The organism is Kitasatospora sp. NPDC114501 (genome assembly GCF_055633695.1).
The window spans coordinates 285,993-342,716 of sequence record NZ_JBVKDS010000011.1 but is presented as its reverse complement, the minus strand read 5'-3'; the positions used below and the strand labels follow the sequence as shown (position 1 = coordinate 342,716).

Annotated in this window: 51 protein-coding genes (1 of these 51 cut by a window edge); 28 read left to right on the top strand and 23 right to left on the bottom strand. The window is 73.5% G+C overall.

Features of this window, described 5'->3' with window-relative positions:
• Positions 1-184: part of an IS5 family transposase coding region (locus tag ACZ7RU_RS22465; RefSeq protein ID WP_470342706.1), annotated on the top strand (this coding region is incomplete at its 5' end). The annotated region extends 288 nt beyond the left edge of the window; the window shows 184 of its 472 annotated nt.
• A 63-nt stretch (positions 185-247) separates the two neighbouring features.
• On the opposite strand, the gene ACZ7RU_RS22460 is transcribed toward ACZ7RU_RS22465, so the two are convergent.
• The 4 genes from ACZ7RU_RS22460 to ACZ7RU_RS22445 all read right to left on the bottom strand — a co-directional run bounded on the left by ACZ7RU_RS22460 (position 248) and on the right by ACZ7RU_RS22445 (position 5,406).
• On the bottom strand, positions 248-1,804 hold the full coding sequence (locus tag ACZ7RU_RS22460) for an NCS1 family nucleobase:cation symporter-1 (RefSeq protein ID WP_470342705.1): 1,557 nt from the start codon (positions 1,802-1,804) through the stop codon (positions 248-250).
• 110 nt (positions 1,805-1,914) lie between these two features.
• Positions 1,915-2,928, bottom strand: coding sequence for a TIGR03842 family LLM class F420-dependent oxidoreductase (locus tag ACZ7RU_RS22455; RefSeq protein ID WP_470342704.1), 1,014 nt, complete (start codon positions 2,926-2,928; stop codon positions 1,915-1,917).
• Between the two features lie 191 nt (positions 2,929-3,119).
• Positions 3,120-4,550, bottom strand: a complete 1,431-nt coding sequence (gene hydA / locus ACZ7RU_RS22450; protein ID WP_470342703.1) for a dihydropyrimidinase — start codon at positions 4,548-4,550, stop codon at positions 3,120-3,122.
• Positions 4,551-4,563: 13 nt separating this feature from the next.
• Positions 4,564-5,406: a nitrilase-related carbon-nitrogen hydrolase gene (locus ACZ7RU_RS22445; protein ID WP_470342702.1), complete on the bottom strand. Its 843-nt coding sequence runs from the start codon at positions 5,404-5,406 to the stop codon at positions 4,564-4,566.
• A 431-nt stretch (positions 5,407-5,837) separates the two neighbouring features.
• On the opposite strand from ACZ7RU_RS22445, the gene ACZ7RU_RS22440 reads away from it, so the two are divergent.
• From ACZ7RU_RS22440 to ACZ7RU_RS22395, 10 genes are all read left to right on the top strand, one after another.
• Positions 5,838-8,993 (top strand): hypothetical protein, encoded by a 3,156-nt coding sequence (locus tag ACZ7RU_RS22440; RefSeq protein WP_470342701.1) that lies wholly within the window; start codon positions 5,838-5,840, stop codon positions 8,991-8,993.
• Positions 8,994-9,057: 64 nt separating this feature from the next.
• Positions 9,058-9,135 (top strand): putative leader peptide, encoded by a 78-nt coding sequence (locus ACZ7RU_RS22435; RefSeq protein WP_107086570.1) that lies wholly within the window; start codon positions 9,058-9,060, stop codon positions 9,133-9,135.
• 193 nt (positions 9,136-9,328) lie between these two features.
• Complete coding sequence (locus tag ACZ7RU_RS22430; RefSeq protein WP_470342700.1) at positions 9,329-9,970, top strand: cysteine dioxygenase; 642 nt, start codon at positions 9,329-9,331, stop codon at positions 9,968-9,970.
• A complete protein-coding gene (locus ACZ7RU_RS22425; protein ID WP_470342699.1) occupies positions 9,964-10,350 on the top strand; it encodes a rhodanese-like domain-containing protein in 387 nt (128 codons plus the stop codon). Before ACZ7RU_RS22430 ends, ACZ7RU_RS22425 begins: the two co-directional genes overlap by 7 nt.
• Positions 10,351-10,563: 213 nt before the next feature.
• Positions 10,564-11,748 carry an ABC transporter ATP-binding protein gene (locus ACZ7RU_RS22420; RefSeq protein WP_470342698.1) on the top strand — a complete coding sequence of 395 codons (1,185 nt, stop codon included), beginning with the start codon at positions 10,564-10,566 and terminating at the stop codon, positions 11,746-11,748.
• A complete protein-coding gene (locus ACZ7RU_RS22415; protein WP_387757663.1) occupies positions 11,738-12,406 on the top strand; it encodes an ABC transporter permease in 669 nt (222 codons plus the stop codon). The genes ACZ7RU_RS22420 and ACZ7RU_RS22415 overlap by 11 nt, the downstream gene beginning before the upstream one ends.
• Positions 12,403-13,080, top strand: a complete 678-nt coding sequence (locus ACZ7RU_RS22410) for an ABC transporter permease (protein WP_470342697.1) — start codon at positions 12,403-12,405, stop codon at positions 13,078-13,080. The genes ACZ7RU_RS22415 and ACZ7RU_RS22410 overlap by 4 nt, the downstream gene beginning before the upstream one ends.
• Positions 13,081-13,124: 44 nt before the next feature.
• Entirely contained in the window at positions 13,125-14,072 is a 948-nt protein-coding gene (locus tag ACZ7RU_RS22405) for an ABC transporter substrate-binding protein (RefSeq protein WP_470342696.1), read from the top strand.
• Positions 14,073-14,260: 188 nt separating this feature from the next.
• Complete coding sequence (locus ACZ7RU_RS22400; protein WP_470342695.1) at positions 14,261-14,848, top strand: hypothetical protein; 588 nt, start codon at positions 14,261-14,263, stop codon at positions 14,846-14,848.
• 580 nt (positions 14,849-15,428) lie between these two features.
• On the top strand, positions 15,429-17,483 hold the full coding sequence (locus tag ACZ7RU_RS22395; protein WP_470342694.1) for a glycosyl hydrolase family 18 protein: 2,055 nt from the start codon (positions 15,429-15,431) through the stop codon (positions 17,481-17,483).
• 165 nt (positions 17,484-17,648) lie between these two features.
• Here ACZ7RU_RS22395 and ACZ7RU_RS22390 read toward each other — a convergent pair whose 3' ends face one another.
• The 7 genes from ACZ7RU_RS22390 to ACZ7RU_RS22360 all read right to left on the bottom strand — a co-directional run bounded on the left by ACZ7RU_RS22390 (position 17,649) and on the right by ACZ7RU_RS22360 (position 24,296).
• Positions 17,649-19,013, bottom strand: coding sequence for a multidrug effflux MFS transporter (locus tag ACZ7RU_RS22390; RefSeq protein WP_470342693.1), 1,365 nt, complete (start codon positions 19,011-19,013; stop codon positions 17,649-17,651).
• A 279-nt stretch (positions 19,014-19,292) separates the two neighbouring features.
• On the bottom strand, positions 19,293-19,775 hold the full coding sequence (locus tag ACZ7RU_RS22385) for a hypothetical protein (protein WP_470342692.1): 483 nt from the start codon (positions 19,773-19,775) through the stop codon (positions 19,293-19,295).
• 381 nt (positions 19,776-20,156) lie between these two features.
• Entirely contained in the window at positions 20,157-21,035 is an 879-nt protein-coding gene (locus tag ACZ7RU_RS22380) for an alkaline phosphatase family protein (RefSeq protein ID WP_470342691.1), read from the bottom strand.
• 227 nt (positions 21,036-21,262) lie between these two features.
• Entirely contained in the window at positions 21,263-21,640 is a 378-nt protein-coding gene (locus ACZ7RU_RS22375; protein ID WP_470342690.1) for an ADP-ribosylation/crystallin J1, read from the bottom strand.
• Between the two features lie 76 nt (positions 21,641-21,716).
• On the bottom strand, positions 21,717-22,904 hold the full coding sequence (locus ACZ7RU_RS22370) for an acyl-CoA dehydrogenase family protein (RefSeq protein ID WP_470342689.1): 1,188 nt from the start codon (positions 22,902-22,904) through the stop codon (positions 21,717-21,719).
• 334 nt (positions 22,905-23,238) lie between these two features.
• Entirely contained in the window at positions 23,239-23,547 is a 309-nt protein-coding gene (locus tag ACZ7RU_RS22365) for an AzlD domain-containing protein (protein WP_470342688.1), read from the bottom strand.
• Entirely contained in the window at positions 23,547-24,296 is a 750-nt protein-coding gene (locus tag ACZ7RU_RS22360; protein WP_470342687.1) for an AzlC family ABC transporter permease, read from the bottom strand. The genes ACZ7RU_RS22365 and ACZ7RU_RS22360 overlap by 1 nt, the downstream gene beginning before the upstream one ends.
• Before the next feature lie 159 nt (positions 24,297-24,455).
• Here ACZ7RU_RS22360 and ACZ7RU_RS22355 point away from each other — a divergent pair, with 159 nt between their 5' ends.
• Positions 24,456-25,079 (top strand): helix-turn-helix domain-containing protein, encoded by a 624-nt coding sequence (locus tag ACZ7RU_RS22355; protein WP_470342686.1) that lies wholly within the window; start codon positions 24,456-24,458, stop codon positions 25,077-25,079.
• Between the two features lie 45 nt (positions 25,080-25,124).
• On the opposite strand, the gene ACZ7RU_RS22350 is transcribed toward ACZ7RU_RS22355, so the two are convergent.
• Positions 25,125-27,056, bottom strand: coding sequence for a cholesterol oxidase substrate-binding domain-containing protein (locus ACZ7RU_RS22350; RefSeq protein ID WP_470342685.1), 1,932 nt, complete (start codon positions 27,054-27,056; stop codon positions 25,125-25,127).
• A gap of 362 nt (positions 27,057-27,418) precedes the next feature.
• Between ACZ7RU_RS22350 and ACZ7RU_RS22345 the strand changes: the two genes are divergently transcribed.
• Entirely contained in the window at positions 27,419-28,156 is a 738-nt protein-coding gene (locus ACZ7RU_RS22345; protein ID WP_470342684.1) for a carbon-nitrogen hydrolase family protein, read from the top strand.
• A 131-nt stretch (positions 28,157-28,287) separates the two neighbouring features.
• Entirely contained in the window at positions 28,288-29,694 is a 1,407-nt protein-coding gene (locus tag ACZ7RU_RS22340; RefSeq protein WP_470342683.1) for a class II fumarate hydratase, read from the top strand.
• A 141-nt stretch (positions 29,695-29,835) separates the two neighbouring features.
• Here ACZ7RU_RS22340 and ACZ7RU_RS22335 read toward each other — a convergent pair whose 3' ends face one another.
• A complete protein-coding gene (locus ACZ7RU_RS22335) occupies positions 29,836-30,309 on the bottom strand; it encodes an SPW repeat protein (RefSeq protein WP_470342682.1) in 474 nt (157 codons plus the stop codon).
• A 185-nt stretch (positions 30,310-30,494) separates the two neighbouring features.
• Here ACZ7RU_RS22335 and ACZ7RU_RS22330 point away from each other — a divergent pair, with 185 nt between their 5' ends.
• Complete coding sequence (locus tag ACZ7RU_RS22330; protein WP_470342681.1) at positions 30,495-31,049, top strand: PadR family transcriptional regulator; 555 nt, start codon at positions 30,495-30,497, stop codon at positions 31,047-31,049.
• Between the two features lie 106 nt (positions 31,050-31,155).
• Complete coding sequence (locus ACZ7RU_RS22325) at positions 31,156-32,871, top strand: acyl-CoA dehydrogenase family protein (protein WP_470342680.1); 1,716 nt, start codon at positions 31,156-31,158, stop codon at positions 32,869-32,871.
• Between the two features lie 99 nt (positions 32,872-32,970).
• Here ACZ7RU_RS22325 and ACZ7RU_RS22320 read toward each other — a convergent pair whose 3' ends face one another.
• The 4 genes from ACZ7RU_RS22320 to ACZ7RU_RS22305 all read right to left on the bottom strand — a co-directional run bounded on the left by ACZ7RU_RS22320 (position 32,971) and on the right by ACZ7RU_RS22305 (position 35,586).
• Entirely contained in the window at positions 32,971-33,681 is a 711-nt protein-coding gene (locus ACZ7RU_RS22320; RefSeq protein WP_470342679.1) for a response regulator, read from the bottom strand.
• A 348-nt stretch (positions 33,682-34,029) separates the two neighbouring features.
• A complete protein-coding gene (locus ACZ7RU_RS22315; RefSeq protein ID WP_470342678.1) occupies positions 34,030-34,752 on the bottom strand; it encodes a hypothetical protein in 723 nt (240 codons plus the stop codon).
• A 34-nt stretch (positions 34,753-34,786) separates the two neighbouring features.
• Positions 34,787-35,197, bottom strand: a complete 411-nt coding sequence (locus ACZ7RU_RS22310) for a hypothetical protein (RefSeq protein WP_470342677.1) — start codon at positions 35,195-35,197, stop codon at positions 34,787-34,789.
• A complete protein-coding gene (locus tag ACZ7RU_RS22305) occupies positions 35,194-35,586 on the bottom strand; it encodes a hypothetical protein (protein ID WP_470342676.1) in 393 nt (130 codons plus the stop codon). The genes ACZ7RU_RS22310 and ACZ7RU_RS22305 overlap by 4 nt, the downstream gene beginning before the upstream one ends.
• A gap of 276 nt (positions 35,587-35,862) precedes the next feature.
• Between ACZ7RU_RS22305 and ACZ7RU_RS22300 the strand changes: the two genes are divergently transcribed.
• The 5 genes from ACZ7RU_RS22300 (at position 35,863) to fahA (ending at position 42,212) form a co-directional block, all read left to right on the top strand.
• Complete coding sequence (locus tag ACZ7RU_RS22300; protein WP_470342675.1) at positions 35,863-37,224, top strand: phosphoribosyltransferase family protein; 1,362 nt, start codon at positions 35,863-35,865, stop codon at positions 37,222-37,224.
• A gap of 229 nt (positions 37,225-37,453) precedes the next feature.
• Entirely contained in the window at positions 37,454-38,668 is a 1,215-nt protein-coding gene (hppD, locus tag ACZ7RU_RS22295; RefSeq protein WP_470342674.1) for a 4-hydroxyphenylpyruvate dioxygenase, read from the top strand.
• Positions 38,669-38,755: 87 nt separating this feature from the next.
• Positions 38,756-39,958, top strand: a complete 1,203-nt coding sequence (locus ACZ7RU_RS22290; protein ID WP_470342673.1) for a cupin domain-containing protein — start codon at positions 38,756-38,758, stop codon at positions 39,956-39,958.
• Between the two features lie 104 nt (positions 39,959-40,062).
• Positions 40,063-40,995, top strand: a complete 933-nt coding sequence (locus ACZ7RU_RS22285) for a hypothetical protein (RefSeq protein ID WP_470342672.1) — start codon at positions 40,063-40,065, stop codon at positions 40,993-40,995.
• Positions 40,992-42,212: a fumarylacetoacetase gene (fahA, locus tag ACZ7RU_RS22280; RefSeq protein ID WP_470342671.1), complete on the top strand. Its 1,221-nt coding sequence runs from the start codon at positions 40,992-40,994 to the stop codon at positions 42,210-42,212. The genes ACZ7RU_RS22285 and fahA overlap by 4 nt, the downstream gene beginning before the upstream one ends.
• 198 nt (positions 42,213-42,410) lie before the next feature.
• Here fahA and ACZ7RU_RS22275 read toward each other — a convergent pair whose 3' ends face one another.
• A complete protein-coding gene (locus ACZ7RU_RS22275; RefSeq protein WP_470342670.1) occupies positions 42,411-43,184 on the bottom strand; it encodes an SDR family oxidoreductase in 774 nt (257 codons plus the stop codon).
• Between the two features lie 110 nt (positions 43,185-43,294).
• On the opposite strand from ACZ7RU_RS22275, the gene ACZ7RU_RS22270 reads away from it, so the two are divergent.
• The 3 genes from ACZ7RU_RS22270 (at position 43,295) to ACZ7RU_RS22260 (ending at position 46,258) form a co-directional block, all read left to right on the top strand.
• Entirely contained in the window at positions 43,295-43,948 is a 654-nt protein-coding gene (locus ACZ7RU_RS22270; protein ID WP_470342669.1) for a TetR/AcrR family transcriptional regulator, read from the top strand.
• A gap of 184 nt (positions 43,949-44,132) precedes the next feature.
• On the top strand, positions 44,133-45,206 hold the full coding sequence (locus ACZ7RU_RS22265; protein WP_470342668.1) for an enoyl-CoA hydratase/isomerase family protein: 1,074 nt from the start codon (positions 44,133-44,135) through the stop codon (positions 45,204-45,206).
• 266 nt (positions 45,207-45,472) lie between these two features.
• A complete protein-coding gene (locus ACZ7RU_RS22260) occupies positions 45,473-46,258 on the top strand; it encodes an enoyl-CoA hydratase (protein ID WP_470342667.1) in 786 nt (261 codons plus the stop codon).
• A 169-nt stretch (positions 46,259-46,427) separates the two neighbouring features.
• On the opposite strand, the gene ACZ7RU_RS22255 is transcribed toward ACZ7RU_RS22260, so the two are convergent.
• Positions 46,428-48,251, bottom strand: coding sequence for an NAD-binding protein (locus ACZ7RU_RS22255; protein ID WP_470342666.1), 1,824 nt, complete (start codon positions 48,249-48,251; stop codon positions 46,428-46,430).
• Between the two features lie 275 nt (positions 48,252-48,526).
• Here ACZ7RU_RS22255 and ACZ7RU_RS22250 point away from each other — a divergent pair, with 275 nt between their 5' ends.
• The gene (locus tag ACZ7RU_RS22250) at positions 48,527-49,126 is read left to right on the top strand and encodes an HdeD family acid-resistance protein (RefSeq protein WP_470342665.1); all 600 of its coding nucleotides are present in this window, start codon (positions 48,527-48,529) and stop codon (positions 49,124-49,126) included.
• Between the two features lie 100 nt (positions 49,127-49,226).
• On the opposite strand, the gene ACZ7RU_RS22245 is transcribed toward ACZ7RU_RS22250, so the two are convergent.
• From ACZ7RU_RS22245 to ACZ7RU_RS22235, 3 genes are read right to left on the bottom strand one after another with little or no spacing between them, the layout of a single operon-like run.
• The gene (locus ACZ7RU_RS22245; RefSeq protein ID WP_470342664.1) at positions 49,227-49,862 is read right to left on the bottom strand and encodes a DUF6461 domain-containing protein; all 636 of its coding nucleotides are present in this window, start codon (positions 49,860-49,862) and stop codon (positions 49,227-49,229) included.
• Between the two features lie 47 nt (positions 49,863-49,909).
• Entirely contained in the window at positions 49,910-51,361 is a 1,452-nt protein-coding gene (locus ACZ7RU_RS22240; protein WP_470342663.1) for a CoA transferase, read from the bottom strand.
• Positions 51,362-51,383: 22 nt separating this feature from the next.
• On the bottom strand, positions 51,384-52,013 hold the full coding sequence (locus tag ACZ7RU_RS22235) for a LysE family translocator (RefSeq protein ID WP_470342662.1): 630 nt from the start codon (positions 52,011-52,013) through the stop codon (positions 51,384-51,386).
• Positions 52,014-52,238: 225 nt separating this feature from the next.
• Between ACZ7RU_RS22235 and ACZ7RU_RS22230 the strand changes: the two genes are divergently transcribed.
• Both ACZ7RU_RS22230 and ACZ7RU_RS22225 read left to right on the top strand, forming a co-directional pair.
• Positions 52,239-52,697, top strand: coding sequence for an Lrp/AsnC family transcriptional regulator (locus ACZ7RU_RS22230; protein ID WP_355251808.1), 459 nt, complete (start codon positions 52,239-52,241; stop codon positions 52,695-52,697).
• A 58-nt stretch (positions 52,698-52,755) separates the two neighbouring features.
• Positions 52,756-53,466, top strand: a complete 711-nt coding sequence (locus tag ACZ7RU_RS22225; protein WP_470342661.1) for an N-acyl homoserine lactonase family protein — start codon at positions 52,756-52,758, stop codon at positions 53,464-53,466.
• Between the two features lie 144 nt (positions 53,467-53,610).
• Here ACZ7RU_RS22225 and ACZ7RU_RS22220 read toward each other — a convergent pair whose 3' ends face one another.
• Positions 53,611-54,798, bottom strand: a complete 1,188-nt coding sequence (locus ACZ7RU_RS22220; protein ID WP_470342716.1) for a cytochrome P450 — start codon at positions 54,796-54,798, stop codon at positions 53,611-53,613.
• A 799-nt stretch (positions 54,799-55,597) separates the two neighbouring features.
• On the opposite strand from ACZ7RU_RS22220, the gene ACZ7RU_RS22215 reads away from it, so the two are divergent.
• On the top strand, positions 55,598-56,530 hold the full coding sequence (locus tag ACZ7RU_RS22215; RefSeq protein WP_470342660.1) for a hypothetical protein: 933 nt from the start codon (positions 55,598-55,600) through the stop codon (positions 56,528-56,530).
• Positions 56,531-56,724 lie beyond the last annotated feature (194 nt).

Genomic DNA, 56,724 nt, shown 5'->3' with positions numbered 1-56,724 from the left:
GGGCTCACGCGGCGGACGGCCACCGGGCTTCGACGAGGAGCGGTACAAGAAACGCAACACCGTCGAACGGGCCATCAACAGGCTCAAGCACGCCAGAGCGGTCGCCACCAGATACGACAAACGCGGCTACGTCTACCTCGGCACCGTCACCGCAGCAGCCCTCGTCATCTGGCTCCACACCTGATCGACCGGACAAGTCCTAACAGATTTCGAAATCTGTCATCTGTTTGCTGTTCGCTGTTCGCCGTCAACCCTCGCCCTCCGCCGCCGCCCGCCTCCCGAACCCCCCGCTCAGCCCCAGGTACACCACGGCCGCCGCTGTCAGCCCGACGGCCCAGCCGTAGTCCGCGAGCGGCTTGAGGACGGGTATCAGGCCGTCCGCCGGGAACGGGCCCTGCTTCGCGCCGTTGGCGTCGAGGGTGGAGTACGAGCCGCCGACGGCCAGCACGCCGCCCACCAGCAGCGCTGCGACGGCCCGCCAGTTCCACCCGGCCGCGTACCAGTACGCCCCGCCCGGCCGGTACAGCTCGGCGAGCCGTAGTCGGGTGCGCCGAAGCGCCCAGTAGTCCGCGATCAGCACTCCGGCCACCGTGCCGAGCAATCCGCCGACCACGCCCAGCCAGGTGAAGATGTACACGTGCGGGTCGGAGATCAGCCGCCACGGGAAGATGGCGATCCCGACCACCCCCGTGATCAGCGCCCCGGTGCGGAAGGTGACCAGACGGGGCAGCAGGTTGGCGAGGTCGTAGGCCGGCGAGACCACGTTGGCGGCGATGTTCACCGACAGCGTCGCGACCAGCACGGTCAGCAGCGCGAACAGGATGGCGACCGGGTTCTCCATCTTGGCCGCCAGCTGGATCGGGTCCCACACCGGCACCCCGTAGACCGCCTCGGAGCCCGAGGTGACCAGCACGGACAGGAACGCGAAGAGCGTCATCGTGGTCGGCAGGCCGAGTGCCTGCCCGCGGATCTGGGCCCGCTGGCTGCCGCCGAAGCGGGTGAAGTCGGGGATGTTCAGCGAGAGGGTGGACCAGAACCCGATCATGCCCATCAGCGCCGGGAAGAAGACCTTCCAGAAGCCGCCGCCCCATCCCAGTCTGGACGGCTGGTCGAGCAGCGGCCCGAGGCCGCCCGCCTTGACGGTGATCCACACCAGCAGCGCGAGCGCACCGACGATGACGAACGGCGCCGCCCAGTTCTCGAACCGCCGCAGCGCCTCCATACCGCGCGCGATGATCGCCATCTCGATCAGCCAGAACAGCAGGAACGAGAGCCACTGCGTCCACGGGTAGCCGCCGAACTCACCGGCGGTACGCCAGGATTCGCCCAACAGCTTGCCCGCCAGCAGGAAGATGCCCTCGCCGCCGATCCAGGTCTGGATGCCGAACCAGGCGCAGGCCACCGCCGCCCGCAGCAGGGCGGGCAGGTTGGCGCCGCGCAGCCCGAAGGAGGCGCGGGCGAAGACCGGGAACGGGATGCCGTACTTGGTGCCGGCGTGCCCGGTGAGCAGCATCGGGACGAGCACGACGAGGTTGGCGAGCGCGATGGTCAGAACGGCCTGTCTCCAGTCCATGCCGAGCGTGACCAGGCCCGAAGCCAGGGTCCAGGACGGGATGTTGTGGGCCATGCCGACCCAGAGCGCGAGGAAGTTGTACGTGGTCCAGGTGCGCCGCGCCACCGGGACCGGCCGCAGGTCGTCGCTGGTGAAGCCGTTGGGCGGCAGTTCCGCGACGGCCGGGTCGAGTTCGACCCGGCCGTCGGGGTGATGCCACTGTCTGCTGCCGCTGGTCTCGGTTTCGGGCATGGACAACTCCCGTCCGCCGCGGGCGGATCCGCGGCTGAGCTCAGGTGGGGGTCACTGGCAGGTTCGCAGACTGGTTCAAGGACGGGTTCACGATCGGAGCGGGCGGGATGTCACAGGTGCGGGATGACGTCCGTCCCGTACGCGTCGATGGTGGTCTCGATGGCGTCGTGCATGGCGTAGACGGCGAACTGGTCGACGCCGAGCGAGCGGAGCTCCGCCAGCCGGGCCCGCTGCACCTCCGCCGGGCCGATCAGGCAGAAGCGGTCCACGATCTCGTCCGGGACGAAGGCCGTGTCCGGGTTCCCGGCCCGCCCGTGGTGGCTGTAGTCGTAGCCCTGGCGGTCCTTGATGTAGTCGGTGAGCGCCTCCGGCACCAGGTCGGAGTGCTCGCCGTAGTGGCTGACCAGGTCGGCCACGTGGTTGCCGACCATCCCGCCGAACCAGCGGCACTGCTCGCGGGCGTGGGCGAGCGCCTGCGGCGATTCGTCGGCGGTGACGTAGGCCGGGGCGGCGACGCAGACGGTGACCGAGTCCGGGTCCCGGCCGGCCTCGACGGCGGCGGCCCGTACCGCCTTGACCATGAACTCGGTGAGGTACGGGTCCGCCAACTGGAGGATGAATCCGTCGGCCTGACGGCCAGTCAGGTTAAGCGCCTTCGGCCCGTACGCTCCCATCCAGACGGGCAGCGAAGCGTCGGCGCCGACCCACGGCAGGTGCATCTCGGTGCCGTCCACCTCGGCGGTGCGCCCCTCGGCCAACTCCTTGATGGCGTGCATGGCTTCGGAGAGCCGGGCGAGGGTGGCGGGGCGTCGCCCGGCCACCCGCATGGCGGAGTCGCCGCGGCCGATGCCGCAGACGGTCCGGTTGCCGTACATGTCGTTGAGCGTGGCGAACATGGAGGCGGTCACCTCCCACGTACGGGTGGAGGGGTTGGTGACCATGGGGCCGACGGTCAGCCGCTCGGTCTCGGCGAGGATCCGGCTGTAGATGACGAAGGGCTCCTGCCAGAGCACGCAGGAGTCGAAGGTCCAGCCGTGGGTGAAACCGGCCCGCTCGGCGCGGATCATCCGGTCGATGAGCAACCGGGCGGGCGGGTCGGTCTGGAGGACGAGGCCGATGTCCATGAGGGGCTCCAGGTAAGGGGTTCGACCGCCGCCGCCCGGTCGCCCCGCCGGGACGGTGCGGCGGTCGGGCGGCGGGCGGCGGGCGGCGGGCGGCGGCAGATGGACGACGAAGAGCGGGAGAGTCGGGAGTGCAGCGGGAGAGGAGAACAGCCGGAGAGCGGACCTGCGGGCGGGTGAGCGGCGGGAGGGTGTCAGACCAGGTACTGGCAGGTGTCCCGGCGAAGGAAGGTGCCGTGGCCCGCCCGGCCGAGCCAGTCGCCGCCGTCCAGCACGACGGTGCCGCGCGACATCACCGTCCGCGCCCGGCCGGTGAGTCGGCGGCCCTCGTAGGCCGAGTAGTCCACGTTCATGTGGTGGGTCGCGGCGGAGACGGTCTGCACCGCGGTGGGGTCGTAGACCACCAGGTCGGCGTCGGCGCCCGGGGCGACGGTGCCCTTGCGCGGGTGGAGGCCGAACATCCGGGCCGGGGTGGTGCAGGCGATCTCGACCCAGCGGCGACGGCTGATGTGTCCGTCCACCACGGCTTGGTGGAGCAGGTCCATCCGGTTCTCGACGCCCGGCAGGCCGTTGGGGATCTTCGAGAAGTCACCCCGGCCCAGCTCCTTCTGTCCGACGAAGCAGAACGGGCAGTGGTCGGTGGAGACCACCTGGAGGTCGTTGGTGCGCAGCCCGCGCCAGAGCGCCTCCTGGTGCTCGCGCGGCCTGAGCGGCGTGCTGCACACGTACTTGGCGCCCTCGAAGCCGTCGGCGCCCTCCTCGGCGAGGTTGTCGGTGGAGAGGAAGAGGTACTGCGGGCAGGTCTCGCCGAAGACGTTGAGGCCGGCGTCCCGGGCCTGGGAGAGTTCGGCGAGCGCGGCGGCGGCGGAGACGTGCACCACGTAGAGCGGGCTGCCGGCCACCTGGGCGAGCTTGATCGCCCGGTGGGTGGCCTCGGCCTCCAGCAGTTCGCGGCGGACCTCTCCGTGGTAGCGGGGGGCGGTCCTCCCGGCGGCGAGCGCCTGTTCGACCAGCACGTCGATGGCGATGCCGTTCTCCGCGTGCATCATGATCAGCCCGCCGTTTGCGGCGCCGCGCTGCATGGCGCGCAGGATGCGGCCGTCGTCGCTGTAGAAGACACCGGGGTAGGCCATGAAGAGCTTGAAGGAGGTGGACTCGCCGGAGTCCACGAGGGCGTCCATCTCCTTCAGCACGGCGTCGTTGACGTCGGAGACGATGGTGTGGAAGGCGTAGTCGACCGCGCAGTTGCCCTCGGCCTTGGCGTGCCAGCTGTCCAGGCCCTCGCGCAGCGAGCCGCCGACCGGCTGGACGGCGAAGTCCACGATGGTGGTGGTGCCGCCCCAGGCGGCGGCCCGGGTGCCGGTCTCGAAGGTGTCGGAGGCCGCGGTGCCGCCGAACGGCAGTTCCATGTGGGTGTGGGCGTCGACGCCGCCCGGGATGACGTAGTGGCCGGTGGCGTCGATGACGGTGTCGGCGGTCCAGGCCTCGGCGGCGGAGCTGCCGGTGGTGGCGAGGGCGGCGATGCGCTCGCCCTCGATCAGGACGTCGGCGTGGAGTTCCTCGGTGGCGGTGATGACGAGGCCGCCGCGGACGATGGTGCGCTGGTGCGGGTTCCGGGTGGTCATCGCGCGCTGCTCCTCACGCCTCGGCGAGCGGTCCGTAGGCGTCAGGACGGCGGTCGCGGTAGAACGCCCACTGCTGGCGGACCTGTTCGATCAGGCCGAGGTCGAGGTCGCGGACGACGAGTTCCTCCTCCTTGTCGGAGGCGACGTCGCCGACGAACTGGCCGCGCGGGTCCACGAAGTAGGAGGTGCCGTAGAAGTCGTTGTCGCCGTACTCCTCGGTGCCGACGCGGTTGATCGCGGCGACGAAGTACTCGTTGGCGACGGCGGCGGCGGGCTGTTCGAGCTGCCAGAGGTAGCCGGACAGGCCGCGGCTGGTGGCGGAGGGGTTGTAGACGATCTGCGCGCCGGCCAGGCCCAGGGCGCGCCAGCCCTCGGGGAAGTGGCGGTCGTAGCAGATGTACACGCCGACCTTGCCGACGGCGGTGTCGAACACGGGCCAGCCGAGGTTGCCGGGCTTGAAGTAGTACTTCTCCCAGAAGCCCTTGACCTGCGGGATGTGGTGCTTGCGGTACTTGCCGAGGTAGCTGCCGTCGGCGTCGATGACGGCGGCGGTGTTGTAGTAGACGCCGGTCTGCTCCTCCTCGTAGACCGGGACGACGATCACCAGCCCGAGTTCGCGGGCGAGGTCCTGCATCCGGCGCACGGTCGGGCCGTCGGGGACGGCCTCGGCCCAGCGGTAGTGCTCGGCCTCCTGGACCTGACAGAAGTACGGGGAGTTGAAGACCTCCTGGAAGCCGATGATCTTCGCGCCCTGGGCGGCGGCCTCGCGGGCGTACTGCTCGTGGAGCGCGATCATGCTCTCCTGGTCGCCGGTCCAGCGGGTCTGGACGAGCGCGGCACGGACGATCTGCGACATGGGTACCTCCGCAACTCCGCGGTCCGGCCGTGCGGTCGGGCCCGCGGTCTGAGGGTTGACGGGGTGGGTCTCACCCGCGGTTCCGCTCGGGGAACCGCGGGGTCTACGTGCGTAGAAAGCGATCTGTAGACGGTAGGCCCGGCCTCGGTGGCCTGACAATACGTTGGCGGAAACGCGTCTGGGGTGATCCTGTTGCCGGACACGCGGACGGGCCCGGGTGCGATGAAAAGCTGATCTACCCCGGGAATTGCCCTCTTACTCGTTCGAGTGAAACCAGCCATCCCGGGTGCACGAATTGCGAGGGTGGGGTAGGACCCGCGTGGACATCACCGCAGGCAGCTACGGAGCGTCAGTCCTCGGTGGTTCCATGCGAGTTCAGCGGCTCGGTCACGGGGGATCGGGGCGACCGAGCGGGGGTGACGACGATGGCGGTGACGAATTCCGCGGGCGCGGCGGCGGAGACGGCGGAAGCGGCAGGCACCACGGCTACGGCGGCAGGCGGGGGCCCGGCGCCACGCCTGCCCGCCCTGCCCGCCTGGGCCGGCCTGCTACTCGCCGTCGGCGCACTCCTGCCGGCCGTCCTCGGCGGGCTGCTGTTCCACCGCCTGGCGCCTCGCGTACCGGACGTCGCCCTCCAACTGGCCGGTTCCCGTACGGCCGCCGAGGCGGTGGTCAGCGGGCGCGCGGCGGACCACCTGGCCGCGCTGCGCGCCGACGTCTGGCTGACAGGCGGCTACGGGCTGACGCTGGTCGCCGCCGCACTGCTCGGCGGGTACGTGCTCGGCGGGTACGTGCTCGGGCCGGTGCGCCGACGGGTGCCGGCGCTCGCGGTCGGCGCCGCCGGGCTGCTCGCGGCCTGCTGCGACCTCGGGGAGGACGCGTTGCTGCGCGCCGGGCTCGACGGCCTCCGCCCGGGCGCGGGCGGCTCCGACACGCCCTTCGCCGCCGCCACCGCGCTCGCCACCGTCAAGTGGCTGCTGCTCCTGCCCGCCGGGGCGGCCGCGGCGGGGATGGTGGTGGTGACCGCCACCCGCGCCGTGCGCGGGCTCCGGCCGTCGCGGGCGGACGCGAAGGCCCGCGGCACCGACTCCCCCGACCGCCCGGCGCTGGTCCCGCCGTGGCCCACCGCCGGCCGGCACGGCGCCTCACCGACCGCCGTCACAGCGCCGCACACCCAAAACCGGTCGGGTGCCCCGGACGCGCCTGACCGAGCCCCGGACGCACCCGTCCGGCACGCCCGCTGGCGCGACGCCGCCCGGGTGCCGCCCGGCCGCGAGCCCGCCGAACTCGGCTTCTGCGCCTCCGGCGGCGGCATCCGCTCGGCCTGCGTCACCCTCGGCGCGCTCCAGGCGCTGCGGCCCTGGCTGAAACGGGCCCGCTACCTGGTCTCCGTCTCCGGCGGCGGCTACACCGTCGGCGCGCTCCAGCTCGCGCTCAGCGACTCGGCACCCGGCAGCCCGGTGCACGCCGTCTCCGGCCTGACCGCCGACACCGTGCTGGAGCCCGGCTCCCCCGAGGAGGACCACCTCCGCCGGCACGGCAGGTACGTCGCGGAGAGCGCCGGCGAGTGGCTGGTCGCCCTCGGGACGCTGCTGCGCGGCGTGCTGTCCGCCCTCACCCTGCTGCTGGCCGCCGTGCTGACGCTCGGCCTCGGGCTCAGCCGCTGCTACCGGGCCGTGCCGCTCACCGACCTCGGCCACCTGGCGGCCGCCGGGCTGCGCCACACCGCCGCCGCGCCGGGCCCGTTGGAGTTCCGGGCACCGGCGCTCGCCGCCCTCGGCGCCCTGCTGGCCGCGGCCGCCGGGTGCTGGCTGCTCTGGCTGCTGGCCTTCCCGTCGCTCGGCTGGCAGGCGCTGCTGCCACGCGTGCTACGCCGGGCCAATCTCGGCCTGCTCGGGCTGGCCGCCCTGCTGGCCGTCGGGGTGCTGGCGGTGCCGGGGCTGGCCTGGGCCGCGGTGCGGCTCCAGCAGGCGGTGGCGGCGGGGCCGCGGCTGACCGGCGCGGGGCTCGGCCTGGCCGTGGCGCTCAGCTACCTGGCGCTGCTGCTCGGCATACTCCGGCGCGACGGCCGGACGCCCGGGCGGGGTACCGCCGCGGCGTCCGCGGCCCGTACGACGGGCCGGCCGCGCGGTGGCCGCGTCGCCGGCCTCCCCCAGATCCTCGTGGTGTGGGCCGCGCTCCTGGTGCTGACGGCCGGTGCGCTGCTGGCCCTCGGCTGGGCGGTCGCCACCGGGTACGCCTGGCCGACGGCCGTCCAGGTGCTGCTGCCGCTGGTGCTCGGCGCGGTCGGGCTGAACCTCGACCAGACCTGGGTGAGCCTGCACCCGTTCTACCGGCTGCGGTTGGCCTCGGCGTTCGCGGTCCGGCGGGTCACCGAGGGCGGCCGGTCGCTGGCCCGCCCGTACCACTTCTTCCGGGAGCAGACCTGGCTGAGCCACTACGGCGCCCGGCGCCCCGACCTCCCCCAGGTGATCTTCTCCGCGGCGGCCAACCTGTCGGGCAACTCCCGTACACCACCGGGCCGTCCGGCGGTCTCCTTCTCGCTCTCGTACGACTACGTGGGCGGACCGGACGTCGGGTACGCGCGCACCGACCTGCTGGAGCGTCGCACCCGTCCGCACATCGCCCGGGACCTCACCGTGCAGTCGGCGATGGCCGTCTCCGGCGCGGCCTTCTCCTCCGCGATGGGACGGGAGTCCCGGGTCTACCAGCGGCTGTTCGCGGTGACCAACGCCCGCCTCGGGACGTGGCTGCCCAACCCTGCGGTACTCGGCCCGGACTGGTCCGGGCCACCGGACTGGCGCCGCCCCGCGCAGCCCGCCGTCCGCCGCCTCCCGTACCAACTGCGGGAGCTGATCGGGCGGTTCCCGGCCGACGACCGCTTCCTGCTCACCACCGACGGCGGCCACTACGAGAACCTCGGGCTGGTCGAGCTGCTGCGGCACCGGGTACGGACGGCGGTCTGCATCGACGCCAGCGGCGACGCGGGCTACGCCGCCAAGCTGGCCGCCGCGATCGCCCTGGCCCGCGAGGAGCTGGGCATCGTCATCACCCTGCACGAGCCCGAGCTGCTGGTCCCGGGCAGCGCCACCGAGCAACCCACCGAACGCGGTGCCGCGGACGACGGCGGGCACGGCCGCCCGGGCCGCCGGCCACAGCTGCGCGGGCTCGCGGCGCAGCTGTCCGCCCGGCTCTCGGCCCGGGGCGTGATCACCGGCGACATCCGCTACCCGGACCTCGGCGAGGGGCCCGGAGCCGTCCGGCACGGTCGGCTGGTCCTCCTCCAGTCGGTGCTGACCCCCGACATGCCGTACGAGCTGCACGCCTACGCCATGGAGAACCGGGCCTTCCCGAACGACCGCACCAGCGACCAGTGGTTCGACCACCAGCAGTTCGGCGCCTACCAGACGCTCGGCCGCCACCTGGGCGAGCAGGCCGCACCACTGGTCGAACAGGCGCTGGCCGGCTCGGCGCCGAGCGCCGAGGCTCAGGCCGTCGAGGCTCAGGCCGTCGAGGCTCCACCGGCGCCGCGCCGCCCGGCCGAGGAGGAGCCGACGAGGGTCCGACGGGCCCGCCTGCGCCGGTAGCGGACGGCGGCGGACCGTCGGCTCGGCTTGACTTCGTCCGGTTCGCTCGGGAAGGATCCGGCACATGGACTCCGGCGCCACTCTGGTCTGCCGCCTGCACGTCGATCTGCGACGCCAGGCGAGTTCCATCTGTGCCTGTTGACCTTGCTCTCCCCCGCCGGTCCCGCCCTGTGACGTCTGCCAGGGCCCGCGCCGCGCAGCCGCACCCGCAGTTCTGACTCCCGCCCAGCCCCGACGCACCGTACGTGCCGGGCCGTCCCGCCGGCCCGCGCCCGTCCACCGCCGTCGGACGCCGGGCGCTTCCCACCGACGTTCCCGCACCCGAGGACGCCCTGATGAGCCTGAGCCCGAGCCCGAGCATCAGCCCCGACGCCCGCCCGACCGTCGACGCCGGACCCGACGCCGACGCCGACTCCGGCACCGCGACCAGCCCCGGCAGCAGCGGCACCAGCCCGATCAGCGCCACGAGCCCGGCGACCATCCCCGAGCCACCACCGCCGCCGTCCACCGGGGACACCCGAGCGCCGCTCACCCCCAGCACCCTGCGGGCCCTCGTCCGCGACCTGGCCGAGCGCCCCGAGGAGTGGATCCACCACGTCCGCCTCTCCACCGAGGAGCGCTGGTACCGGCGTCTGGCCGCCGACGACGACCACGAGGTGTGGCTGATCAGCTGGCTGCCCGGCCAGTCCACCGGCTTCCACGACCACGGCGGCTCCCGCGGCGCCTTCACCGTCGCCCTCGGCGAGTTGGAGGAGCTGTCCCTCGGCGGCCCGGACCAGGGCCTGCTGATCCGCCGGGTCCCGGCCGGCACCGCCCGCGCCTTCGGCCCCGAGTACGTGCACGACGTGCGCAACACCGCCGTCGGCCCCGCCGTCACCCTGCACGCCTACTCACCGCCGCTGAGTTCGATGGCGCACTACGACCTGCGGGCCGGCGGGCTCGTCCGCACCTCCGAGGAAGGACCGGAACAATGGTGACCACGATCGAGGACCTGGTGGAGCGGGCCCGGGAGGGCGTCCACCGACCGCGGGCCCGCGAGGCGTACCAGGCCCAGCTGGAAGGCGCACTGCTGGTGGACATCCGTCCGGCGGCGCAGCGGGCCACCGAGGGGGAGATCCCCGGCTCGCTGATCATCGAACGCAACGTGCTGGAGTGGCGGCTCGATCCGACGGGCAGTCACCGGATCCCCGAGGCCTCCGGCTACGACGTCGAGGTGATCGTGGTCTGCTCCGAGGGCTACGCCTCCAGCCTGGCGGCCGCCTCCCTGCGCGAGCTGGGGCTGCACCGGGCGACCGACCTGGACGGCGGTTTCGTCGGCTGGGCGGCCGCCGGTCTGCCAACCCGTCAGGGCGGCTGAGCTCGCGGTCGCGCCGCGTGCCGGACGGTAAATCAGAGACAGGAGATGATGCAGGTCATAGTCTGATCAGAGTTTCCGCCGGTCCAAAGCTGGGCAGCCACGCGGGCGGAAGTACGCCCGGGCGCTTGAAACCGCCGCCACCGAACGACCCGACAGAACGACCGACCGACCCAGGCGCCGCCTCCCCGGGGCGCCCTGACGAGGAAACTCCACGTGATCAGATTCGAGGGCGCCGGAAAGCGCCACCCCGACGGCACCGTCGCGGTCGAGGGCCTGGAGCTGGAGGTCCCGACCGGTCGGATAACCGTCCTGGTCGGACCGTCCGGCTGCGGAAAGACCACCCTGCTGCGCATGGTCAACCGGATGGTCGAGCCCACCTCGGGCCGGGTCCTGCTGGACGACACGGACGTCGCCGAGCTGGAACCCGCCAAGCTGCGCCGTGGCATCGGGTACGTGATCCAGCAGGCCGGACTCTTCCCGCACCGCAAGGTCATCGACAACATCGCGACCGTCCCCTACCTGCTCGGCTGGGACCGCAGGAAGGCCCGCGCCCGCGCCGCCGAACTGCTCGAGCTGGTCGGGCTCGCACCGGAGACCGCCAAGCGGTACCCGTTCCAGCTGTCCGGCGGCCAGCAGCAGCGGGTCGGCGTGGCGCGCGCGCTGGCCGCCGACCCGCCGGTGCTGCTGATGGACGAGCCGTTCAGCGCGGTCGACCCGGTGGTGCGGGCCGGGCTCCAGGAGGAGCTGCTGCGGCTCCAGTCCGAGCTGCACAAGACGGTGCTGTTCGTCACCCATGACATCGAGGAGGCCGTCCGGCTCGGCGACCAGGTGGTGGTGCTGCGCGAGCACGGCCGGATCGCCCAGCTGGCCGATCCGCACACCCTGCTCACCACCCCCGCCGACGAGGGCGTGGCGGCCTTCCTCGGACGCGACCGGGGCCTGCGCGGTCTCGGCCTGCGCCCCGCGAGCGCCGTCGAACTCCGCCCGGTGGGCGACGGACTCCGCTACGGCGGGTGGGAGTTGGTCCTGGACGACGAGCGTCGCCCGATCGGCTGGATCGACCGCGACGCCGTCACCGCCGAACTGCACCCGACGGCCGGCTTCCGCCCGGACGCCGACACCCTGCGCACCGCGCTGGACGCCGCCGTCCTCTCCCCCGCCGGGGTCGCCGTCGCGCTGGACGCCGACGGCCGGGCCACCGGCACCGCGAGCCGCGAGGCCGTCCTCACCGCGCTGCGGCCCGACACCTCCAGGCCAGGCACCCCGGACGCCCCCGAAGGAACAGGCGCCCCGCACGGCCCCGACGGAAAAGGCACCCCGGACGGAACGGGCACCCCCGACGGAACGGGCGGCGGAGCCACAACGGGCGGCACGGACGGAGCCGACGGTGGACGATGAACCGATCGTCCGCTGGTACTGGATCGGCGACCACCTCGGCTACCTCGGCAACCTGCTCGCCGACCACGCCGTGATCGCCCTCGTCCCCGTGCTCATCGGCCTGCTGCTCGCCGTCCCGCTCGGTCTGGCCTGCGCCCGCTACCCCCGGCTGTACCAGCCGCTCTCCGCCGTGTTCAACATCGTCTACGCGCTGCCCTCGCTGGCCGTGTTCGTGGTGCTGATCCCGTACACCGGCCTCGCCACCCAGGCGACCGTGATGATCCCGCTGACCTTCTACGCCCTCGCCGTGCTGCTGCCGACCACCGTGGACGGGCTGCGCGCCGTCCCGGACGCCGTCCGGCAGGCCGCCACCGCGATGGGGTACGGGCCGTGGCACCGGCTGACCTCGGTCGAGCTGCCCGCCGCCGTGCCGTACCTGATCGCCGGACTGCGGGTCGCGGCGGTGTCCAGCATCTCGCTGGCCAGCGTCGGCGCTCTGGTCGGCCGCGGCGGGCTCGGCTACCTGTTCGTCGACGGCTTCCAGCGCACCTTCCCGACCCCGATCCTGGCCGGCATCGTGCTGATCGCCGTCCTGGCCCTGGCCGTCGACCTGCTGCTGGTGGCCGCTCGGCGGCTGCTCGCGCCCTGGGCCGTCCGGGAGAAGGGGGCGGGCTCGTGAACTGGCTGACCTGGCTGAGCGACTTCTTCACCGCCCCGGACCACCTCAGCGGCCCGGACTCGATCGTGCACCGGGTCTCCGAGCACCTGCTGCTCTCCGGTGAGGCCCTGCTGTACGCGGCGGTGCTCGCCGTCCCGCTCGGGCTGCTGATCGGCTACACCGGGCGCGGCGTCACCGTGGTGACCGCGCTCGCGGGCGCCGCCCGCGCCCTGCCCACCCTCGGCCTGGTGACGCTGGCGGTGCTGCTCGCCGGGGTCGGCGACACCGCCGTGCTGTTCCCGCTGGTCGCGCTCGCCGCGCCACCGCTGCTGGTGGCGGCCGTCGAGGGGGTGCGCGGCACCGATCCGGACGTCCGGGACGCCGCGCGCGGCATCGGGCTGACCCACCCCCAGGTGTTGCGGCAGGTCTGCCTGCCCTCGGCCGCACCGACCCTGCTGGCGGGCTTCCGCACCGCGACCGTGCAGGTGATCGCGACCGCCACGGTGGCCGCCTACGTCGGTCTGGGCGGCCTCGGCCGCTACGTCATCGACGGGCTGGCAACCCGCAACTACGCCGTGACCGTGGGGGGTGCGCTGCTGGTGGTGCTGCTCGCGGTCGCCGCCCAGCTGTTCTTCGCCCTGCTCGCCCGCTTCGCGCTCCCGCCCGGGGTGCGCGCCCAGCAGCAGCCCCACTGACTCCTCATCGTCTCCCCTCCCGTTCCGGAAGGACATCTGTCACCATGTCGACAATCAACCGAAGCCGCCGCGCCGCCGTCCTCGGCACCCTCGCCGCGCTCGCCCTCGGCGCCACCGCCTGCGGCTCCTCCGGCGGCGACCCGCTCGCCGGGGGTTCGAGCGCCTCGGCCCCCGCGGGCGGCTCCGGCGGCGCGGGCGGTTCCGGGTCGACCGTCGTGGTCGGCTCGGCCAACTTCCCGGAGAACGTCCTGCTCGGATCGATCTACTCGCAGGCGCTCAAGGCCAAGGGCGTCAAGGTCCAGGAGAAGTTCAACATCGGCAGCCGCGAGGTGCTCTACGGGCAGTTGCAGAGCGGCAACCTGACCGTCCTTCCGGAGTACAACGGCTCGCTGCTCGCCTACCTGGACGCCAAGTCCACCGCCGCCACCACCCAGGACGTGAACGCGGCGCTCACCAAGACGCTGCCCGCCTCGCTGGGCATCCTCGACTCCTCCCCGGCCGAGGACAAGGACTCGCTCAGCGTCACCCAGGAGACGGCCGACAAGAACGGCCTCAAGAGCATCGCCGATCTCGCCGCCAAGGCCGGCGAGTTCACCATCGGTGGGCCGCCGGAGTTCAAGACCCGCCGCGAGCAGCAGCTCAAGGACGTCTACGGGCTGACCTTCAAGGAGTGGAAGCCCACCGCCGACACCACCGCGAACGCGCTCAAGGACGGCAGCATCCAGGTCGGCAACGTGTTCACCACCGACCCGAAGATCGCCCAGTACAAGCTCGTACCGCTGGCCGACCCGAAGGACATCTTCGGCGCCCAGAACATCACCCCGCTGGTCAACAAGGCGGGCGTGGACGCGACCGCGACGGCGGCGCTCAACGCGGTGTCGGCCAAGCTCGACACGGCCGGGCTGATGGCGCTGATGAAGCGCGTGTCGGTGGACAAGGAGGACCCGTCCACGGTCGCCAAGGACTGGCTGAAGTCCAACAGTCTCGGCTGACGGCCGACCGATCGACCGGACAGCCGGCCGATCACGCCGACAGCCGGCCGGTCGCGCCGGTCGGCCGGCCCACCTGACGGCGGCCCGGAGGAGCTTCCTCCGGGCCGCCGTCCGCCGTTCCGGAGATCCCCTTCCGGCTGCCGGAGGGACCTTCCCTTCCACGCCGCGAACATGACAGTCTGGGCGCCATGCGCACTCGTCTCCTCGCCGCCACCCTCACGGCACTCGCCGCGGTGAGCCTCGCTGCCTGCTCCAGTTCCAGTTCCGGATCGGGCTCGGCCACGGCCACGGCCTCGGGCAAGGCCACCGCCGCGGCAGGCTCCCCCACCGCCACGGCCGCCTCGACCGCCGCGCCCTCCGACGCCGCCGCCACGCCCTCGGCCCCCGCGCCCGGTTCGGTCGCCCCCACGGCCGACGGCGCCACCGGCGCACCCGCGCCCGACGCCGGCGCCCCGGGAGCCCCCGCACCGGCCAAGCCCGCCCCGCCCGCCGACGCCGGACTCCCCGCCAAGCCGGGCGACGACCTGACGGCCAAGCTGGTCTCCGCCCTGGACGCGATCGACCCGGCGATCGTCGGCGGCAAGCCGGACCAGGCCGTGGACCGGGCGCGCAACCAGTGCCAGGCGATGTACCAGTTCCCCAAGGACAAGCAGAAGCTGGTCGACCTGGCCAACCAGCGCTTCACCTCCGCCGACCACCCGCAGGGCTTCGGACCGGACACCGCCGCGAAGATCAACGAGGCGCTGCTCGCCACGCTCTGCCCGCCGTCCCGCTGACCCACCGGTCCGGACCGCAGACCCCCGGATCCCCGAATCCCCGAATCCCCGAATCCCGGAGATCCGGGGATCCCCGGTCCCTGGATCTGCGACACCATGGACCGCCCGGTGTCCTGAGCGCCGGGCCGCCGTGGCCGCGCCCCTTCCCGGGTGCGCGGCCACGGTCTTCTCGTTTCCGGCACCTGTCGCCGCCGACGTCGCCACCCCTCCCCGCCCCTGGGCGCACACCCGCCCCCTTACGCCGCGCGGGCCGTGTGCTGACGAACTGTTAGGTCTCTTGACAGACCAGTGGTCTAGTCCAAACATAAGCATGTCGATCCGACCGGGATGCACTGTGGGGGTGTGACCACCGGCGGCTGAGGCACTGCCCTGCCCTGCTCCGCCCCACCCCCGCTCCGTACGGCGCGCGCATCCGCACGCCGCCCGCGTCCACGCGAGTCGGTGGGCCTTCGCACGCCCGAACACCGCACTCCCGATTTCCGACCCGGTCCCGGGCCCGCGGCCGACCCCACACGGCCGTCCCGTCAGGACCGACCGCACCTCCCCAACGTCCTGCCCCACCAAGTCTGTTGGAGAATCCATGCGCCTTCGCCGAACAGTCCAGGCCGTGTTGACGGCCTGCGCCACGCTGGTCGCCTCGGCCGGCCTGGTCGCCGCCGGGACGAGCTCCGCCCAGGCCGCCACCCCGCTTCCCAACCGGGTCTTCGCCCCCTACTTCGAGGCCTGGACCGGCCAGAGCCCGGCCCAGCTGGCCGCACAGTCCGGCGCCAAGCACCTGACCATGGCGTTCCTCCAGACCGCCACCAAGGGTTCCTGCACGCCGTACTGGAACGGCGACACCTCCATGCCGGTCGCCTCCGCGACCTTCGGCGCCGACATCGCGACCATCCGCGCCAACGGCGGGGACGTGATCCCGTCCTTCGGCGGCTACACCGCCGACAACACCGGCACCGAACTGGCCGACAGCTGCACCGATGTCAACCAGATCGCGGCCGCCTTCGAGAACGTGATCACCACCTACGACATCAGCCGGATCGACCTCGACATCGAGGACAACTCGCTGACCAACAGCGGCGGGATCGACCGCCGCAACAAGGCGATCAAGCTGGTGCAGGACTGGGCCGCCACCAAGGGCCGGAATATCCAGTTCTCCTACACCCTGCCGACCACCACCTCCGGGCTGGCCGACAGCGGCCTCGCGGTGCTGCGCAACGCGGTCAGCAACAACGCGCGGATCGACGTCGTCAACATGATGACCTTCGACTACTACGACAACGCCGCCCACGACATGGCGGCCGACACCCAGACCTCCGCGCAGGGCCTCTACAACCAGCTCGCCAAGCTCTACCCGTCCAAGACCCCCGCCCAGCTGTGGGGTTCGATCGGGATCACCGAGATGATCGGTGTCGACGACTTCGGCCCGGCCGAGACCTTCACCCTGGCCAACGCCAACACCGTGTACAACTGGGCGGTCGCCAAGGGCATCAACACGCTGTCCTTCTGGGCGCTCCAGCGTGACAACGGCGGCTGCCCGGGCACCAAGGGCAACGACAACTGCTCCGGGATCGCCCAGAACACCTGGGACTTCACCCACATCTTCGCGCCGTTCACCAGCGGCTCGACGGTGAACAACGACTTCTCGGTGTCGGTCAGCCCCAACTCCGCCACGGTCGCCGCCGGTTCGTCCACCTCCGCGACCGTCGCGACGGCCGTCACAGCGGGCTCGGCGCAGAGCGTCAGCCTCACGGTCAGCGGCGCCCCGGCGGGCGTCACCGCCACCGTCACCCCCGGCAGCGTCACCGCCGGCAACAGCGCCACGCTGAACCTCTCCACCACCTCCTCGGTGACGCCCGGGAGCTACCCGATCACGGTCACCGGCGCGGCGGCCTCCGGCAGCCACACCAGCACCTTCACCCTGAACGTCACCGGCACCCAGCCGGGCAACGACTTCTCGGTCGCCGTGAACCCGAAGTCCGGTACGGTCGCGGCCGGTTCCTCCACCTCGGCCGCCGTCGCGACGGCCGTCACGGCGGGCTCGGCGCAGAACCTCAACCTCACGGTCAGCGGCGCCCCGGCGGGCGTCACCGCCACCGTCACCCCCGGCAGCGTCACCGCCGGCAACAGCGCCACGCTGGACCTCTCCACCACCTCGGCCGCGGCGCCGGGCACTTACCCGCTGTCCGTCACCGCCACCGGGCCGTCCGGCAGCCACACCGCGACCTACACGCTGACCGTCACCGGGACCGGTCCGACGACCGGCCTGGTCAACGGCGACCTGGAGAGCGGCAGCCTGACCCCGTGGACCTGCCAGAGCGGCGGCGCCGTGGTCTCCACCCCGGTCCACTCCGGCACCAAGGCGCTGCAGGCCGCGGCCTCCGCGAGCCAGACCGGCGAGTGCTCGCAGACCGTCACGCTGAAGCCCAACACCAGCTACACGCTAAGCGGTTGGGTGCAGGGCAACTACGCCTACGTCGGCGTCAACGGCGGCGCCACCGCCAGCGCCTGGGCCAACTCCTCCGGCTGGACCAAGGTGTCCGTTCCCTTCACCACCGGCGCCAACGGCACCGTCACGGTGTACCTGCACGGCTGGTACGGCCAGGGCAACGTGTACGGGGACGACTTCTCCATCGCCTGAGTCCGCCTCGGGTGACGAAGGGCGAATGACGAACGACGACTAACAGATGACAGCTGACAGATTTCAACATCTGTCAGCTGTCATCTGTCTTCCGTCCGGTGTCACCTGTCCGCTGCCGTTCCCGGTTGCCCGGCCGTGACCCCGCCGCCCGTCAGCCGCCGGCCGTCACCCGCCAGTGGTTGCCGCCCGCATCCGCGCGGGTCGGCACAGCGCCAGGTACGCCGCCGTCGCCAGCACCCCGCAGACCAGGACCACCAGCGCCAGCAGCACCGCCGACGGCTGACCGCCGAGGCTGCTCAGCGGTGCGACCACCGCACCGCACAGGAAGTTGCCCGTCCCGAGCAGCGCCGACGCCGTACCCGCCACCTGCGGCTCGACCAGGCCGAGCGCCTGGGCGGCGGTGTTCGGCAGCAGCACGCCCAGGCTGCCCATCATCACGAACAGCGGCGGGCAGAAGCCGGCCAGCCCGAAGTCCCACACCGTCGTCAGCAGCACCAGCGCCACCCCGGCGGCGACCGCCGCCGCGAGGCTGCCCAGCATCAGCGCCCGCTGGGTGAAGCGCGGGGCCAGCAACCGCCCGTTCACCTGGGTCATCACCACGATCGCGAACGAGTTCAGCCCGAACAGCAGGCTGTAGGTCTGCGGCGAGACCTGGTACACGTGCTGGAGCACCGTCGAGGACCCGCTGATGTAGCCGAACAGCGCCCCGAAGGCGAGGGAACTGGTCAGTGCCAGCCCGAGGAACGGCAGGTTGCGCAGCAGTCGGCCCATCGTCCGCAGGGTGGCGCCCACCCCGCCGGCGTGCCGGGTCTCCGGCGGAAGCGTCTCGCGCAGCACCCCGAACGAGACCAGGACGAGCAGCAGCCCGAGCGCCGTGAGCACGCCGAAGGTGCCGCGCCACGAGGTGAACCGCATCAGCTGCGCGCCGACGATCGGGGCGAGGATCGGCGCCAGCCCGGATATCAGGGCGATCGAGGCGAGGAAGCGCAGCAGAGCGACGCCCTGGAAGCGGTCCCGGGAGACGGCGCGCCCGATCACCAGCCCGGCGGAGCCCGCCGCGCCCTGGACGAAGCGGGCGGCGATCAGCACCGTCAGGTTCGGCGCGAACACGCACACCAGGCTGGACAGGGTGTAGAGGACGAGCCCCGCGAGCAGCGGCGGGCGGCGCCCGAAGCGGTCGCTGAGCGGTCCGAAGAGCAGCTGCCCGGCCGCGACCCCGAACATCGAGAAGGTCAGGGTGAGCTGGACGGCGGCCGGCTGGGCGACCAGGTCGTCGGCGATCGCGGGCAGGCCCGGGAGGTAGAGGTCGGTGGTGAGAGGGCCGAGCGCGGTGAGGCCGCCGAGGGCGGCGATCACGGCCCAGCCCGGACGGCCCTGTCCGGCGACGGACGCGACGCCGGACGCGGCGACGGAGGCGGCAACCGGTGTGGCGGGTGTGGCGACGGAGGCGGCAACAGGTGTGGTGGTAGCAGGTGTGGTGGTGGCAGCGGTCGACGTGTCGTCGGTGGGGCCGACGGTCGGGCCGGGCATGGTTCTCCTTACGGGCGGGCGACGTGGGGCTCGTTCGCGCTCCGTCCTATCGCAGCCCGGTCCGGTTCCGACAGCGGGGGTGCGAGCTGTTCGGCCGTGAGGGTGTGTTCGGGCGGGTCGCCCGTCGCCCGCTCCGCGCCCGCGCACGACGGCGGCCCGCCCGCACCTTCCGGTGCGCGGCGGGCCGTTTCCGTCCCCAGGTCAGGTCGGCCGGGAACGGTCGTCCAGGCTGGTCGGGCGGGCTGCCGGCCGGCCGGCGCCCCGGACCGACCGCCGGACTCAGCGCTTGGCGACGTGCTCGGCGCGCAGCGCCGCCTGCACCGCCGCGCCGTCCTGCCAGGCGTAGAGCTGGTTGCCGGTCAGCGCCACGTTGTAGTGCCCGCAGGTGCCGCTCGCCCTGGCCGCGACGTTCTCGGGGAACCAGCCGGCCTTGAGCGACTCCGGCACCGGGTGGGCGCTCTTGCCCGGCAGCCCGACGGTGCAGCCGGCCGGCAGCCGGCCCTCCGGGAGGGTGGCGTGCAGCAGACGGTCGTCGCCCTTGGTGGACATCAGGTACTTCACGCCGGAGGCGTTGTCGGGCAGCCAGGTCGGCATCGACCGGCGGTCGGCCTTGGCCTGGGTGCCGGTCTCGTACGAGCCCTGTTGCTGGTGGTGCTCGTCGTACCAGTCGGACACCCGCGGGCCGATTGCCACCGCTGCCACGGCGACGGCCATGCCGGTGCCCGCGACTCCCAGCGCGACCTTGCTCACGATGCCCTTCATGCCCGACTGCCCTTTCCGTGTCCTGACCTGTGCGACTGTTGCCGCCCGTCTCCGGCGCGGCCGCTCGGGCCGGCGCCACCGGTCCGGCCTGCGTACCCCGCCGTCCGGTGTCACCATCGTGGCCCGCCCGGACCCCTCGGATCGTCACCACCAGGTCGCGATGTCGTCTCCGACCCACGGGGTACCGCCTCCACCTTCAGGCGTACGCCGTTCGGCGCAGACCCTGAGGCCCGCGGGTTCCGGGCCCCGCCCGGGTAGGTACACCCCGGTCGGACGCGGCCCGAGCCCCGATCGAGCCTCGCCCAAGCGCGGCGCCGCCGCAGCCCGGCGTGCTGCACCCGGGGCACCGGCGGTAGAGCGCGGCCCGGCCCGCCCGCGTTGTCAGACCGCCGCCGGTACCGGCCGGGCGACCGGGAACGGGCGGCCGTCGAGGGTCCAGTGCGGGTCGATCGGGCGCAGCAGCGAGGCGTACACCTGGGCGGCGACGTCCGGGTGGCGGATCTCGCCGGTGGGCGGTCCGGCCGGGATGCCGTGTCCGGCGCAGGCGACCCAGGCCGTCCGCTCCTCGGCCGTGCGACCGCCGTGGCCGCCGGCGTCCACGTGCCCGTGGTCGGTGACGACGATGACCGTCCACTGCTCCTCGGCGTGGGTCGCCCGGCCGCGGACGGCGTCGAGGAGGCGGCCGAGGCGCTCGTCGGCGGTGCGCATGGACGCGCGGTACTCGTCGCCGCAGCCCCGGAAGTGGGCGGTCTCGTCGACGGCGCCGAGGTAGACGAAGGAGGCCTCGGGGTCGGCAGTGCCGAGGACGTGGACGGCTTCCCGGGTGACCTCCTCGTCCACGTCCTCCCAGGCCTCGGGGGTGTCCTCGGCGGGGGCGACGTAGGAGAGCTGGCCGGGGGCGCGGAACAGCGGGCCGCCGGACTCGTTGATCATCAGCGGGTCCCAGCCGGCCGCGACGAAGGTGCGGCGGCGGTCGCCCCGGGCGAGCCGGGTGGCGAAGTCGGGGAAGACGTCGAGCCGGTTGCCGCCCAGGTGGTTGCCCCAGACCCCGTGCTTGGCGGGTTCGACCCCGGTCACGATGGTGGCCCAGCACGGCCCGGACATGGTGGGCGTGGTGTCCGCGACGGTGACCGGCACCAGGAACCCGGCCTCGGCGACCTCCCCCAGCCGCGGCATCGGCACCTGCGCCAGGTAGTCGTGGCGGACGCCGTCGATCCCGACGACGAGCACGCGCGGGCGGGGCCACTGGGCAGCGGACATGGTGGGTGTTCCTTTCGGTCGTGCGCACCCGGCCGCGCCCGCCGAGGGCGCCGCCGACCGCGTCACTCTTCACCGGCCGCCGTACCGGTCGGCGTCCCGGCACCGAACTCCGGGTGTCCACGAGGTGTCGGAAGGGCGCCGGGAAGCCGTCGGGAGGTGGTCCGCGACCCACCCGTCCGGAACGGGCCGTCCGTCAGCGCCACGGGCCGCTCGGGACTGTGAGCCCCTCATGGCTGTGGGCGGAACTCGCGGACGACCTCGATGCGGCCGACGATGTGCCGGTTGAACTCGGCCAACTCCTCGGCAGGCACCCAGAGTTCGAGGATCGTCCGGCCACCCGCCCGCTGAACGGGGTAGCGGGCGAGGAACGCGGTGTCGACCTCGAAGCGGGTGACGTAGCCGACGCCGGAGGCGCGCACGTTCCAGTCCCGGGCGATCCGGATCGCGTAGTCCTCGTTGAGGACGGGATAGAAGATCGGCTGCTCGGGCAGGCGGGGCGGCCAGGCGCGCCAGTCGGCGGCCTCGACCAGGGCCAGCTCCTCGGGGCCGGTGGGGCGCCAGAGGGTGGTGGTCGGGGGCGGCGTCGGGACGAACCGGCTGGTCATGGCAGGGACGGTAGCCGGGCCGCGGCGGGCCCGGCCACCGGTTTTCCCGGGCCGGATCGTGGCGGCCGGCCGCCCGTCAGCGGTAGGCGGACTCACCGGTGATGGCCTCGCCGAGGACCAGGGTGTGGATCTCGCTGGTGCCCTCGTAGGTGAGCACCGACTCCAGGTTGTTGGCGTGCCGCAGTACCGGGTACTCGGTGGTGATGCCGTTGGCCCCGAGGACGGTCCGGGCACTGCGGGCGATCTCCAGCGCGGTGCGGACGTTGTTGAGCTTGCCGAAGCTGACGTGCGGCGGGCGGGCCGCGCCCTGCTCCTTGAGCCGGCCGATCCGCAGGGCGACCAGGTACGCCTTCTCGACCTCCAGCATCATCTCGACCAGCTTCTGCTGGGTCAGCTGGAAGCCCGCGATCGGGCGGTCGAACTGGATCCGGCTCTTGGCGTACTCCAGGGCGGAGGTGTAGCAGTCGCGGGCGGCGCCGACGGTGCCCCAGAGGATGCCGTAGCGGGCCTCGTTGAGGGAGGAGAGCGGTCCGCGCAGGCCGACCGTTCCGGGCAGCACGGCGTCAGCGGGCAGCACGACCTCGTCGAAGGCCAGCTCGCTGGTGACGGAGGCGCGCAGCGAGAGCTTGCCGTGCACGTCGGTGGCGGTCAGGCCGCGGGTGCCGCGCTCGACCAGGAAGCCGCGCACGCCCTCCTCGGTCTGCGCCCAGACCACGGCGACGTCGGCGATGCTGCCGTTGGTGATCCACATCTTGCTGCCGGACAGCACCCAGTCGCCGCCCTCGCCGCCCTTCCGCACCGCCCGGGTGCGCATGTTGGCCGGGTCCGAGCCGAAGTCCGGCTCGGTGAGGCCGAAGCAGCCGATCAGCTCGCCGGCGGCCATGCCGGGCAGCCAGCGCTGCTTCTGTTCCTCGGAACCGAAGGCGTGGATGGAACGCATCGCCAGCGAGCCCTGGACGGAGACGAAGCTGCGCAGCCCGGAGTCGGCCGCCTCCAGCTCCATGCAGGCCACCCCGTACGCCACCGCGTCGGCGCCCGCGCAGCCGTAGCCGTCGAGGTGCATGCCGAGCACGCCCAGGGCGCCGAGTTCGGGGGCGAGTTCGCGGGCCGGGAAGACCCCGCGCTCGAACCAGTCGCCGATGTGCGGGCGGATGCGCTCCTCGGTGAACCGGCGCACGGTGTCGCGGACCAGCCGCTCCTCGTCGGAGAGCAGGTCGCCGACGGCGAGCAGGTCGGACGGGTCGATCCGGTTCGGCTTCGTCATTGAAGCTCCTTGTACTCTCGGCGGAACACCGGCGGAATACCGGCGAGTATTCCGCACCCGGCCGAGCGGTGGGCGGGCACGAGCGAGTGAGGATGGCGACACCTCCGGCAGCACGTCCGGCCGACCAGAACGCGCGGCGCGGAAGCGGGCCGAACGCAAGTTCAAGGTGTGGGAGCTGCTGTGGGACAGCAAGCGGCCTGAGGTGCAGGCGGAGCGGCTGGCCGACTGGCCGGGCGAGGACCACTGACGGCACACAGGCAAACAAGTGACGGACGACGGCTGACAGACGACGACTGACAGATAACAGCTGACAGATTTCAAACTCTGTCAGCTGTCACCCCACCCCGCAGAGCCGCAGCAGCGCCGTCGTCGCCGCACCCGCGACGACCACCGCCGGGAACGGCGCCCGGCGCAACGCGAGCACTCCCGCGACCAGTACGCCCGCCGACCGGGCCCAGCCCGCGAAGCCGTGCCCCTCGGTCAGCGCGCCGGTGGCGATCAGAGCCACCAGCAGGACCGCCGCCGCGACGGCCAGCAGATGCCGCAGCCGCTCCGAGAGCGCCAGCCGGCCCGCGAGCAACGGCCCGGCCAGGCGGTAGGCGTACGTTCCGGCCGCGAACAACAGCACTGCGTACAGCGGCATCATCGGACCGCCTCCTTCTCCACGCTCTCCGCGTCCGCCGCGTTCCGCCCGTCCGCCGTTTTCCGGCCGCCCGTCTCCCCCGCCACCGGCCGTCCGGCGAACAGCAGCCCGACCAGGGCGAGCAGCACCGGCAGTCCGGCCGGGGCGAACGGTGTGGCCGCGACCGCGACCCCGGCGCCCACCACCGCCGCCGTACGGGTTCGGCGGTCCGAGAGCGCGGGCAGGACGAGCGCGAGCAGTACCGCGGGGAAGGCCGCATCCAGGCCGAGCGCGTCGGTGTCGCCGATCAGCCCACCCGCGAGTGCGCCGAGCAGCACCGAGATGTTCCAGACCACGTACAGCGCGATCCCGCACAGCCAGTACACGGCCCGGCGGCGGCGCGGGTCGCTCTGCCGCAGGGCGAAGGCGGCGGTCTCGTCGGTGAGCAGCTGCGCCCCCACCAGTCGCCGCCACCAGGGGCCGTCGAGCACGTCGGCCATGGTGAAGCCGAAGGGGAGCAGCCGGGCGTTGAGCACCAGTCCGGTGGCGACCGCGGCGAGGGCGCCGCCGCCGGAGAGCACCACGCCGACCGCCGCGAACTGGGAGCCGCCGGCGAACACCAGGACGGAGAGGGCGACCGGCACCCAGAGGGGCAGACCGCCGGAGACGCTGATCGCGCCGAAGGAGGCGCCGACGAGGGCGTCGGCCAGGCAGACCAGAGCGACATCCCGAAGGGTGGCACGCTCTGGTGTTCGGAGTAGCGAACCCATGTTCATTAGAGTGAACCGACTCGATCCGTTCGTCAAGCCGAACAGTTGGACCGCTGAAGCGAACGACGGCTGACGGAGCCGGTCGTGGCAGCATGAACGGCGACACCAGCCGAAGCGGAGCCGCACGAAGGGGCCAGGAGGAAGCGTGAGTGGCGAGCAATGAGTGAACAGACCACCCCGGCCACGAGCACCGGCAGCTCCGGCCGCCCCGACAGCAACAGCGGCAGCGGCAGCGGTGCCGAGCTGATCGGCCAGATCGCCACCTCGATCCGGCGCGAGCGCGAGCGCGCTGGGCTGTCGATGGCCGAGCTGGCCCGGCGCGCGGGCATCGCCAAGTCCACGCTCTCCCAACTGGAGTCGGGCGCGGGCAACCCCAGCGTGGAGACGCTCTGGGCGCTCGGGGTCGCGCTGAACGTGCCGTTCAGCCGGCTCGTCGACCCGCCGCGCCCGGTGGTCAAGGTGATCCGGGCCGGCGAGGGCCCGGTGACCCACTCCGAGCGCGCCGACTACGCCGCCACCGCGCTCTCCTCCTGCCCGCCCAACGCCCGGCGCGACATCTACCGGATCGAGGCGCAGCCGGGCGAGGCCAGGGCCTCCGATCCGCACATGCCCGGCACCGTCGAGCACGTGATGATCGGCGCCGGGCGGGCGCTGGTCGGGCCGACGGAGGCGCCGGTCGAGCTGGGCCCGGGCGACTACGTGAGCTACCCGGGCGACGCCCCGCACGTGTTCCGCGCCCTGGTGCCGGACACCCTCGCGGTGATCGTCATGGAGCACATCTGACGCACCTGACCGGCGGTACGCCGCATACCTCCGGCAGTGCTCCGACTACTTCAACAACCCGTCCAGGAACGGGTTTCCGAACACCCGGTACGGGTCGTGGCGGTCCAGGACGGCGACCGCCTCGTCCCAACCGGGCCCGCCGCCGGCCCGCAGGCTGTCGGGGATGACCCGGCCGAGCAGGTCGGGGTCGGACCAGGCGGCGTCATCGGTGTACGCCCAGCCCTTGGACCACTCGACCCGCAGGCCCGCCCGGGTGCCGTCGAAGGTGCGCAGCAGCCACTGCTCCAACTCCCGGGCGAAGCGCTCGAGTCCGGGTGTGCCGGGGAAGGCGAGGACGTCCAGCCAGACCGCCGTGTCCCACTCGGGGCGGTCGGCGCGCGGGCGCAGCGCGGACAGCAGCGGCGGCCGGGCGCCGGGGATGCCGGAGGAGGCCGGGTCGTCCAGCCCGGTGGCCCGGATCTCCACCGCGCCGTTCACCGGGAACTCACCCCGGGCCTGGTAGGTGGCGAGCAACTCCCGGTAGTAGGCGGCGAATTCGCTGACCACCCACTGGAGGTCGGCACGCTTGGCGAGGATCGCGTAGCCGTTGGCGGTGACCCGCAGGGTGGTCGGGCGGACGTACTGGAGCAGGGTGCGCGAGGGGCCCCAGAGGTCGGACCGCAGGCCGCCGGCCAGCAGGTGGGTGAGCACCTCGCCGCTGAGCAGGCGGCGCAGCAGGGCGCCGGAGAGCAGGACGTCCGTGATGTCACCGGTCAGTCCCACCTTGGCGACCAGGTACTGGAGTCGGCCGAACAGCGGGGCCGAGGCCCAGGCGCCGGTGACGATCTCACCGGCGAGCCTGGCGACCGGCTCCGGGAGGTTGTCCGAGAAGGGGTAGTTGTAGGGGTGGTCGACGGACAGGGAGGCGAGCGGCTTGTTCGGGGTGACGCTCCAGGTCTTGAGCCAGGGGTACTCGGTGTAGGCGAACCAGATCGCCTCGACCCGGCCGTCGCGTTCCACGAAGTCGGCGAAGGTGCGCGGGCCTCCCTCGCCACCGAGGACGCCCCCCAGCACCCCGCCAAGCCCGCCGCCCCCGCCCGCGCCCGCGCCCGTTCCGGAGCCCGGACGGGCGAAGAGCTCGCTCGCCGGGATGTCGAGCCGGCTGACGCAGCGCAGCTGGCGGTCGGCGCCGGCCCGTAGCACCACCTCGGTGAGGAAGGCGCGGCCCAGGTGCACCAGGAAGGCGGCGCTGTCCGCCTCGGAGCGATCGAAGGTGCGCAGCGTGTAGCGGCCGGTGCCCGGATCGACGACGACGGCGGTGAGCCGGACCACCTGGTTGCTGACCGAGCCGTAGCCGTGGCCCTCCGGCCGCACCTCGCCGGCGGCCGGCAGGGCCGTGCCGTGGCCGCCGATGGCGAGCACGCCGCCGACGGTGATCTCGCCGGGGGCCGGGCAGGCGGTCAGGCCGAGGCCGCGGTCGGCCAGGTGGGCGAGCAGGGCCTCCATGGTGGCGCCGGTCTGCACCCGGACGGTGTCGGGCGAGTCCGCGCTGATCGCGGTGAGGTGCCGGCTGGTGTCCACGAGCAGGACCCGGGCGCTCTCCGGGGTCCCGGCGGCGACGGTGAGCGGCGCCCAGGTGTGCCGGTAGCCGGAAGCGCGCAGCCGCCAGCCGTTGGCGTGCGCCCAGTCGGCGAGGGCCGGGACCTCCTCGGGGGTGCGGGGCGCGCAGGTCCACAGCTGGTCGGTGCGGATCTCCCCGGACCAGTTCTGGAAGACCCGCTGGTAGACCTCGGTGCCGGCGGGCAGCCCGGGCGGTACGGGCGTGGCGGCCTCGGCGCTGTCCGGGCCGATGGTGCCGCGCAGCAGCCAGGCCGCGCCGCCGAGTGCCGCCGACGCCCCGAGCAGCCGGCGGCGGGTGAGGCCGCCGGAGGCACCCCGCGCCGCGCCCTGCCCCGCGCCCGCCGGAGCCGTCAGGGGCACGTTCGCCGGGGCGTCCACCTGGGCATTCGTCGGGGCCGTCCCCTCCGCTGCGGCCCCGTCACCCGTTCCGCCCCTCGGGCCGTGTCCTGTGGTCATCCGTCCGTCCGCCCCTCGCGCTGGTTCCCCCGGGCCGAGCTGCGGCGATCCGGGGCCGGCCGGAGTCCCCCCGGCCCGGTCCGGAGCGTACGAAGGGGCGCGCGGCAGTTTGAAGCGACCGCCGAGGATCTCACTCCTTCGAGTGAGATCGACCCGATCGGCACCAGGAGCCCCGCCCGTCCTGCCCCGCATCCGCCCGAAGGCCGTTGCCCACTTCCTCGGCGGCCGCATAGGTTGATCATCATCACCCAGCCCACCGCACCCCACCCGCCGGAGGCTCCGCCGTGTCCCCGACCGCGACCGCGTCGCTGACCATCACCGCCGCCCAGCCCCGCTGCGCGGCCGCCCGCCGTCCCGACACCGTGGCCGAGAACATCGCCCTGCACGCCACAGCGGTACGCGAGGCGGACACCCGGCTGGTGGTGTTCCCCGAGCTGTCGCTGACCGGCTACGACCTGGCCGCACCGGCCGTCGACCCGGCGGACGCCCGCCTCGCACCGCTGGTCGCCGCCTGCGCGCAGACCGGTGCCGTCGCCCTGGTAGGAGCGCCGGTCGCCGAGGCCGACGGTCGCGAGTTCATCGCCACGCTGGCGGTCACCGGAGAGGGCGCCGAGGTCGTCTACCGGAAGATGCGCCTGCACGGCGCCGAGGACGAACGCTTCGCCCCCGGCGAGAAGCCCGTGGTCCTGGAGCTGGACGGCATGCGGCTCGGCCTGGCCATCTGCGCGGACGCCGCCGACCCGGCGCACGCCGCGGAGACCGCCGCGCTCGGCATCGACGCCTACGTCGCGTCCACCCTCTACGGGCCCGGCGCCGCCCAGGCCGAGCGCCGGGACGGCCACTTCCGCGACCGGGCCGCCGCCCACGGGGTGTGGTGCGTGCTCGCGACCTGCGCCGGGGCCACCGGCGAGTACCCGGACAGCTCGGGCGGCTCCGGCGTCTGGGCTCCGGGCGGCGACCTCGTGGTCCAGGCCGGCACCGCTCCGGGCGAACTGGTCCGCGTCGAGCTGCCCGGGCGGTAGGCGCTCGGGCGGTCGGGACCCGGCCGGAAACCGGATCACCCCGAGCGGAAATACCCGGGACCCCTCGGCGGCTGTGGTGATCGGAGATCCGTTCCGGGCCGTTGCGGCCCGTACAGGAGGTGCAGCGCACGATGGGTGGCCAGCAGGAACAGCCGCAGGAGTACCGGATCGAGCACGACTCGATGGGCGAGGTCCGGGTGCCGGCCGACGCGAAGTGGCAGGCGCAGACGCAGCGGGCGGTGGAGAACTTCCCGGTGTCCGGCCAGCGGCTGGAGCGGGCGCACATCGCCGCGCTGGCCCGGATCAAGGCCGCCGCGGCCCGGGTCAACGCCCGGCTCGGGGTGCTGGAGGAGGAGACGGCCGAGGCGATCGCGGCGGCGGCCGAGGAGGTCGCGGAGGGGCGCTGGGACGACCAGTTCCCGGTGGACGTGTTCCAGACCGGTTCGGGCACCTCGTCCAACATGAACACCAACGAGGTGATCGCCACCCTGGCCGGGGAGCGGCTGGGCCGGCCGGTCCACCCGAACGACCACGTCAACGCCAGTCAGTCGTCCAACGACGTCTTCCCGTCCTCGATCCACATCGCCGCCACCGCCGCCGTCACCCACGACCTGGTCCCGGCGCTGGAGCACCTCGCGGAGGCGCTGGAGCGCAAGGCCGCCGAGTTCGCCCGGGTGGTCAAGTCGGGCCGCACGCACCTGATGGACGCCACTCCCGTCACGCTCGGCCAGGAGTTCGGCGGCTACGCGGCGCAGGTGCGGCACGGGCGGGAGCGGCTGCTGGCCACTCTCCCGCGAGTGGCCGAACTCCCGCTCGGCGGCACGGCGGTGGGCACCGGCATCAACACCCCGCCCGGGTTCCCGGCCGCCGTCATCGCGGAGGTCGCCCGCGCCACCGACCTGCCGCTGACCGAGGCCAGGGACCACTTCGAGGCGCAGGGCGCGCGGGACGCCCTGGTCGAGCTGAGCGGTCAGCTGCGCACCGTGGCGGTCGGGTTCACGAAGATCGCGAACGACCTGCGGTGGATGGGGTCCGGTCCGCGCACCGGCCTCGGCGAGATCAACCTGCCGGACCTCCAGCCCGGTTCGTCGATCATGCCGGGCAAGGTGAACCCGGTGCTGCCCGAGGTGGTGCTGATGGTGGCCGCCCAGGTGGTGGGCAACGACGCGACGGTCACGCTGGCGGGCGCGAGCGGCAACTTCGAGCTGAACGTGATGCTCCCGGTGATCGCCCGCAACGTGCTGGAGTCGGTGCGGCTGCTCGCCAACAGCGCCCGGCTGCTGGCCGACCGGACGGTGGACGGCATCACCGCCAACGTCGAACGGGCTCGGGAGTACGCGGAGTCCTCGCCCTCGGTGGTGACCCCGCTGAACCGCTACATCGGGTACGAGGAGGCCGCGAAGGTCGCCAAGCAGGCACTGGCCGAGCGCAAGACGATCCGTCAGGTGGTGCTGGAGCGCGGCTACCTCGAGCAGGGCCTGCTGACCGGGGAGCAGCTGGACGAGGCCCTGGACGTGCTGCGGATGACCCACCCCTGAGCCGCTGACGCGCCCCTGAACGGCTGACGCACCCCTGAACAGCCGGTACGGCCCCGGGCGGCCGACGCCGCCCGCCGGGACGTGCGCCGGGGCGCGGCGGGCGACAGGCCCTCCGCGCCCCGGCACGGGCTGCGGGGAAGATCAGCCCTTTGCGCGGCCGGCCCGGCCGCGCCGCATCGACGCTCCGTTCGACGTCATGGTCGCCATCGAGATCGCCGCGAGGCCGAGCAGGAACATCACAGCGCCCACGATCATGCAGGTCACGATGTTCTTGCCGTGCGCGACGGACCCGGAGACGACCCATGGGGAGATGATCGTCCAGACACCGAGCGCGGCGGCCGCCCAGGCCCGCGCGTGGGTGCGTTCGTAGGCCGATCCGTAGCCGGCCATCAGGACCGTGTAGGCCAGACCCACGATCAGGCAGGTCACGGTCAGGGTGCTGTACGCGGTGAAGCCGACGATCCATGGCGATGCCGCCAGGAAGAGGCCGGCCAGGACGGCCAGGGCTTCGATCCCCTGGGCCCGGGGGGTCGAGGTGACCCGCTCGTAGCGTTCGCGAAGTTCGACGATGTCCGGATGGTGCTCCATGCCCGTCGTCGGGATATGGGTTGCCACCGATACCACCTCCTGTGGTCGGAACCGGTAAGGCGCTTGCCCCGTACCCATTCTGGCGCTTATCTAACGTTTTGCACCCGATAGCCCGGAATGGCAGATAACCATCCGATCACGCCGGTGACCTGTGTCTCAACCGTCCGGGTCGCCATTGCCTATGCAACTCGTTGCATAGCAGGATGCGGGCCATGGCACTGGAGCACGCGATCCTCGTCTCGCTGCTGGAGCAGCCCGGCTCCGGCTACGAGCTGGCCCGGCGGTTCGACCGCTCGATCGGACGCTTCTGGACCGCCACCCACCAGCAGATCTACCGGGTGCTGCGGCGGATGGAGGCGGACGGCTGGGTGGCCGCGCAGGAGGTCTCCCAGGACGGGCGCCCGGACAAGAAGGTGTACTCGGCGGCCGAGGCCGGACGGGCCGCGCTGGCCGGCTGGCTGCGCGAGCCGGTCGAGCCGGAGACCGTCCGGCACGAGCTCGCGGTCAAGATCCGGGCCGCCGCCTTCGACGACCCGGCCGCACTGGTCTCCGAGGTCGAACGGCACCGCGAGAGCCATGCCGCGCTGCTCGCCCGCTACCTGCACGGCGAGCAGCGGGACTTCCCCGACGCCACCGCGCTCGACGCCCGCCGGCAGCTGCAGCACGTGGTGCTGCGCGGCGGCATCGAGTACGAGCGGATGACGCTCGCCTGGCTCGACGACGTGCTCGCCACCCTGCGCCGGCTCGCCGCCGACCGGCCCTCCTGACGGCCGCGTCCTGACCGGCCTCGGCCGTTCAGGACGCTTAGGCCGCTCCGGCCGCTCCGGCCGCCGCCCCGCCCTCTTCACACCCTCGACCCCCGGGAGCCCCTCGATGCTCTTCAACCCGCGCAACTACGACCCCGCACAGTTCGACGAGCCGACCCGCCGGCTGCTGCGCGCGACGGTGGACTGGTTCGAGTCCCGCGGCAAGAAGGCGCTGATCGACACCTACATCGACCGCAGCTGGTACGCCGACTTCCTGGACTTCGCCGCGAAGGAGGGCCTGTTCGCGGAGTTCCTGACCCCCTCCGCGGCCGACCCCGACAAGCGCTGGGACACCGCGCGGATCGCCGAACTGAACGAGATCCTCGGCTTCTACGGCCTCGGCTACTGGTACACCTGGCAGGTCACCATCCTGGGCCTCGGCCCGGTCTGGCAGAGCGCCAACGAGGCCGTCCGCGCCCGCGCCGCCAAGCTCCTCGCGGAGGGCCACGTGATGGCCTTCGGCCTCTCCGAGCGCAGCCACGGCGCCGACATCTACTCCACCGACATGATCCTCACCCCGGACGGCGAGGGCGGCTTCACCGCGACCGGCTCCAAGTACTACATCGGCAACGGCAACGTGGCCGGCCTGGTCTCGGTGTTCGGCCGCCGCGCGGACGTCGAGGGCCCGGAGGGCTACGTCTTCTTCGCCGCCGACAGCCGCCACGACGCGTACCACCTGGTCAAGAACGTGGTGAACGCGCAGATGTACGTCAGCGAGTTCCGCCTGGAGGACTACCCGGTGCGCGCCGAGGACGTGCTGCACACCGGACAGGCCGCCTTCGACGCCGCGCTCAACACCGTCAACGTCGGCAAGTTCAACCTCTGCACCGCCTCGATCGGCATCTGCGAGCACGCGATGTACGAGGCCGTCACGCACGCCCACAACCGGATGCTGTACGGCAAGCGGGTCACCGACTTCCCGCACGTCAAGCGGGAGTTGACCGATGCGTACGTCCGCCTGGCGGCGATGAAGCTGTTCAGCGCGCGGGCCGTGGACTACTTCCGCACCGCCTCCCCCGACGACCGCCGCTACCTGCTGTTCAACCCGATGACCAAGATGAAGGTCACCACCGAGGGCGAGAAGGTCATCGACCTGATGTGGGACGTCATCGCGGCCAAGGGCTTCGAGGCGGACACCTACTTCGACAAGGCCGCGAAGGACATCCGCGGCCTGCCGAAGCTGGAGGGCACCGTCCACGTCAACCTGGCGCTGATCCTCAAGTTCATGGGCAACTACCTGTTCGCCCCGGCCGACTACGCTCCGGTGCCGACCCGCCTGGACGCCACCGACGACGCCTTCCTGTTCCGGCAGGGCCCGGCCCGCGGCCTCGGCGCGATCCGCTTCCACGACTGGCGCACCGCCTACGACCGCCACGCCGAGCTGCCCAACGTCGCCCGCTTCCGCGAACAGGCCGACGGCTTCTGCGCGTTGCTGCTCGAGAACGCGCCGAGCAAGGAGCAGCAGGCGGACCTGGACTTCCTGCTGGAGATCGGCCAGCTGTTCGCGCTGATCGTCTACGGCCAGCTGGTCCTTGAGCAGGCCGAGTTGACCGGCCTGACCGCGTCCGAGCACGGCGGCGACGTGCTCGACCGGATCTTCGACGCGCTGGTCCGCGACTTCTCCGCGCACGCGACCGAGCTGCACGGGAAGGCCTCGGCCACCAAGGAGCAGGCCGCCTGGGCGCTGGCGAACGTCCGCCGCCCGGTCGCCGACCCGGCGCGGGACGCCCGGGTCTGGGCGCAGGTCGAGGCGCTCTCCGGCGCGTACGAGATGCGGCCGTAAGGCCCGGACGGCAAGGCCCCGGGGGTGCCGGTCGGCGGGCCGGCACCCCCGGTTCAACGCTCCGGGTTGGCCCGGCGTTCAGCGGGCCGGCCCGGCCGTTCAGCGCTCCGGGTTGGCCCGATCGTCGCCGAGGCCCATGTCGCGGGCCCGGGCGACCGCCTCGGCGCGGGTGGCGACGTGCAGCTTCTCGAAGATGTGGGTGATGTGGTTGCGGACGGTCTTCTCCGCGACCACCAGCTCCCGGGCGATCCGCCGGTTGTCCAGCCCGCGCGCGACCAGGTCCAGCACCTCGGCCTCGCGGGCGGTGAGTTCGGGGAAGAGCTGTCCCGCCTCGCGCATCTTCGCCCCGGCCAGCAGGGCGGTGATCCGTCCGGCCACCTCGCCGCCGAACACGGCGCCGCCCGCGGCGACCGTCCGCACCGCGTGCAGCACCTCCTCCCGCCCGGCGCCCTTGACCAGGTAGCCGCGCGCGCCCGCCTGGAGGGCGGCGAGCAGGTTGCCGTCGTCGTCCGACATGGTCAGCATCAGCACCGGCGGCGGCGCCTCCTGGGTGGCGAGCTGCCGGACGGCCTCCAGCCCGGAGCCGTCGGGCAGCGAGAGGTCCATGATCACCACGGTCGGGCGGTGCCGGGCGACCGCCTCCGGAACGTCGGCGACCCGCTCGGCCTCGGCGACCACGAGGATGCCCTCGGCGCTCTCCAGCGCCGCCTTGAGCCCCTCCCGGAAGAGCGGGTGGTCGTCGACGATCAGCACACGGACGGACGGGTCGCCGCCCGGGTACGCGGGTGCCACCGGCTGTTCTTCATCCACCCGGCCGACACTATCAGCGGCGATCACGCGACTTTCCGTGACGTGCTCGCGGAGTCCTCAGCGTGTCGGGGCCGGGACGGGCCGGGGCGGTGCTCGGTACGGTTCCGGCCGGTTCGGGACGGGAGTCGTGACCGGTGCCCCAGGCGCCCGCGACACCGGGCCGTCCAGACGGGATCCTCACCCGGTTCACGCTCCGGGCGCGCGGAGGGCGGACCGCCGGGCTCCCCCGAACTTCCCTGGCTCCGTCGCCGGAACCCCGTCCCGCCGACCCGGCCCGTCTGGGGGCGGCGCAAACCGGCCACCGCGGGGTGGCCGGGCAGGGCGCCCCGCTGGTGCTGTTCATCGACATCAGGTGGTTCTCCGGTCTTCTTCTCGAGTGACCGATCGAGGTCGATCGCTCCGGTCTCGACTCTGCGGACCGGCCTGCCCCGAGCGCATGGGCCTGCCGTCCGATTCCGGCCCCGGAACCGCGCCGGGTGCGCCGACGCGGCCCAGCACCGCGGTGACCGGTCCGCGCCGGCCGGCCCGCAGGCCGTACCGCTCCCCCGCCCGGACGTAGACCAAGTCACCGGCGAGCAACGGAACTTCACCGAGGTCGCCGAGGAAGACGGCGGCCCCGGAGAGGAGCACCAGGAAGGCGTCGGCGGCCCGGTCGGCGTACGGCCCGCAGGTGCCATCCTGGTCGAGCCGCACGGCGCCCACCTCCACCTGCCGCCAGCTCGCGGCGGGCGCGGAGTTCGACCGCTGGATCGGGACGGCGGCCCGGAGCGGGGCGGGCCGGACGGTGAGCACGGTGGTCGGCGCACCGCGGACGGCGGAGATCCGGCAGGAGGTGCCGGGCCGGTGGTGCAGCGCCTCGCCCGGGGAGAGGATCCGACCGGCCGCGAACAGCCGGCCGGAGAGCACCACGGTCACCGACTCGACGGACTCGTAGGGGAGTTGCTCGACCTGGACGCCCGGCGGCAGCGCCTCGACGGTCAGTCCGGCGCGGATGGCCGGCCGCTGCTCCGGGTCGATCAGCCGCTGGAACGCGGGCGCGGTGCGCGGGAGCGCGGCGGGGACGAGTATCACGAGGGCCTCCTCTGACGAGGACTGGCGGGACCGGTCAGGGCCGGTCGCGGCGGGCGGCGCGGCGTCGGGCCAGGGCGGCCCGGGTGCCGGCGCGGTGCCGGGGGACGGCGAGGGTCAGGCAGAGCAGTTCCGCGCCGAGCGGTCCGGCCTCAAGGTGCAGGGTGCGGCCGCGGCGGGCCAGCAGCAGGTCGCCTTCGGAGGCCAAGTGGTCCGGCTCGTCGGACAGTCGGCCGACGACGGCGGCTCCGCGCAGCACGTGCAGCACGGTCTCGGCGTCGGGCCGGCCCCGGAGCACGTGGTGGGCGCCCGGGCTCAGCCGCAGGTGGTCGAAGGCCTCGCAGGCGCTGGCGAGCATCGGGCTCCGGGCGAGGGAGCGGATCCGTACGCGTTCGCCGTTCGGACCGATGACGACCATGGCCGCGCCGGTGTCGGTGGTGACGATCACCTGGGGTCACCTTCTTCGGGAGAGGCTTCGGACGGGTGTGCGGAGGAGGCGGGGACGGCGAGCAGGGCGTGGAAGTACTCCAGCCCGGCCGTCCCGGCGGTCAGGACGGTTCGCGAGCCGAGCGGCAGCACGACCGCGGTGCCCTCGACCAGCGGCAGGCCGGCGTCGGCGCGCTCGGGGTGGTCCGGGTGCACGGCGTCCTCGGGCAGTTCGGCGAGCCCGGAGCCGGCGGTGACGTAGAGCGCGTGCTCGACGCCGTCGGCGGCCACCTCGGTGCTCCGGCCCGGGTCGAGTCGTTGCAGGCCGACACCGCGCAGCGGTCCGGCGAGCAGGCGGCCGGGGTCGACAGCGCCTCGGCGGCGCAGGTCGGTGATGACGGTGCCCGACATGACGGGCGCTCCTTCCGGTCGCGGGCGGGCTCTGCGGTCCGCCTCTGCGATCCACCGTGCGCCGCCCGTTGTCCCGGCCACACGGGGGTCTCGTCCCGTCCGGATCCCGACCCGATCCCACCCCGGATCCCGGCCCGATCCCGACCGACCCCAGCCGACTCCCGCCCGCCGTCCCGCCCGCGGTCCCGGCCGCCACTCAACCGGCCCCGCCCCCGGCCCCTCCGTGACCGCCCCGAGCCGACCGGAACGACGTACGGTGGAACCGGAGGCCGTGTCATGCACGTCACCGGAACCCACTTCACCCGCTTCGCCGACCGCACCGAGGCAGGCCGTCGGCTGGCCGCCCGGCTCGGCCACCTGGCCGGCCCCGGCACCGTGATCGTGGCGCTGCCGAGGGGCGGCGTACCGGTGGCCGCCGAGGTCGCCGCGGCGCTCGGCGCACCACTGGACATCTGCGTGATCCGCAAGCTCGGCGTGCCCTACCAGCCGGAGCTCGGCATGGGGGCGATCGGCGAGGACGGCGTCCGGGTGCTGAACGACCAGGTCATCCGGTTCGCCGCGGTCACCGACGGGCAACTGGCCGAGGTGGAGCGGCTGGAGCGCGCCGAGCTGGCGCGCCGGGCCCGCCGCTACCGGGGCGACCGGCCGCCCGCCGACCTGCGGGGACGCACCGTGGTCGTGGTGGACGACGGCATCGCCACCGGGTCCACCGCCCGGGCGGCCTGCCGGATCGTCCGGGAGCGCGGCGCGGCCCGGGTGGTGCTCGCGGTGCCGGTCGCGCCCGCGGACTGGGCCGAGCGCCTCGACGAGGTCGCCGACGAGCTGGTCTGCGTCGACACCCCGTCCCCGTTCTACGCGATCGGCGAGTTCTACGCCGACTTCTCGCAGACCGAGGACGAGGAGGTGCTGCGGCTGCTGGCCGAGTCCCGCGCCGACCCGCCCGCCGGCTCGGCCGGGGTGGACCGCGAGCTGCCGCTGCCCGTCGCCGGGGTCCGCCTGGCGGGCCGGCTGACCGTCCCGGCCGACGCGCGCGGGGTCGTCGTCTTCGCGCACGGCAGCGGCAGCGGGCGGCACAGCCCGCGCAACCGGCAGGTCGCCGGGTACCTGAACCGCACCGGGCTGGCCACGCTGCTGTTCGACCTGCTCACCGAGGCCGAGGAGGCCGACCCGCGGAACGTGTTCGACGTGGCGATGCTGGGCGGCCGACTGACCGCCGTCGCCCGGCGGCTGGGCGCGACGGACGACGACCCGGACGCCGCGGTGCCCGAGACCCGGGGCCTGCCGCTCGGCCTGTTCGGCGCCAGCACCGGCGCCGCGGCCGCGCTGCACACCGCCGCCGAGCTGGGCCCGGCGGTCCGCGCCGTGGTCTCCCGGGGCGGCCGCCCGGACCTCGCCGCACCCGACACGCTGGCCCGGGTCCGCGCCCCGACGCTGCTCGTCGTCGGCTCCCTGGACGCCACCGTGCTCGACCTCAACCGGCAGACCCGGAGCCGGCTGCGCTGCGAGACCGCGCTGGCGGTGGTGCCGCACGCGAGCCACCTGTTCGAGGAGCCGGGGACGCTGGACCGGGTCGCCGAGCTCGCCTCGGACTGGTTCCTCCGCCACCTCCCGCGCCCCGCCGGCCCCGGAAGTGCGTGACCGCCCCATTGCACAGTCTTCGGGCATCACCCCCGGTCGGCAGCGCATTTTGCTCAGCCAACAGCGGGATTTTCTGATCAGCTTGTACACATTGAGCAGTCAAAATCCCACCTGTTGCCCAACCACCCCGACAGGAGCAAGCTCTCCGCAACCACACCGCCCACCCGTTCGGTGCGGTCGCGATCCAGCGGAAGCCTCGACGGCGAGGCCCGAAGTGGAGGAACGAGCGATGACCCCGCAGACCCACGCCCTTGAGCTGACCCCCGAGGAGCGCGAGGCCGGTCTTGACGCCGACCAGCTGCGCCGCCTCGTCGGCCTCGTCGAGCACGACGCGGCCGCCGACCCGTTCCCGGTGACGGCGCAGGACGCGGTCGTCTTCGTGGTCGGCAACGCCACCCAGACGGCGCACTTCTACCAGGCAGTCTTCGGCATGGAGCTGGTCGCGTACTCCGGCCCGGAGACCGGCCGCCGGGACCGCAAGGCGTACGTGCTCCGCTCGGGCTCCTGCCGCTTCGTGATCAAGGGCGGCGTCCGGCCGGACAGCCCGCTGCTGGACCACCACCGCCGCCACGGCGACGGCGTCGTCGACCTCGCCCTGGAGGTCCCGGACGTCGACAAGTGCATCGAGCACGCCCGCGCCTCCGGCGCCACCGTGCTGGAGGAGCCGAACGACGTCTCGGACGAGAACGGCACCGTGCGCCGCGCGGCCATCGCCACCTACGGCGAGACCCGCCACACCCTGATCGACCGCTCCCGCTACCACGGCCCGTACCTGCCGGGCTACGTCGTCGCGGAGAGCCGGGTCACCCACCCGGAGGGCTCGCCCAAGCGCCTCTTCCAGGCCCTCGACCACGCCGTCGGCAACGTCGAGCTGGGCCGGATGGACGAGTGGGTGGCGTTCTACAACCGCGTCATGGGCTTCGTGAACATGGCCGAGTTCGTCGGCGACGACATCGCCACCGACTACTCCGCGCTGATGTCCAAGGTCGTCGCCAGCGGCAACCACCGGGTGAAGTTCCCGCTCAACGAGCCGGCCGTGGCCAAGAAGAAGTCCCAGATCGACGAGTACCTGGAGTTCTACACCGGCCCCGGCTGCCAGCACATGGCGCTCGCCACCAATGACATCCTCACCACCGTGGACGTGCTGCGGGCGCGCGGCGTGGAGTTCCTCTCCACCCCGGACGCCTACTACGACGACCCGGAGCTGCGCGAGCGGATCGGCAAGGTCCGGGTGCCGATCGAGGAGCTGAAGAAGCGCGGCATCCTGGTCGACCGCGACGAGGACGGCTACCTGCTGCAGATCTTCACCAAGCCGATCGGCGACCGTCCCACCGTCTTCTACGAGTTCATCGAGCGGCACGGTTCGCTCGGCTTCGGCAAGGGCAACTTCAAGGCGCTCTTCGAGTCCATCGAGCGCGAGCAGGACCGGCGCGGCAACCTGTGAGCGTCGACGGGATCCGGCGAGCGGGTGACCGACGAGCGGGTCCCTGACGAACGGATCTCTGCCAAACGGTCGAGGAGGACCACGGAGATGGCGTACTACCGGCAGCTGGGCAGCATCCCGCCCAAGCGGCACACCCAGCACCGCACTCCCGAAGGCGGGCTGTACTACGAGGAGTTGATGGGCGAGGAGGGGTTCTCCTCGGACTCCTCGCTGCTCTACCACCGGGGCATCCCCTCGGCGGTGGTCAACGCGGTGCCCTGGGAGCTGCCGGACCAGTCCACGGTGCCCAACCACCCGCTCCTGCCCCGCCACCTCAAGCTGCACGAGCTGTTCGCGGACCAGGACTGGAAGTCCGCGGACGTCGTCGGCAGCCGCCGGCTGGTCCTCGGCAACGGCGACGTCCGGATCTCGTACGTCGCCGCCGGGGCCCCGAGCGAGCTCTACCGCAACGGGCTCGGCGACGAGTGCGTGTACGTGGAGTCCGGCTCCGGCACGGTCGAGACGGTGTTCGGCTCGATCGAGGTCGGGCAGGGCGACTACGTGATCGTCCCGCGCGCCACCACCCACCGCTGGGTGCCCGCCGGCGACGATCCGCTGCGCGCGTACTGCATCGAGGCGAACAGCCACATCACCCCGGTCAAGCGCTACCTGTCCAAGTACGGTCAGCTGCTGGAGCACGCGCCGTACTGCGAACGGGACTTCCGCGGACCGGTCGGCCCGCTCGTCGTCGACGCCCCCGGCGACGTCGACGTGCTGGTCAAGCACCGCGGCCCGAACGGGATCGCGGGCACCCGCTACACCGTGCCGCACCACCCCTTCGACGTGGTCGGCTGGGACGGCTGCCTGTACCCGTACGCCTTCAACATCAGGGACTTCGAGCCGATCACCGGCCGGATCCACCAGCCGCCGCCGGCCCACCAGGTGTTCGAGGGCAACGGCTTCGTGATCTGCAACTTCGTTCCGCGCAAGGTGGACTACCACCCGCTGGCGATCCCGGTGCCGTACTACCACGCCAACGTGGACAGCGACGAGGTCATGTTCTACTGCGGCGGCGACTACGCGGCCCGCAAGGGCTCCGGCATCGGCCAGGGCTCGATCTCGCTGCACCCCGGCGGGCACACCCACGGACCGCAGCCGGGGGCGTACGAGCGCAGCATCGGCGCGGAGTTCTTCGACGAGCTGGCCGTCATGGTGGACACCTTCCGCCCGCTGGAACTCGGCGAGGGCGGCCGGGCCAGCGAGGACGACAACTACGCCTGGACCTGGGCCGGTCGGGGGCCCGGGCGATGAGCGCACTGCCTACGGGGGGCGCGGCCCCGGGCACGGCCCCGGGCTCGGCCCCGGGTGGCATTCCCGGTGCGGTCCCGGGCACGATCCCCGGTGCGATCCCCGAGTTGTTCCGCGGGCTGTTCGACGACGCGGCGGTGTTCCCCCCAGGGAACCTGCCGGTCGCCGAGGCGGTGCCCGCACACCGGGTGCACCGCGCGGCCTGGTACGCCGAGGCGGTCGGCCCCTTCCTCTGCGGGGCGGGCCGACTGAGCGAGTTGACCGAGGCGGTCTCGAACTCCCGGACGGCCGTGGGCTCGTCCGCGGCCTCGGCTTCCGCGGCGGCGACGGCCGCCGCGACCGAGGGGGGCGCAGCGGGGGCGGACGGCGCGGCGGCGGCGGGCCACGGGCCGCTCAGGGTCGGGCTGGTGCTGCCGGGGGGCAGCACCGAGCTCGCCCCAGCGCTCGCCGCCGCCGCGCCCTTCGAGCTGGCCGGCGTCGAGCTGGCCGCCCGGGACGCCGCCGAGGCGGTGGCCGCACTGGACCGGCTGCTGCCGCCCGACGTCCCGGCCGCCGTCGAACTGCCCCGCGAACTCCTGCGCGGGGACGCGCTGGACGCCGTCCTGGACGTGCTGGTGGACAGCCCGTACCGGGCGAAGTTCCGCACCGGCGGGCTGGTCGCCGGGGCCTTCCCGGACGAGGACGAGCTGGCCGCCTTCCTCACCGGCTGCGCGCGGCGCGGACTGCCGTACAAGTGCACGGCCGGTCTGCACAACGCCGTCCGGCACACCGATCCGGAGACCGGATTCGAGCACCACGGCTTCCTGAACGTGCTGCTGGCCGCGCAGGAGACCGACCGGACCGCCGCCGCGGCGGTGCTGGCGGAGCGTGACGGCGAGGTACTGGCCAAGGCGGTCCGATCGCTGACAGACCGTCAGGTTACGGTGATCCGGAACTCGTTCACCGCGTTCGGCACCTGTAGCATCGCCGAACCCCTGGGCGATCTGGCCGTGCTCGGCCTGCTGTCGTCGCCCAGTCCACTGCACCAGGAGGACCGTTGACCACCCCCCGCAGCTGGCTCGCCAGCGCCCAGGACTCGCCGTTCGGCGTGCACAACCTGCCGTACGGCGTCTTCACCACCGCGGACCAGCCCGGGCGGCGCCGGATCGGCGTGCGCGTCGGGGACTTCGTGCTGGACGCCGGGGCGGCCGCCCGCGCGGCCGGCTCGCCGTCGGCGCTGCTGGAGGCGGACTCGCTCAACCCGCTGATGGCGGCGGGGCGTCCGGTCTGGACCCGGGTGCGGGCGGACCTGACCACCTGGCTCACCGACGAGTCCTTCCGCGAGGCGCTGTCGCCGGCGCTGGTGCCGGCCGACGAGGTGGAGCTGCACCTGCCGTTCGAGGTCGCCGACTACGTCGACTTCTACGCCTCGGAGCACCACGCCACCAATCTGGGCCGGATCTTCCGCCCGGGCTCGGAGCCGCTCACCCCCAACTGGAAGCACCTGCCGATCGGCTACCACGGACGGGCGGGCACGGTCGTGGTCTCCGGCACGCCGGTGGTGCGGCCGCACGGGCAGCGCAAGGCGCCCGCCGACGCCGCGCCGAGCTTCGGGCCGTCGCGCCGGCTGGACATCGAGGCCGAGGTCGGCTTCGTCGTCGGCACACCGTCGGAGCTGGGCCGGCCGGTCGTGCTGGACGACTTCCGCGAGCACGTGTTCGGCGTCTGCCTGCTCAACGACTGGTCGGCGCGCGACATCCAGGCCTGGGAGTACGTGCCGCTCGGCCCGTTCCTCGGCAAGTCCTTCGCGACCTCGGTCTCGCCGTGGATCGTCCCGCTGGACGCCTTGGAGCACGCCCGGGTGACGCCGCCGGAGCGCGACGTCGAGCCGCTGGCGTACCTGGACGACCGGGGCGGCGAGCCGTGGGGCCTGGACCTGGCGATGGAGGTCCGGCTGAACGGGCACCCGGTCTCCCGGCCGCCGTTCGCCACCATGTACTGGACGGCGCAGCAGCAGCTGACCCACATGACCGTCAACGGCGCCTCGCTGCGCACCGGCGACCTGTTCGCCTCGGGGACGGTCAGCGGGCCGGAGCGGGACACCCGGGGTGCGCTGATCGAGCTGACGTGGAACGGGGAGGAGCCGCTGAAGCTCCCGGACGGGTCGACCCGGACGTTCCTGGAGGACGGCGACGAGGTGACCATCACCGCCACCGCGCCCGGGCCGGACGGCGCCGTGATCGGGTTCGGCGAGGTCACCGGGCGCGTGCGGGGCTGAGGGCCGAACGCTGAGGCCCGAGGGCCGAGTGCCGAGGAATCACGAGTAGCGAACGACGAACAACGGATCACCGATGACGGACGACGGATAACAGCTGACAGAATTCATCATCTGTCAGCTGTTATCCGTCAGCTGTCAGTTGTCATCCGTCTGCCCGCCCCTGCCCACCACCCGTCTGCGGTTGGCACCCGGGTCCGTCTACAGCCCCGCCCCGCCCGTGGCGTCGACGACCCGGCCGGTCACCCAGCGGGCGTCGTCGGAGGCGAGGAAGGCGACGATGTCCGCGATGTCCTCCGGCTGCCCGACCCGGCCGAGCGCGGCGACCGAGGCCGCGTACGCCTCCGCCTCCGCGTTGCCGCGCAGCCAGCCCGCGTTGACGTCGGTGTCGACGATGCCGGGCGCGACCGAGTTCACCGTGATCCCGCGCGGGCCGAGCTGCTTGGCGAGATTGAGGGTGAAGGTGTCCAGCGCCCCCTTGGTGGCGCCGTAGGCGATGATCTCGGGCATCGCCAGCCGGGCGGCGCCGCTGGAGACGTTGATGATCCGCCCGCCGTCCCGCAGCCGCTTCAGGCCGTGCTGCACCACGAAGAACGGCGCCCGGACGTTGACCGCGAACACCTCGTCGAAGTCCTCCTCGGTCAGCGTCTCGAGGTCCGAACTGCGCCCGATCCCGGCGTTGTTCACGATGATGTCCACCCCGCCGTCCGGAGCGTGCGCCCCGATCCCGGCGTCGAAGGCCGCCCAGAGCGCGGCCGCGTCACCGTGCCGGCCGAGTTCGGCCCGCAGAGCGAACGCCCGCCCGCCGTCGGCGCGGATGCCGGCCACCACCTCCTCCGCCGCCGCCCCGTCCCGGGCGTAGCCGACGGCGACGGTGGCGCCGTCCCGCCCGAGCCGGCGGGCGATGGCCCGGCCGATCCCCCTGCTGCCGCCGGTGACCAGCGCCGTCTTGCCCCGAAGTCCGTACGCGCCCATGGCCGGGCCCCCTCCTGGTTGCACTCCGCGTCATTGTTGAGCGATCGATCAAGAAAGACGCTAGCACACGCCGCACCCACTTCTTGAGTGGTTGCTCTAAAATTCGACGCATGACAGAGGCACAGAGGCCGACAGCGGCGTCAGGAGGCGGCACGGCCGCGCCCGGAGCGGCCCCCCGACGCGGCCGCCCGCCGGCCTTCGACCGCGACGAGGCGCTCGCCGCGGCCACCCGGCTCTTCTGGCAGCACGGCTACGAGGCCACCTCGGTCACCGACCTCACCACCGCCATGGGCATCCGCCCCGGCAGCCTGTACGCGGCCTTCGGCGACAAGCGGTCGCTGTTCGAGGAGGTGGTCCGCCGGTACGGCCGCTCCCCCGTCGGCGCGTTCGCGGCCGTCGCACTGGCGGAGGAGCCCACCGCGTACGGCGCCTTCGCCCGCATCCTGCGCGAGGCCGCCGCCGTCTACCCCGACCCGTCCCACCCGGCCGGCTGCCTGGTCATCTCCGCCGCCACCAACGTCACCCCGCAGGACGCCGGCGTCCAGGCCCAGTTGCGCGAGCTGCGCAACGGGAACCTGCGGACCTTCGAGGCCCGGCTGTCCCAGGCCCGGCAGGACGGCGAACTGCCGCCCGAGGCCGACCCGAAGGCGCTGGCCGGCTACCTCGGCACCGTCCTCCAGGGGATGTCCCAGCAGGCCCGGGACGGCGCCACCGCCGCCGACCTGGCCCGGACCGCCGAACTCGCCCTGCGCGCCTGGCCCTGAGCCCGGCCGCGCACCCCCGCCCCGGCCCGGTGATCACAACCGCCCACCCGCCCCGGTACGGTGGACCGCGGAAGCCTGCCGGGTCCGGGAAGCACGGCCGGGCCCGCAGGAGCGGCCGGGCCGACAGGACCGGACAGCGGGCTACGGCGGACGTCGACATCACCGAGGAACGGGAGCGGGCCCGATGAGCGCACAGGTGGCGGAGGTCCAGGCGTTCCTGGACGGCGGCGTCGGACGGCTCGTGCTGAACCGTCCGCGGGCGCTCAACTCGCTGACCCACGGCATGGTCACCGCCCTGCGCGCCACCCTGGACGACTGGGCCGCGGACGAGCGGATACGCGCCGTCGTGCTGACCGGCGCGGGCGAGCGCGGCCTGTGCGCGGGCGGCGACATCCGCGCGATGCACGACGACGCCAAGGCGGGCGGGGCCGGCACCCGGGCCTTCTTCCGCGACGAGTACCGGCTGAACGCGCTGATCGCCCGCTACCCGAAGCCGTACGTCGCGGTGATGGACGGCATCACCATGGGCGGCGGCGTGGGGGTGTCCGCCCACGGCGCGGTGCGGATCGTCACCGAGCGCTCCACCGTCGCGATGCCCGAGACCCGGATCGGCATCGTGCCGGACGTCGGCGGCAGCCGGCTGCTCGCCCGTGCCCCGGGCGAGTTGGGCACCCACCTCGGGCTCACCGCGGCTTCGATGGGGCCGGGCGACGCCCTGCTCTGCGGATTCGCGGACCACTTCGTGCCCTCGTCGCGCATCCCCGACCTGCTCGACGCCCTGGCCCGGGGCACCGCCGCGGCGACCGGGAGCACCACCGCCGAGGTCGCCGCCCTCGTCGCCGCGCACGCCGAGCCCGCGCCACCCGCCGCACTGGCCGCCCAGCGCCCCTGGATCGACACCTGCTACGCGGCCGACACGGTCGAGGAGATCGTCGACCGCCTGCTGGACTCCGGCGTCCCGGAGGCCAAGGAGGCCGCCGAAGCCGTCCTGGCGAACTCCCCCACCGCCGTCAAGACCACCCTGGCCGCGCTGCGCCGCGCCCGCACGCTCCCCTCGCTGGAGGCCGTGCTCGACCAGGAGTACCGGATCTCCTGCACCGCACTGGAGGGCCACGACATGGTCGAGGGCATCCGCGCGCAGGTGATCGACAAGGACCGCAACCCCCGCTGGAAGCCCGCCACGCTCGCCGAGGTGACGGAGGCGGACGTCGCCCGCTTCCTCGCCCCGCGCGAGGGCGACGAACTGGGCCTCGCCTGACCCCCGCCCCTCCTCCCGCCGGCGCACCTCGAGCCGGCCATGAACCACCCGGCCCCCCGCCGGACCCCGGTCGGGGACACCGACCCGCTGTCCCGCATACCACTGGGCGACCGACCGGCCGGCTCCCCGCCCCCTCCGGTCCCTCCGGCGTCTGGTGACCGGCGTCTCGCATACCAAGACTGGCGCGAGGCGGGGCGCTTCGTAGATCGTTGGGTGGTCAGGGCGCGCCCACGGGCGCCGAGCAGCGGAAATGGGAGTCGACGGCGATGACCGAGACCGAGACCTACGAGACGATCCTGGTCGAGCGCAAGGGCCGGGTGGGGCTGATCACGCTCAACCGGCCCAAGGCGCTCAACGCGCTGAACACCCAGCTGATGAACGAGGTGGTCGCCGCCGCGACCGCCTTCGACCGGGACCCGGAGATCGGCTGTCTGGTGATCACCGGCTCGGAGAAGGCCTTCGCGGCCGGCGCCGACATCAAGGAGATGCAGGGCAACCGGTTCCCGGACGTCTACCTCGACGACTGGCTGGGCCCGTGGGACCGGCTCGGCGCCCTGCGCAAGCCGGTGATCGCGGCGGTGGCCGGGTTCGCGCTGGGCGGCGGCTGCGAGCTGGCGATGCTGTGCGACATCCTGCTGGCGGCGGACACCGCGAAGTTCGGGCAGCCGGAGATCAAGCTCGGGGTCATCCCCGGCATCGGCGGCTCGCAGCGGCTGACCCGGGCGGTCGGCAAGGCCAAGGCCATGGAGCTGTGCCTGACCGGTCGGATGATGGGCGCCGAGGAGGCCGAACGGGCCGGGCTGGTCTCCCGGATCGTCCCGGCGGACCAGCTGCTGTCCGAGGCGCTGGCCACCGCCGAGACGGTCGCGGCGATGTCCGCCCCGGCGGCGGTGATGATGAAGGAGAGCGTCAACCGCGCCTTCGAGACCACCCTGGCCGAGGGCGTCCGCTTCGAGCGCCGGCTCTTCCACGCGGCCTTCGCCACGGCGGACCAGAAGGAGGGCATGGCGGCCTTCGCCGAGAAGCGCCCGCCGGAGTTCCAGAACCGCTGACGGCGGGGACGGCTGACGGATAACAGCTGACAGATTTCAGATGATGAAATCTGTCAGCTGAACTCTGTCGGCTGTCGGCTGCCGGCGGTTCACTGTCGGCCGTCGGCTGCCCAGTCGTTCACTGCCGGCCGCCGCCCGCACCCCGACAGCCGGCGCTCCCCCGCCGCGCTCAGCCCTCCTCCTCCACGGCCACCGTGTTCAGCCGGGCGAGCCCGCTACGGGTGGCGGCGACCACGATCTGGTCGCCCGGGGCGAGCCGCCGGGTGCGGTCCGGGAAGTTCCACCGCAACGGCCCGCCGTGGGCGAAGCGCACGGCGATCACCCGGACACCGCCCGGATCCTCCAGGTCGTGCCGGTTCAGCCCGATCAGTCCGCTGCCGTCCTCCACCTTCAGTTCGGCGATCAGCAGCACATGCCGGAGCACCGACAGCGTCCCGCGCACGTCGCGCCCCATCAGCGCCGCCGCGAAGGCGGGCGCGGCCAGGTAGGACACCGACCGGGAGGCCGCATTGTCCAGCGTCCTGTAGAAGTGGCCGGCGAAGTCGTCCTCGAACAGCCGCACCACCACCCGGACCCCGGGATTGCCGTGGCGCGCCTCCAGGGCCGCCTCGAGGTTGGTGGCGTCGTCCCCGCTGACCGCGACCAGCGCCCGGCTGTGCTTCAGCCGGGCCCGGCGCAGCTGCTGCTCGAACGGTCCGTCGCCCAGCACCACCGGGATCCCCAGCGCCCGTACGGCGGCGATGCCGCGCGCCTGCGGGTCCCGCTCCATGCAGACCACCGGCACGCCCATGTCGTGCAGCTGGGTCGCGACCCGGGTGCCGACGTTGCCGAGGCCGACGACGATCACGTGGTCCCGGGTGCCCGCCCCGGGGTTGCGCGGCTGCCCGCGCCGCCCGGAGGCCAGCACCTCGACCGCGATGGCGGTGGCGACCGGCGCGAAGGTGATCCCGCAGATGGTGACCACCACCTGCGCGACCCGCTGCCAGAACCCGCCGGTGCCCGTCCCGTCGGCGATGTCGGAGAGCTGGTCCGGCTGGGCGGCGCCGGCCAGGTCGAGCAGCGTGATGTAGACGGTCCAGCCGAAGTTCCGGTTGAGGTACCAGAGCACCCCGAAGGCCAGCAGCACGGCCGCGAGGGCGGTGAGCAGCACCAGCCGCATCCGGGCGCTGGTGAAGAAGCGCATGGTGTCGAGCAGCCGCCAGCGCACCCGCCGCGTCCAGTCGATCGGCTCCCGGGGCTCGATCCGAAGGACCTGGAGCGCCGCCCGGCCGCCCGGTTCCTCCTCCGGGTCGGGGTCGGCCGACGGCGCCGGTTCGCGCCGCAGGTCGCCGGGGCGGATCGGCCCGTTGTCGCCGAACTGGCGGGCGAACCGGACGAATTCGGCCGAGTCGCCCTGCTGCTCGGGCAGCAGTCGGATCCTGCCGAGGTCCTGCCGGTCGATGTGGTCGGCGACCACGCAGATCCGGTCGGAGGTGATGTCGTCGTCGAACGCGATGTGCAGGTAACGCCCGTCGATCTCCACCGAGTTGGGCCGCCCGAGTGCCGCGGAGGCGAAGGCCGGGGCGGCGGTGGCGGAGCCGGAGAGCGCGGCACCGTTCCTGAGCAGCCGTTCGATGTTCTCGCCGAGCCGCTGGTTGAACATCCGGAACACGATGCGGATGTCCGGGTTGTGGTTCTGGGCCCTGAGCGCGGCGTGGATGTTCTCCTGGTCGCTCCCCTCGACCAGGGCGAGACCGCGCGCGGTGCCGATGGACACCGCCCGCAGCGCCTCCTCGGTGACGCCGGCGTACTCCACGACCGCCGCGACGCCGGAGAGCTGCTCGATCTGCGGCGCGTGGTCGCGGGTTCGGTCGGCGACCAGGACGACGACCGGGACCTCGTAGTGCTCGACGAGTTCCAGGACCAGTCGGTGTGCCAGCGCGTTGCCCCCGCAGACGATGTAGTGCTGGCCGATCGGCTCGACCGGAGGGGTCCCCCACCCTTCAGAAGTCATATCGACGGATGGTATCGACGGAAAGTGGCCGGAGGATGACGTTCCGGCGACCGCGGCGGATCCCCCGAACGGAGGTATCGGGCGTGCGGCCCCGAGGTGGCGCGGAGAGGCTGGGGTGCGTTCCCTGCCCGTCAGCCGGCCGACCCGACCCCGCCCGTCCTGCGTCGCACCCGCCGCGTACCCGCGTAGTACCCGGCGTCGTACCCGCGTCGCAGTCCGACCAGGACGTCACCCGTCGCCCGTCGCCCGGCGTAAGACCCGAGGAGTACGCCACCGTGGCCCCTCCGATCATCACCCCCGACGGCACCCCGGTCCAGGGCCCGCTCGGACTGCTCGCCAAGGCCGCCTGGCAGGTCCTGCTGGTCGCCGGACTCGCCTCCCTCGCCCTCGGGATCGTGGTCTTCGCCTGGCCCCGGGAGACGCTCCTGGTGGTGGGCGTCCTGTTCGGGCTCTACCTGCTGGTGATCGGCATCGTGCAGCTGGTCGCCGCGTTCGGCACCCACTCCACCACCGCGCTGCGGGTGCTGGCCTTCATCAGCGGCGCGATCTGCGTGCTGCTGGGGTTGCTCTGCTTCCGCAGCGCGGTGCAGTCGCTGCTGCTGCTCGCGCTCTGGATCGGGATCGGCTGGCTGTTCCGCGGGATCACCCAGCTCGCCGCCGCGCTCTCCGACCCGCTGATGCCCGCCCGCGCCTGGCAGGCCTTCGCGGGTGTGGCCAACACCCTGGCCGGCGTGCTGCTGATGGTGTGGCCGGTCGGGTCGATCACCGCGCTGGCCGTGCTGGCCGGGTGCTGGCTGGTGATCCTGGGCCTGGTCGAGATCGTGACGGCGGTCCAGGTGCGCGGCCAGGCCAGGCGGATCCCGTCGGGGGTCTGACCGCCGCCAGCCCACGGGACGTCACCTCGCGGAGTCGGTGCCTCGCCGGAGCGTCCGTCGCGGAGGCCGTCACCTGCCGGTCGGAGCCGCCCGCCGCTCCCTACGGGCGCGGCGCGAAGCCGATCCGGAAGGTGGCGGCCTCCAGGCGGTCCGGGCCGAGCCGGACGTCCGTCAGCCGCTCGGCGAGCGCGAACGCGGCCTCGCCGCACAGGTCGTACGCCTCCGTCTCCAGCTCGAAGCCGCAGGCGGTCAGCAGCTCGGGGACTCCGGAGGCCTCGGCGTCCGTGCCGTCCCGCTGGGTGGGGAAGAGCGGTTCGAAGTGCAGCCGCCGGACGCCGTGCTCCCACCAGTGGAAGTGGTCCACGGCGTTGACGTTGCGGAAGTGCGAGACCAGCCGGGTGCCCTCACCGAGCCGGGGGATCACCGTGTCCAGGGTGCCGAGGTAGCCGTTCGGCTCGATCGCGAGGGCCCAGCCGTCGAGTTCGGTGACCGCAACGAGCAGCCGGTCCTCGGCGGGGTCGAACAGCGCCTCGGCCTCCTCGTCCGCCTCGTCCAGGTAGGCGTCCCAGCGGGCCATCACCGCCTTCAGGCCGACGGCGTCGCTGCCCGGCAGGGCGTCGAAGCGGCGCAGCAGCTCGTCGGCCGTGAGCCCCTGGACCCGGGTGAGGCAGTAGGCCTCGCCCAGGTCCGGGTAGCGCTCGTCGAACCAGGTGAAGTCGGTGGCGTGTGCGGTCATGACGGCGATGCTGCCAGACGCCTCGGACAGCCACCCCGGCGGAGGCCTCAGAGCCAGACCGGTTCGTCCGTCCCCCAGCGCCCGGGAGGGCGCGACCAGTCGGTGGGCGCGCCCTCGTACCCGATCGGCGGCAGGGCGTGGCGCAGCCGCCCGTACCCGGAGTCGGTCTCGGCGAGCCACCGGGAGGGGTCGTACGGCTCGGACGGGACGCCCTGCGGGACTTCCTCCGGTTCGATGCCGTGCAGTAGCCAGGAGGCCGTGCCGGCGAGGGAGAAGCGCAGGTGGCGGCCGCCGGGGCGGCGGGTGCGCTGGTCGGTGAGGGAGCGCAGGACGGCGGCGGCGAGGAGGTAGCCGGTGCCGTGGTCGAGGGCCTGGGCGGGCAGCACGCCGGGACGGTCGTCGGGGGCGGGCCCGTGGGCAGTCCCGGGGGCTGCGGCGCGGGCGGACTCGTGGGCGGCGATGCCGACGCCCGCCTGGACCAGGCTGTCGAAGCCGCGCCGTCCGGCCCAGCGGCCGGTCCAGCCCCAGGCGCAGATCTGGGCGAGGATCAGGTCCGGGCGGCGGGCGAACAGTGCCGCCGGGCTCAGGCCGTGGGTGTCGAGGGCGCCGGGGCGGTAGCCGGTGACGAGGACGTCGGCGGTGGCGAGCAGGTCCTCGAAGACGGCGCGGTCGGCCGGCTCGGCGAGGTCGAGCCGGGTGGAGCGCTTGCCGAAGCCGGTGTCGGCGTGGGCGTCGTCGGCCTCCGGCAGCCGGGGCGCGTCGACGCGGAGGACGTCGGCACCGAGCAGGGCGAGGGTGCGGGTGGCGACCGGTCCGGCGATCACCCGGGTGAGGTCGAGGACCCGGACCCCGGCGGCGGGCTGGTCCACCGAGGCTCCGCCGAGCGGGCGGACCAGGGCGGTTCCGGCGGCGCCACCGGTCTCCCGGTGCTCCACGAGGGGGTGCACGGCCTGGCTCACCGGCGCGACGGCCACCGCGAGCGCTCCCGCCTCGTACGCGCGCTCCTGGATCCGCTCGGCCGGCAGCCTGCCGAGCACCCCGGCGAGCTGCTCGGGCCCGGCGTCTGCGGCGAGGCCGAGGGCGGCGAGCAGCCGGGTGCGGTGGTGCGGGTAGTTGGCGTGGGTCCGCACCCAGCCGTCGGCGGTGCGCCAGAAGCCGGAGTGCGGGGCGAAGGTGACGGGTGTCCGGCCGTCGACCGTCAGGTGGCGCTCGCTGACGAAGGCGGTGGCGACCGCCCCCTGGTCCACCCGGACGGCGGGGACGGGCACGCCGGTGCGGTGGGCCGCGAGTTCGGCCGCGGCCAGCGAACAGACGGCCACGGTGGCCCGGGCGAGCCGGCGCACCGGGAGACCGGAGGGCAGGACGTCGTCCGGGCCCTGGAAGCCCACCCGGTCCAGCAGCTCGGGCGGGCCACCGAGCGCCGCCCAGGCGTGGGCGGTCGGGCCGTCGACACACCCGGCGGTTCCGGCGGTTCCTTCTGGCAACGGACGATCAGTCATGTCCGGCATTGTGCTCCGGTTCTCAGGCGCTCGCCGTGACGCCCGCCACCAGCATCAGCAGCACCGCCGAGACCATCGTCATCCGGCGGGCCGCCTGCGGGGTGCCGCCGAACCGGCCGCCGAGCCGCCCGCTGGCGTGCGCGACCAGCCCGTACACGACCGCGCAGGCCAGCACGTTGAGCGAGCCGAGCGCGAGCACCTGCCCGCCGACCGGCAGCGCGGCGCCCGGGTCGACGAACTGCGGCACCAGGGAGAGGTAGAGCAGCAGCCCCTTGGGGTTGAGCAGCGCGGTCAGCATGCTCTGGCGCAGCACCGTCGCGGTGGGCTGCGGCTTGGGCGCGGCCAGGGCTGCGGCGTCCCCGCCCTTGCGCAGTGCCAGCAGCATCATCACGGCGAGCACCAGCAGGTACGCGGCGCCGGTGAGGCGCAGCACGGGCAGGGCGGCCGGGACGGCGCGCAGCGCGGCGGCCAGTCCGGCGCTGGAGAGCAGGGTGTGGACGGCGTAGCCGGCGCAGACCCCGCCGACCGCGGTCAGCGCGGCACGGCGGCCCTGGCCGAGGCCTCGGGCGGCGATGTAGAGCCAGTCGGGGCCCGGGGTGCAGACCAGCAGCAGGTCGACTCCGAGGAAGAGGAGGAGGGCGTGGGTGTCCATGGGCGTGGGCGTGGCCTGTCGTGCTCGTCGCGGTGTGGGCCCGGCGCGGCGGCCGGGGTGCCCCGGGTGGTGGCCGGGGTGGTTCCGGCGGTCGGCCGGGGTGCGCCGGGGCGTGGGCCGGGATCTCCCGTTGGCCGGTACGGTCACTGAAGGTAGCCGGACCGGGCTGGCACGCGATGGCGACTTCCTGCTGGTCGGCGCGGCCTTTTGGCAGAATATTGCGCCATGGACCGAATCGACCGCAGAATCCTCCGCGAGCTCCAGCAGGACGGCCGCCTGACCAACACCGAGCTGGCCGCCCGGGTGGACCTCACCCCCTCCCCCTGCCTGCGCCGAGTGCGCCAACTGGAGCAGGACGGAGTGATCCGCGGCTACCGGGCGGTCCTGGACGGCGCGGCGGTCGGACGCGGGTTCCAGCCCTTCGTGACGATCACCATGCGTCACGAGGACCAGGTGACGGTCGCCGAGTTCGAGCGCCGGGTGGCCGAGCTGCCCGAGGTGGTGGAGGCGCACCGGCTGTTCGGCGAACCCGACTACCTGCTGCGGATCGCGGTGGCCGACATCGCCGCGTACGAGCGCTTCATCACCGACGTGCTCTCCGGCCTGCCGGGCATCGCGCAGGTCAACTCGCACCTGACGATGAAGCAGGTGAAGCCCGACCGTGGGCTGCCGGTCGGCGGGTAGGGTGCGAACCGGGGGCCCGCGCGGCCACCCGTACGGGGGCAGAGCGACGCACTGCGACATGGGGGCTGAATTGCACGTGATCCGCCGTCTCGACCTGGGGTACTTCGTCCGGCCGGCCAGCGAGGTGGGCGGCCCGGAGCCGCGCGTGGAGCCGGTGCTCGCGTACCTGGTCCGGCGCCCGGAAGGGCTGCTGCTGTTCGATACCGGGATCGGCGGCGGCGAGCCGGAGACCGAGGCCCACTACCGCCCGGTCCGCCGGCCGCTGCCGGAGGCGCTCGCCGCCGCCGGGGTCGCCGTCGCCGACATCGACCTGGTGGTCAACTGCCACCTGCACTTCGACCACTGCGGCGGCAACCCGCTGTTCGCCGGCACGACCGTCGTGGTCCAGGCGGACGAGCTGGCCACCGCCCGGCGCGGCGGGTACACCATCGACGCGCTGGTCGACTTCCCCGGCGCCGAGTACCGCGAACTCGACGGCGAGGCCGAGGTGTGGCCGGGCGTGCGGGTACTACCCACCCCCGGCCACACCGGGGGCCACCAGTCACTGCTGGTCGACCGGCCGGGCGGCCCGCCGGTCCTGCTGGCCGGGCAGGCGTACGACTTCGCGTCCGAGTACGGGCAGGCGCTGCTCGCCCGACGGGCGGCCCGCGAGGGCGTGGACCCGCCGCTGCCCGGGTACCGGGCCTGGCTCGACCGGGTGGCGGAGCTCGGCCCGCACCGGGTGCTGTTCGCGCACGACCACGCGGTGTGGGAGACGGGCGACTGGTAGCGGCGGGAGCCCTGGCCGCTCAGGGGGTTCCGGCCCCGCGGGAGGTCCGGGCCCCGCGGGGGGGTTCGGGCCTTCCGGGAGGTCGAGGCTTGTCGGGAGGCCCGGACCGGAGACCTCTGAAGGTGTCCAGGCCTCTCGGGAGGTTCAGAACGTGAAGCGCAGCGAGCGGACCCGGTGGTCGAAGCTGGACGGGACGAGCTGCGGCTCGCCGACCGACCGCGCCTCGGGCAGGCGGGTGAACAGCTCGTGGAACAGCGCCGTCATCTCCTGCCGGGCCAGGTGCGCCCCGAGGCAGTAGTGCGGGCCACCGCCGCCGAAACCGAGGTGGGGGTTGGGCGTGCGGGTGATGTCGAAGGCGTCCGGGTCGGGGAAGACCTCCTCGTCGCGGTTGGCCGAGCCGTAGAACAGCGCGACCTTCTCGCCCGCCCGCAGCAGGGGCCCGCCGGAGCCGCCCAGCTCGTGGTCGACGGCGAGGGTCCGGTTGAACTGGATGATCGGCGTGGCGTGCCGGACCATCTCGTCCACCGCGCCGCCGAGCCGCCCGTCGAGGTCGTCGAGCAGCAGCGCGCGCTGCTCGGGGTGGACGGTCAGCAGGTGCAGGCCGTGGGCCAGCGCGTTGCGGGTGGTCTCGACCCCGGCGACCAGCAGCAGGCTGAAGAAGGCGCCCAGCTCGCGCCCGGTGAGCCGGCGGCCGTCCACGTCGGCGGTCACCAGCGCGGAGATCAGGTCCTCCTCCGGCCGACGACGGCGCTGGCGGCCGATCCCGGCGACGACGCCCTGCATCCGGGCGAGCGCCCGCAGCCCGCGCCCGGGCACCCGGAGCCGACGGCGCAGCGGGCGGGCCACGCCGATGTCCTCGGAGCTGCGGTTGACCAGGTCGAGGATGGTGCGGCGCGGCCCCTCCGGGATGCCCATCATGGTGCAGATCACCCGGAACGGGAGCTCGGCGGCGACCGCGGTCACGAAGTCCTCCGGCCGTTCCCGCTCGATCCGGTCGACCAGCTCGGTGCTGATCCGCCGGACGTCCTCCTCGACCCGGTCGAGCAGCCGCGGGGTGAACGCCCGCGAGACGATCCGGCGCAGCTGGGCGTGACGGGGGTCGTCCAGGTTGACCATCGAGTCGCCGAACGCCAGCCGGACCCAGCGGGCCGGGGCGGGGGTGGTCACGCCGGGGCCGCTGAGGAACACGGCCGGGTTGCGGCTGGCCTCCACCACGTCGGCGTGGCGGACCAGGGCGTGGAAGCCCCGGCCGGTGGCGCGGTCGCCGAAGTACACCGGGCCCGGGCGGCGGCGCAGCTCGGCGAAGGCGGCGACGCGGGCGGGGGCGGGCAGCTGCCAGAAGCCGGGATCGGCGAGGTCGGCGCTCTGGGGCGTGGCGTCGGCGGGCTCGGCCGGGCCTGCCGAGGCGGGCGCGGCGGGATCTCCCGCTTCGGCGGGCTCTGCTGCTTCGGCGGGCTCTGCTGCTTCGGTGGGCTCAGCCGCGTCGGCGGGGTCGGTGGGCTCGGGTGAGTCGGCCTGGTCGGCGGCGTCGGCCGGCTTGGCAGCCGCTGCTGGCTCGGCGGCTTCGGCTGACTCGGCCTGCCCGGTAGCGTCGGCCGGTTCGGTGGACTCGGGCGGCTCGGCGGTCTCGGCCGTTTCGTCGGCCTCGGCCGACTCGGCGGCTTTGGCCGCTTCGGCGGGTTCGGCGGCTTCGGGCTGCTCGGCGACGGCCTCGGCGGCGCCGGTCTTCGTTCTGGCCTTGGCCTTGACCACCGCCTGTTCCGGGGCCGTGGCCTGCTGCGGGACGGTCGGCTCCGTGGGGGCAGCGGACTCGGTACTGTCGGCAATGGGCGCCGAGGTATCCGTCGGGGTCTCCAAGGCCGGACCTCCCTGCTTCTGAACGGCATCATCCCGATACGCACCGTATGGGGTGTTGCACATTAAGTGAGCATCGGATGCGCGCTGTCAAACCGCCCCGATGGTCGTACGAGCGGGTGTTCCGTTCGGTGCGCCAGGTCGATCGAACGGGTCGCCGGGCGGAGCCCGGGCAGTGATCCGGCGGCTGCGGGGCGGGCGGCCGGGCATGGTCTCACGGCACAGAACCAGCCATGACCGGAGGGTGCGGTACGGGTCGGGCGGGGTGGGTGCGACGATGAGTGCCATCGTGATGACCGACCGGCTCCGCCTGCTGCGCGCCGCGGTCTTCGCCGCGCTGTGCGTGGCGACGGCCGCCACCGCGCACGTCGCCATGGCCGGGTCCGGGGTGTCACCGACGGTCCTGGTCGGCGCGTTCGGGGCCGTTCTCGGACTGACCTGGCTGCTCGCCGGGAAGCAGCGCGGACTCGGGGTGATCAGCCTCTGGATGGTCGTGGCGCAGACCGCGTCGCACCAGCTGTTCGAGCAGGCCGGGGCGCTCTCCCGAGGGGGCGACGGCCTCGGCCGGATCGCCTCCACCGACTGGGCGGCTCTGCTGCTCTGCAACCCCGGCCGGGCGCCCGGCGGACTCTCCCCGGTCGAACTGGCGCGGATGGCGGGCATCGACCCGGACGTCCCGCCGACCGGTGGCAGCCTGCGGCCGACGGCGGGAACGCACCACGGGGCCTCGGGGACAGCGGCCATGGATCCCGGCCTGCCCTGGACGACCGGTACCACCGAAACAACCGGGATGACGGGGATGACCACCGGGCCGCACGTGATGCCCGACGGGACGTTCCACGGCGACGGGTCGTACGGCGGGGCGCAGGACCTGGCGAGCGGACCGGCGCACGACATGGCGCACGGGATGTCCCACGGCATGTCGCCCGGGATGACCGCCGCCCACGTGCTCGCCGCGCTGGCGTGCGCGCTCCTGCTCTGGCGCGGTGACGCGGCGCTCGTCCGGCTCTTCGAGCTGCTCGGCGCGCTCGGCTCGGTGGTGGCGGGGGCTCTGCTGGTCCCGCTGCTGACGCTGCTCGCACGCCCCTTCGGCTACCGGGCCCCTGCCCCGCCCCGCCCCGCCGGCGACCGGGCTCGGCCGCCGCGCTCGGTGCTGCTGACGCATGCCGTGGTCCGGCGCGGGCCGCCGGCGCTCGCCCTCGCCTGCTGACGCGCCCGCCGCCCCCTTTCCTCACCCCGGCCGCCCTCCGGTCGCCGGGTCAATCGCGACGGGCAGGTCGCCCTGTCGTACGGCCGCGCCCCGCGCCGTCGGGTCGTCAGGGTGCGGGCCCGCGTCCGCCGCCGCGCTTCCCCAGGGAGTCCGGCGTGCCGCGCGCGGTTGCCCATGGACGCCGACGGTGCCGC

Coding starts and splice junctions, on each gene's coding strand:
- ACZ7RU_RS22340 (WP_470342683.1), top strand. CDS start 28,288: ATGGGTGGCCAGCAGGAACAGCCGCAGGAGTACCGGATCGAGCACGAC.
- ACZ7RU_RS22230 (WP_355251808.1), top strand. CDS start 52,239: ATGGACCGAATCGACCGCAGAATCCTCCGCGAGCTCCAGCAGGACGGC.
- ACZ7RU_RS22395 (WP_470342694.1), top strand. CDS start 15,429: ATGCGCCTTCGCCGAACAGTCCAGGCCGTGTTGACGGCCTGCGCCACG.
- ACZ7RU_RS22245 (WP_470342664.1), bottom strand. CDS start 49,862: ATGACCGCACACGCCACCGACTTCACCTGGTTCGACGAGCGCTACCCG.
- ACZ7RU_RS22430 (WP_470342700.1), top strand. CDS start 9,329: ATGAGCCTGAGCCCGAGCCCGAGCATCAGCCCCGACGCCCGCCCGACC.
- ACZ7RU_RS22355 (WP_470342686.1), top strand. CDS start 24,456: ATGAGTGAACAGACCACCCCGGCCACGAGCACCGGCAGCTCCGGCCGC.
- ACZ7RU_RS22380 (WP_470342691.1), bottom strand. CDS start 21,035: ATGTCCGCTGCCCAGTGGCCCCGCCCGCGCGTGCTCGTCGTCGGGATC.
- ACZ7RU_RS22390 (WP_470342693.1), bottom strand. CDS start 19,013: ATGCCCGGCCCGACCGTCGGCCCCACCGACGACACGTCGACCGCTGCC.
- ACZ7RU_RS22305 (WP_470342676.1), bottom strand. CDS start 35,586: ATGTCGGGCACCGTCATCACCGACCTGCGCCGCCGAGGCGCTGTCGAC.
- ACZ7RU_RS22290 (WP_470342673.1), top strand. CDS start 38,756: ATGGCGTACTACCGGCAGCTGGGCAGCATCCCGCCCAAGCGGCACACC.
- ACZ7RU_RS22330 (WP_470342681.1), top strand. CDS start 30,495: ATGGCACTGGAGCACGCGATCCTCGTCTCGCTGCTGGAGCAGCCCGGC.
- ACZ7RU_RS22375 (WP_470342690.1), bottom strand. CDS start 21,640: ATGACCAGCCGGTTCGTCCCGACGCCGCCCCCGACCACCACCCTCTGG.
- ACZ7RU_RS22260 (WP_470342667.1), top strand. CDS start 45,473: ATGACCGAGACCGAGACCTACGAGACGATCCTGGTCGAGCGCAAGGGC.
- ACZ7RU_RS22405 (WP_470342696.1), top strand. CDS start 13,125: ATGTCGACAATCAACCGAAGCCGCCGCGCCGCCGTCCTCGGCACCCTC.
- ACZ7RU_RS22360 (WP_470342687.1), bottom strand. CDS start 24,296: ATGGGTTCGCTACTCCGAACACCAGAGCGTGCCACCCTTCGGGATGTC.
- ACZ7RU_RS22325 (WP_470342680.1), top strand. CDS start 31,156: ATGCTCTTCAACCCGCGCAACTACGACCCCGCACAGTTCGACGAGCCG.
- ACZ7RU_RS22365 (WP_470342688.1), bottom strand. CDS start 23,547: ATGCCGCTGTACGCAGTGCTGTTGTTCGCGGCCGGAACGTACGCCTAC.
- ACZ7RU_RS22300 (WP_470342675.1), top strand. CDS start 35,863: ATGCACGTCACCGGAACCCACTTCACCCGCTTCGCCGACCGCACCGAG.
- ACZ7RU_RS22400 (WP_470342695.1), top strand. CDS start 14,261: ATGCGCACTCGTCTCCTCGCCGCCACCCTCACGGCACTCGCCGCGGTG.
- ACZ7RU_RS22255 (WP_470342666.1), bottom strand. CDS start 48,251: ATGACTTCTGAAGGGTGGGGGACCCCTCCGGTCGAGCCGATCGGCCAG.
- ACZ7RU_RS22445 (WP_470342702.1), bottom strand. CDS start 5,406: ATGTCGCAGATCGTCCGTGCCGCGCTCGTCCAGACCCGCTGGACCGGC.
- ACZ7RU_RS22265 (WP_470342668.1), top strand. CDS start 44,133: ATGAGCGCACAGGTGGCGGAGGTCCAGGCGTTCCTGGACGGCGGCGTC.
- ACZ7RU_RS22385 (WP_470342692.1), bottom strand. CDS start 19,775: ATGAAGGGCATCGTGAGCAAGGTCGCGCTGGGAGTCGCGGGCACCGGC.
- ACZ7RU_RS22370 (WP_470342689.1), bottom strand. CDS start 22,904: ATGACGAAGCCGAACCGGATCGACCCGTCCGACCTGCTCGCCGTCGGC.
- ACZ7RU_RS22460 (WP_470342705.1), bottom strand. CDS start 1,804: ATGCCCGAAACCGAGACCAGCGGCAGCAGACAGTGGCATCACCCCGAC.
- ACZ7RU_RS22215 (WP_470342660.1), top strand. CDS start 55,598: ATGAGTGCCATCGTGATGACCGACCGGCTCCGCCTGCTGCGCGCCGCG.
- ACZ7RU_RS22235 (WP_470342662.1), bottom strand. CDS start 52,013: ATGGACACCCACGCCCTCCTCCTCTTCCTCGGAGTCGACCTGCTGCTG.
- ACZ7RU_RS22225 (WP_470342661.1), top strand. CDS start 52,756: ATGGGGGCTGAATTGCACGTGATCCGCCGTCTCGACCTGGGGTACTTC.
- ACZ7RU_RS22435 (WP_107086570.1), top strand. CDS start 9,058: ATGGACTCCGGCGCCACTCTGGTCTGCCGCCTGCACGTCGATCTGCGA.
- hydA (WP_470342703.1), bottom strand. CDS start 4,550: ATGACCACCCGGAACCCGCACCAGCGCACCATCGTCCGCGGCGGCCTC.
- ACZ7RU_RS22240 (WP_470342663.1), bottom strand. CDS start 51,361: ATGACTGATCGTCCGTTGCCAGAAGGAACCGCCGGAACCGCCGGGTGT.
- hppD (WP_470342674.1), top strand. CDS start 37,454: ATGACCCCGCAGACCCACGCCCTTGAGCTGACCCCCGAGGAGCGCGAG.
- ACZ7RU_RS22455 (WP_470342704.1), bottom strand. CDS start 2,928: ATGGACATCGGCCTCGTCCTCCAGACCGACCCGCCCGCCCGGTTGCTC.
- ACZ7RU_RS22270 (WP_470342669.1), top strand. CDS start 43,295: ATGACAGAGGCACAGAGGCCGACAGCGGCGTCAGGAGGCGGCACGGCC.
- ACZ7RU_RS22425 (WP_470342699.1), top strand. CDS start 9,964: ATGGTGACCACGATCGAGGACCTGGTGGAGCGGGCCCGGGAGGGCGTC.
- ACZ7RU_RS22275 (WP_470342670.1), bottom strand. CDS start 43,184: ATGGGCGCGTACGGACTTCGGGGCAAGACGGCGCTGGTCACCGGCGGC.